This window comes from Lentzea roselyniae (genome assembly GCF_039537795.1).
GTDB lineage: Bacteria > Actinomycetota > Actinomycetes > Mycobacteriales > Pseudonocardiaceae > Lentzea > Lentzea atacamensis.
Map to the genome: position 1 here is coordinate 110584 of NZ_BAABBE010000006.1, position 55714 is coordinate 166297.

A 55714-nucleotide genomic window follows, 5' to 3' on the forward strand; every position below is an offset into this window, starting at 1 on the left:
CGGCGGTGGTCGCCGCGTTCGAAGGCAATCCCATGGCCCGCAAGGGACGTGGTGCGCAAGCGCTTGCAGCAGCTGCCATCGGCCACTTCACCGGCGGCATCATCGGCACGCTCCTGATCGTCCTGCTGGCACCGTTCGTGGCCAAGCACGCCGTCGACATCGGCGCGCCGGACCTGTTCGCGATCATGGTGCTCGCGTTCATCGCGGTGACCTCGGTGCTCGGTTCCTCACGCATCCGCGGTGTGGCGTCGTTGCTCATCGGCCTGACCCTCGGCCTGGTCGGCCTCGACGAGATGACGGGCCAGCAGCGCCTCACGTTCGGCTCGCTGCACCTGGCCGACGGCATCGACATCGTCGTGGTGGCCGTGGCGCTGTTCGCAGTCGGCGAGGCCCTGTGGGTCGCGGCTCACCTGCGGCGCAAGCCGTTCGAGCCGATCCCGGTGGGGCGGCCGTGGTTGTCCCGTGCGGACCTGAAGCGCACCTGGAAGCCGTGGCTGCGCGGCCCGGCGATCGGCTTCCCGTTCGGCGCGATCCCCGCCGGTGGCGCGGAGATCCCGACCTTCCTGTCGTACGTGACGGAGAAGCGGCTCTCCAAGCACAAGGACGAGTTCGGCAAGGGCGCCATCGAAGGCGTCGCGGGCCCGGAGTCCACGGCCTCCGCCTCCGCCGCGGGCACTCTGGTCACGATGCTGACCCTGGGCCTGCCGACGACGGCCACCGCGGCCGTGATGCTCGCGGCGTTCCAGCAGTACGGCATCCAGCCGGGCCCGCTGCTGTTCCAGCGGGAGTCCGGCCTGGTGTGGGCGCTGATCGCGTCGCTGTTCATCGGCCTGACGCTGCTGCTGGTGCTGAACCTGCCGCTGGCGCCGTTGTGGGCGAAGCTGCTGCGCATCCCGCGTCCGTACCTCTACGCGGGCATCCTGTTCTTCGCCTCGGTCGGCGCCTACGCGGTGAACGCGGACATCTTCGACCTGCTGCTGATGTTCGTGATCGGCCTGCTGGGCTTCGGGATGCGCCGCTACGGCCTGCCGGTGCTGCCCGCGATCATCGGCGTGATCCTCGGCCCGGCCGCGGAACAGCAGATGCGCCGTTCGCTGCAGCTCTCGGACGGCTCGCTGACCGGCCTGGTCAACAGCCCGATGGCGGTCATCGTCTACATCGTCGTGCTGGTGATCGTGTTCTTCCCGCTGATCAGGAAGTTCCTGCCGAAGCCGACTCCTCCTGCCGCTCCCACTCCGGAGCGCGAGAAGGTCGACGCCTGAAAACGGCAGGTGGGGCCCGGCGTTTCCTTCTGGGAACGCTGGGCCCCGCGTGCGTCAAGCACTGCGCACGATCAGGATCGCGAACGGTTTGTCGTCCTCCGTGGCGCTGACCGCCAACTCTGTCTGCTCCCGCAACGTCACCCACAGCTCCATCACACGCGCGACCTGTGGCTCGGGCAACCCGCAGATCGTGACGAACGCCTGCACCTGCTCGGGTTTCGTCGGCAGCCTGCCGCGCTTGAGCAACGAGTAGACCTGGCTGCGCGGCAGCACCTGGCCCGCCCGCCGGGAAACCTCCGGCAGGGTCAGCCCGGACCGCACGTGGATCGTCCTCAGCAGCTCGATGAACTCGGCCGCCGTCGCCGCCCGCAGCTCGGCGGTCGACGTCGCGACCAACGGCAACGCAGGCTCAGGGTCGATGCCGAGCTCGGCCCTGAGGATCACGCGCACCTCGCGGTACGCCGCCAGCGCCTCGGCCCGCCTGCCAGGCCTGGACAGTCCAAGCAGGAGCTGCGACCAGAGCCGGTTCAGGCGTTCGAGCGGATCGCCCTCCGGGTAGGTCATCGCTCTTCGCCCTGCCAGATCACCATCGGGTTGGCCGGCGGCAGCGGGCCGAACCTGGCGCTGAACAACCGGCTGCGGCTCACCGCGGTGGTCACGGCCAGAACTGCGCTCGTCGTGGCGACGGCGACGACCGGCGAGTGACCCTGCGCGAGCATCCAGCCGGTGAAGACGAACGCGGTCGCGGCCAGCAGGACGGTGCTGGCGGTGGAGGTGGTGCACTTTCGCCGCGGGTGCAGTGCCCCGTGGTACGGGGTGGTGGTCATGCGAACTCCTGGATGGGGGGACCCGGCGCAGGGCGGCACCGTGCGCCGGGCGGACCAGCTGGGTTGGCGGAACAGAGAGAAGCCGGATGTGCGGAAAGCGTCCGTGCGGGCAATTGGCGTTGCTGCAGAAACTCCGCGACATAACGGCTTGACCACGATCCTGTCACTCGCACGGGTGATTGCCAACCGAATCTCCGTCCAGGTTTTTCATGTCCCGTGCAACGGCGTCCGGCATCGTCCAACGAAGTCCAACTGACCAGTTTTTGTCACTTTTTCCGGCGGCCTTGACCATGCGGTGGGCAATTGGTCGTATTGACCACGTCCAATGCCGTCCAACAGTCTGGTGGGCACCGTTGCGGGCCGTTAGGCTCGCGAACGTGCCGGAATGCTCATTCCGGTGGTGAGAAACCCCTGGCCGAGCTTTGGACCAGCTGAGCAGCGGGGTGCGGCCTCCTGTTGGCGCGGGAGGCCGCCACGCGCCGCCACTGCTCCACCCACTCGTCGCGTGCGTCGGCCGGCTCTCCGCACCCGGTCAGAAAGGCCCGGAGCTGGTCTTCCCGCTTCGGGAACCGGAAGGTGCACAGCGCGTGAGCGCTGCTCTTCGGCAGCACTCCGGTACCTGCGCTGTCCGACACCTGCTGGTACGACAAACCTCTGGTCAGGCGCAGCTGGTTCAGCGCGCAGATGAACTCGGTACATGTGGTGGCGCGGCGTGCTGTCGCGAACGGACTGTCGTCCTCGCTGGGCGACATCGTGTTCGGTCCTCCTGCTGCGGCGTTCTTCTTCCTTTCCCGCAAGCGCTGTAACGAACGGGATCGCGCCCGCGAGAAAGGAAGCGTTGTTCGGCTGTGTGAGCGCGGATCCTACCGCCGTGTCCAGCACCTTTGTCGAACGGACGAGCTGTGTCGGAATATTCCATGATCAGCGAACTTTGGAAATTTGCAGCAGGACAATCGTTCGCTTAGTTCGTCGGCCCAGATCAGCGGGTCGCGGGTGTGTGAATTGGTTCGTACCAAATACAAACGGTGGCCCTGTTCGCTGAATGCGGACAGTGCCACCGTTGGGCCGAACGGATCAGCCGTGCGTCGGGAAGCCCAGGTTCACGCCGTGCTGCTGCGGCCACCGAGCCGTGATCGCCTTCGCGCGGGTGTAGAACTTGACGCCCTCGGCGCCGTGCACGTGCGTGTCGCCGAACAGCGAGTCCTTCCAGCCGCCGAACGAGTAGTAGGCCATCGGCACGGGGATCGGCACGTTGATGCCGACCATGCCGACGTGCACGCGTCGCTGGTACTCGCGCGCGGCCAGCCCGTCACCGGTGTAGATGGCCGTGCCGTTGCCGTACTGGTTGGCGTTCACCAGTTCCACGGCGTCCTCGAACGTGTCGGCGCGCACGACCGAGAGCACCGGCCCGAAGATCTCGTCGGTGTAGATCGTCATGTCGCGGGTGACGTGGTCGAAGAGCGTTGGGGCGAGCCAGAAACCGTTCTCCGCACCCTCCGGCGCGTAACCGCGGCCGTCGACGACGAGCGTCGCGCCGGCAGCTTCGCCCGCGTCCACGTAGGAACGGACCTTGTCCCGGTGCACGCCGGTGACCAGTGGGCCCATCTGAGCGGACGGATCCGTGCCGGGCAGCACCGACGGGTGCAGGTCGCGGGTCCTCGCGGCGATCTTCTCGACGAGCGCGTCGCCCGTCTCGCCCACGGCGACGACGACCGAGATCGCCATGCAGCGTTCGCCCGCGGAGCCGTAACCGGCGGAGACGGCGGCGTCTGCGGCGACGTCCAGGTCGGCGTCCGGCAGCACGACCATGTGGTTCTTCGCGCCGCCCAGGGCCTGAACGCGCTTGCCGGCCGCGGTGCCGCGCGAGTAGACGTGCTTCGCGATCGGGGTCGAGCCGACGAACGAGGCAGCGGAGACGTCCGGGTGGTCCAGCAACGCGTTGACCGCGAAGGCATCGCCCTGCAGCACGTTGAGCACACCGTCGGGCAGGCCCGCCTCCTGGAAGAGCTCGGCCAGGCGGATCGACGCGGACGGGTCGCGCTCGGAAGGCTTGAGGATGAACGTGTTCCCGGTCGCGATGGCGATGGGGAACATCCACATCGGCACCATCACGGGGAAGTTGAACGGCGTGATGCCCGCGACCACACCGAGCGGCTGGCGCAGCGAGTACGCGTCGACCCCGCGCGAAACCTGCTCGGAGTGCTCGCCCTTCAGCAGCTGCGGGATGCCGCACGCGAACTCGACGACCTCGAGACCGCGCTGCACCTCGCCGGCGGCGTCGGACAGCACCTTGCCGTGCTCGGACGTGATGATCGCGGCGAGCTCGTCGCGCGCCTCGTGCAGCAGGTGCCGGTAGGCGAACAGGATCCGGCTGCGGGTCGACAGGGACGACTCCGACCAGGACTGCGCGGCCTTCAGCGAGGACGACACCGCGAGGTCGACGTCGGCCTGCTCGGCCAGCACGACCTGCGCGGCGACCTCTCCGGTGGCCGGGTTGAAGACGTCGGACGTCCGGGACGACACCCCAGTGGTGCGGGCGCCGTCGATCCAGTGGGGGATGGTGCTCAACTTGCGCCTCCGTGTTATTGGTCGCGGCTTCGCCGCTCCGGCGACTTCGCCTGTGAGTCGGCCGTCCGGTCCCCGCTTCCAGCCGAATCGCCTGCGGCGGTTGACGAGAAGAGGGGGTCGGACGACCGACGCGAAGTCGCTGGAGGAGCGGTCGTGTTGCGGACGACGAGAGAGGGATTGAGGAGGTGGCGCACGGGTTCGGTGCGCTCTTCGCGGACCCGCTGCAGCAGGGCGACCGCGGCCAGCCGGCCGAACTCGGCACGGGGCTGGTCGATCGTGGTCAGCGAGACGTGGCGGAGTGCCGCCAGCGAAGTGTTGTCGTACCCCACGACGGAAACGTCCTGAGGCACGCGCAACCCGGCGTCCTCCAGCGCCGAGATGGCGCCGACGGCGTTGAAGTCGTTGCAGGACAGGATGGCCGTGGGCAGGGCGCCGTCCGAGAGCAACGAACGGATCGCTCGCGCACCGGCCGCATCGGTGTACTCCGACGACACGACCTGCGGCGTGAGCCCGTGCGCCTCCATGGCCGCGATGTAGCCGCGCCGGCGAGGTCCGGCCTGGGTGCCTTCACCGCCGTCCAAATGGGCAATTCTCTTGTGCCCCAGCGATACGAGGTGATCAACGGCCAATCGGGCGCCCTGCTCGCCATCGTCGTTCACGGTGTCCACTGTGGACACGCGCGAAGATCGGGCCACGAGCACGATCGGTAGCTGTTCAGCGGCCTTGCCGATCGCCGTCGCCGGGACGACGGGCGACAGCAGGATCAGCCCGGCGGGGCGGAAGGAGAGCAGCGACTCCAGCGCGCGGCGTTCACGGGCGGGCGAGCGGCCGCCGGTGTTGATGATGATGTCGAACCCCTGCTCGCGCGCGACCTCGTCGATGCCGTCGACGACCTCGGCGAAGAACGCGTTGTGCAGGTCGGACACCATCACGCCGAGCACCGTCGACGTGCGTGAAGCCAGCGACCGCGCCATCGCGTGCGGCGAGTACCCCAGTTCCTCCGCGGCTTTCAGCACAGCAGTGCGTCGCATCTCGCTCACCTTGGGTGAGCCGCGCATCACCAGTGACACCAGTGCACGGGAGACGCCCGCGCGCAGAGCGACGTCTTCCATCGTCGGTCTGACCATCTGGAACCACCTCCCCTCTTGACACCCTGTGGCCGAAGTTACAGCATTAGAGCGCTCCAACCAATAGAGCGCTCTAACACATCACGGCCGAGAACAGGGGAAACCTGCGATGCGGATCGGAGTAGCGGGTGTCGGCAGGATCGGCACCATGCACGCGACCAACCTCGCCGCACTGGATCGAGTCGACGAGGTGCTTCTCTTCGACCCGGTGCCCGGTCGCGCCGCGCAGGCGTCGGCTGAGCTGAGCGGAACCAAGGCGGTGGACGACCTCGACACGTTGCTCGGCAACGTCGACGGCGTGCTGCTCGCCACCCCGACGAACACCCACCCGGAGATGCTGCGCGCGGCGATCGCCCAGGGTGTCCCCACGCTGTGCGAGAAGCCGATCGCGAGCGACCTCACCGAGATGACCGCGCTGGTCGAGGACGTCGAGAAGTCCGGGGTCGAGGTCCTCGTGGGCTTCCAGCGCCGGTTCGACCCGGCCATCTACGAGCTGAACCGCCGCATCCGCGCGGGCGAGGTCGGCGACATCTACCTGGTCAGGGCGGTCGGCAACGACGCCAACCCGCCCGACTTCTCCTACCTGCCCGCGTCCGGTGGCATCTTCCGCGACCTGCTGATCCACGACCTGGACTGCGTGCCGTGGCTGGTCGGCGAGCCCGTCGTCGAGGTCTACGCGAGCGGTTCGGTGCTGGTGCACCAGGCGTTCGCGGACGCCGACGACGTGGACAACGCGGTCGTGATGCTGAAGTTCGCGGGCGGTGCGCACGCGACGCTGGCCGGTGGCCGCCACGATCCGGTCGGTTACGACCACCGCATCGAGGTGCTCGGCAGCAAGGACTCGCTGGTCGCGGGCGTCGACCCGCGCACCCCGCTGAACTCGCTGGAGCCCGGTGGCCACGTGGCCGGACCGGACGCCTACCCCGGCTTCCCCGAGCGCTTCCACCGTGCGTACGTCAACGAGATGAACCTGTTCACGCAGGTCATCACGGGCGAAGTCGCGAACCCGTCACCGGCGCGGGAGAGTCTGATCAGCCTCCGTCTGGCTGAAGCGTGTGAGCGGTCGCGCCGCACGGGCGCACCGGTGCGGATCGAGGGGAACTGAGAGCATGGCGAAGATCGCTGGAGCACCGATCTCGTGGGGCGTGTGCGAGGTTCCCGGCTGGGGCAACGTCCTGCCCGCGACGACGGTGCTCACCGAGATGAACGAACTGGGGCTGTCGGCCACTGAGCTCGGGCCGCCCGACTACCTGCCGGCCGACCCCGGTGCACTGAAGGCGATGCTCAGCGAGTTCGAGCTGACGCTGGTCGGCGGCTTCCTCGCGGTCACGCTGCACACGGACGTGCAGTCCACTCTGGACGAAGCCGACCGCGTGGCCGGGATCCTCCGGGCCGGCGGGGCCGAGGTGCTCGTGCTCGCTGCCGCGACCGGGCTCGACGGCTACGACGAGCGCCCCCAGCTCACTGACGACGAGTGGACCACCCTCGTCGACACCTGCGCGAAGATCCGTGAGATCGCCGCCGGGCACGGTCTCAAGACCGTGCTGCACCCGCACGTGGGCACCCACGTCGAGCGGGAGGCGGAGGTCGAGAGGTTCCTCGCGGACTCCGATCTCCAGCTCTGCCTGGACACCGGCCACCTCCTCATCGGTGGCACGGACCCGGTCGAGCTGGCGCGCCGCTACCCGGACCGGATCGGTCACGTGCACCTCAAGGACGTGCGTGACGAGATCGCGGCGAAGGTGCGCAGCGGCGAGTTCAGTTACACCGATGCCGTGGAACAGGGCATCTACGTGCCGCTCGGGGACGGCGACGTGGACGTGGAAGCGCTGGTGAAGCTCGTTCAAGAGGCGGGCTACACCGGATGGTTCGTGCTTGAGCAGGACACGCGGCTCAAGGACGGAAGTCCAGTGGACAAGCCACTGAAGGACACCGCGCGCAGCCTCGCGCACCTCAGCAAGATCCTCTGAAGGGACTGGAGACGATGAAGTCTCGCTTGGTCATCCGCGCGGGTGCAGTAAGCACCGTACTCGCAGTTGCTCTACTCGCCGCTTGTAGCGGTCCCACGGGAACCAACACCCAGAACACGCAGAACAACAGCGCGCCGGCGAGCGGTGATCTCAAGGTCGCCGTCGTCACGCACGGCACCGCGGGTGACGCGTTCTGGAGCGTGGTGAAGGTCGGTGCGGAGGACGCGGGCAAGCAGCTCGGCGTCGGCGTCACCTACAACTCCGACGGCGACCCCGGCGCCCAGGCCAAGCTGATCGACAACGCCGTGTCGCAGAAGGTCGGCGGCATCGTGGTGTCGATGGCGAACCCGGACGCGTTGAAGACCTCCATCGAGAACGCGGTGAAGGCGGGCATCCCGGTCATCACGATCAACTCCGGCGGCGCGAAGAGCGCCGAGTTCGGTGCCATGGCGCACGTCGGCCAGGAGGAGTCGATCGCAGGCGAGGAAGCCGGCAAGAAGCTCAAGGCGGCCGGCCGGACCAAGCTGCTGTGCGTGATCCACGAGGCCGGCAACACGGGCCTCAACCAGCGCTGCGACGGTGCCCGCACCGGTTTCGGCGGCGCGGTGGAGAACCTGCAGGTCGACATCAGCAACCCGACCGACATCGAGGCCCGCATCAAGGCCAAGCTGCAGTCCGACACCGCGGTCGACGGCGTGCTCACGCTGAACCCGCAGGTAGCCGTGAACGCGGCGTCCGCCATCAAGGGCGCGGGCTCGAAGGCGCAGGTCGCGACGTTCGACCTGAACGCGGACGTGGTCAACTCGATCAAGGCGGGCGAGGTGCTCTTCGCCGTCGACCAGCAGCAGTACCAGCAGGGCTACCTGCCGATCGTGATGCTGAAGCTGTTCAAGGACAACGCCAACACGCTCGGCGGTGGCAAGCCCGTCCTGACCGGTCCCGGCTTCGTCGACAAGTCCAATGTGGACAAGGTCGCGGAGTACGCCAAGAACGGCAAGCGGTAAGGAGTGAGCGGGGAGATGACCGTGACGGCCAAGGCTCCACCGGCTGCCGACGAACGGCTGAGCAAGCCCAGGCTGCTCGACCAGTTGGTCGTGCGTCCGGAGATCGGCGCCATGCTCGGCGCACTGCTCGTGTTCCTGTTCTTCTCCGTGGTCACCGAGCAGTTCCTGAGCCTGGGCGGCGCGGCCACGTGGCTGGACGACGCCTCCATGCTCGGCATCATGGCGGTCGCGGTGGCGCTGCTCATGATCGGTGGCGAGTTCGACCTGTCCGCCGGTGTCATGACCGCGTCCACCGCGCTCGTCACGGCTCTCCTCGCCACCCAGCTGGGCCTCAACGTCTGGCTGGCACTGCTGGTGTCGCTCGCCTTCGCGTTGTCGGTGGGCGCGTTGAACGGCTGGCTCGTGATGCGCACGGGCCTGCCGAGCTTCATCGTGACGCTCGGCAGCTTCCTCGCGTTGCAGGGCCTCAACCTCGGCGTCACCCGCCTGGTCACCGGCAGCGTGCAGGTGTCGGGCATGCGTGCCACCGAGGGCTACGAGTCGGCGGGTTTCCTGTTCGCCTCGACGTTCCAGATCGGTGGCGCCAGCTTCTACGTGTCGATCATCTGGTGGGTCCTGTTCACGGTCATCGCCTCGACCGTGCTGGTGCGCACCAAGTTCGGCAACTGGATCTTCGCGATCGGTGGTGCCGCGCAGAGCTCGCGCGCGGTCGGTGTGCCGGTCGTGCGGTCGAAGATCCTGCTGTTCATGACGACGGCGTTCGCCGCGTGGCTCGTCGGCTCGATCAACATCCTGCGGTACGCGAGCGTGCAGGCGAACCAGGGCATCGGCCTGGAGTTCCAGTACATCATCGCGGCGGTGATCGGCGGCTGTCTGCTGACCGGCGGCTTCGGTTCCGCGGTGGGCGCGGCGATCGGCGCGCTGATCTTCGGCATGGCGCGGCAGGGCATCGTCTACGCGGGCTGGAACAGCGACTGGTTCCAGCTGTTCCTCGGCGTGATGCTGCTGGCGGCCGTGCTGGTGAACAACATGCTTCGCCGTCGGGCGGAAAGGGTGAAGCGATGACGTCACTCATCGAGGTCGAGAACATCGGCAAGACCTACGGCAGCGTCATCGCGCTGAGCGATGTGTCCACTGTGGTCAACGCGGGTGAGGTCACCTGCGTGCTCGGCGACAACGGCGCCGGCAAGTCGACGCTGATCAAGATCCTGGCCGGAGTCCATCAGCACGACCAGGGCTCGTTCAAGGTCGAGGGCGACGAGGTCAGGTTCTCGTCGCCGCGCGAGGCGCTGGACCGCGGCATCGCGACCGTGTACCAGGATCTCGCGGTAGTGCCGCTGATGTCGGTGTGGCGCAACTTCTTCCTGGGTTCCGAGCCGACCACCCGCTTCGGCTTCCTGGACCGCAGGAAGGGCCGGGAGATCACCAAGAAGGCGTTGTCCGACATGGGCATCGACCTGCGCGACGTGGAACAGCCGGTCGGCACGCTGTCGGGTGGTGAACGGCAGTGCGTCGCCATCGCCCGCGCGGTGCACTTCGGTGCCAAGGTGCTGATCCTGGACGAGCCGACCGCGGCTCTCGGCGTGAAGCAGGCCGGTGTCGTGCTGAAGTACGTCGCCCAGGCCCGTGATCGCGGCCTCGGCGTCGTGCTGATCACGCACAACCCGCACCACGCCTACCCGGTCGCCAACCGGTTCCTGCTGCTCAAGCGCGGCCGCGCGCTGGGCAGCTACGAGAAGTCGGAGATCGGCATCGAGGAGCTCACGCGCCAGATGGCCGGTGGCGCCGAACTCGAAGCCCTCGCGCACGAGCTGAGGAGTGTCGAGGCGTGACGTCGTCTCTGGAAGTGCTGACCGTCGGCAGGGTCGGTGTCGACCTCTACCCCGAGCAGTCGGGGGTGCCGCTGGCCGAGGTCAGCACCTTCGCCAAGTCGCTCGGCGGCACCGCGACCAACGTCGCGGTCGCCGCCGCGCGGCTGGGGCGCAGGGCCGGTGTCCTCACCAAGGTCGGTCCTGACGGCTTCGGAACCTACGTCCGCCAGGCGCTCGAGGGCTTCGGGGTGTCGTCGGAGCACGTCGGCACCTCGCCCGACCTGCTGACCCCGGTGGTGTTCTGCGAGCTCAACCCGCCGGCGGACCCGCCGCTGCTGTTCTACCGGCTGCCGACCGCGCCGGACCTGACGTTGAACGAGGACGACGTGCCGTGGTCCCTCGTGCGCGACGTCCCGCTGCTGTGGGTGACGGGCACCGGCGTTTCCGCCGAACCCGCCCGTGGCACCCAGCGCATGATGCTCGCCAGTCGGAACCGCAAGTCGCACACGGTGCTCGACCTCGACTACCGGCCGATGTTCTGGCCGGACGTCAAGACCGCGCGCGCCGAGATCGGCTGGATGCTCGACCACGTCACGGTCGCCGTCGGAAACCGGACCGAGGTCGAGGTCGCGGTCGGCACGTCCGACCCCGACGAGGCCGCGGACCGCCTGCTGGCCCGCGGACTGTCGCTGGCACTGGTCAAGAAGGGCGCAGAGGGCGTTCTCGTGGCCACGCCGGAGGGCAGGTGGACCGTCGAGCCCAACCCGGTCGAGGTGGTCTGCGGGCTGGGAGCCGGTGACGCGTTCGGCGGGTCGCTGGTGCACGGCCTGCTGTCGGGCTGGGACCCGGTGAAGATCGCCCGCTACGCCAACGCGGCCGGGGCGATCGTGGCGTCCCGGCTGGCCTGCGCCGACGCGATGCCGGACCAGAAAGAGATCGAGGAGCTGCTGTGATCACTGATGGGCAGTGGCGCGAACTGCTGTGGCGGCGGGCTGAGGACCCCGGCTCGATCAGGCGGGCGTACCAGTTGCGCAAGCGGCGCAATTCGTTGCTGAACGGCAAGTCCACGCTGTTCCTGGTCGCGGCGGACCACCCGGCGCGGGGCGCGCTGGGCGTCGGCGGTGATCCGCTGGCGATGGCCGACCGACGGTCGCTGCTCGCCCGGTTGCTGACAGCGCTGGCGAATCCGGAGGTCGACGGTGTGCTCGGCACACCGGACGTGATCGAGGACCTGCTGCTGCTCGACGGCCTCAACGAGCGCGTGGTCATCGGCTCGATGAACCGCGGTGGCCTGGCCGGTGCGGACTGGGAGATCGACGACAGGTTCACCGCCTACGACGCGGCGTCCATCGCGACGTTCGGGCTGGACGGCGGCAAGATGCTGCTGCGCCTGGTCGACTCGGACCCCGGCACGATCCCGACCCTGGAAGGCTGCGCGCGAGCCGTCACCGAACTCGCTGAACACGGCCTGATGGCGATGGTCGAGCCGTTGCCCTACAAGCGTGATCATAACGACAAGCTGGTGCTGCAGAAGGATTCCGCGGCCTTGTCGCGGGCATCGGCCGTGGCTGCGGGCTTGGGAGCGACCTCCGCGTACACCTGGTTGAAGCTGCCCGCGCCGGACGAGCCGGAGATCGTGCTGGACACCACGGCGCTGCCCGCTCTGGTACTCGGCGGCGTGCCGTCGGCGAATCCCGAGGACGACCTCGCATCGTGGGGCCGTTCGCTGCGCCACCCGACCGTGCGCGGCCTGGTCGTCGGCCGTGCGTTGCTCTACCCGCCGGACGGTGATGTCGCCGCCGCCGTTGCCGCCGCTGCCGAAATCCTGCGTACCGCAAAGGGAGTCACGGTATGACGTTGCACCGTCCACAGGGGACGCTCTCGACTTCCTCGGACGTCATTTCGCTGACGCCGGAGGACGCGGGTTGGGCGTACACGGGACTTCGCGTGCTGCGGATCGAGGCCGGTGGGTCGCGCATCGTCGAGACCGGCGAGTTCGAGGCCTTCGTGCTGCCGCTGGCCGGGTCCTTGACGGTTGACGTCGATTCCGAGCGTTACGAACTGCAGGGCCGTGACTCGGTGTTCACTCGTGTCACGGACTTCGCTTACGTTCCGCGCGACGCCTCGGTCGCTCTGTCCTCTGTAGACGGTTGTGAAGTGGCTTTGCCGATGGCTCGGTGCACCCGGCGTCTTGCTCCGAAGTACGGCCCGGCCGACGCGGTTCCGGTCGAGGTGCGCGGTTCCGGCAACGCCACCCGACAGGTGACCAACTTCGGTGTGCCGGGCGTGTGGGACCACGCGGACAAGCTCAACGCGTGCGAGCTGATCACCCCGGACGGCAACTGGTCCTCGTACCCGCCGCACAAGCACGACTCTTCGGAGCCGTGCGAGGTGAACAACGAGGAGATCTACTACTTCCGCATCGCCGACCGCGACGGCGTGACGCCTTCCCGCACAGGCTTCGGCTTCCACCGCACGTACACCGACGACGGCACGATCGACGAGGACGTGACCGTGCGCGACGGTGACGTGTTCCTGATCCCTCGGGGCTACCACGGTCCGTGCGTCGCGGCGCCGGGATATCCCATGTACTACCTGAACGTTCTCGCCGGACCGGGTGCCGAGCGCTCGATGGCCTTCTGCGACGACCCGGCGCACACGTGGGTCCGCGACAGCTGGGCGACGCAGGAACTCGATCCCCGTTGCCCGGTCACGACTGCTGAGGGGCGGGTCAAGTGAAGCTCACGACCGCGCAGGCACTGGTCCGCTGGATGCTGGCCCAGCGCACCGAACTCTTCGACGGCTCGCACGCGCCGCTGTTCCCCGGCGTGTTCGCGATCTTCGGCCACGGCAACGTGCTGAGCCTCGGCAACGCGCTGGAGGAGGTCCGCGACCGCATGCCGGTGTGGCGCGGCCACAACGAACAGGGCATGGCGCTGGCCGCCGTCGGCATCGGCAAGGCCTCGCACCGCCGCCAGGTCGGCGTCGCCACGTCGTCGATCGGCCCCGGCGCGTTGAACATGGTCACCGCCGCGGGCGTCGCCCACGCCAACCGGTTGCCGTTGCTGCTGCTGCCGGGCGACACCTTCACCGGCCGCGCCCCCGACCCCGTGCTGCAGCAGGTCGAGCACTTCCACGACCCGACCACGACGGTGAACGACGCCTTCCGCGCGGTCAGCCGCTACTTCGACCGCATCACCCGCCCCGAGCAGCTGCTGTCGACCCTTCCGCAGGTGGCGCGGATCCTGACCGACCCGGCCGACTGCGGACCCGTGACCCTGGCTCTGCCGCAGGACGTCCAGGCCGAGTCCTACGACTTCCCGGAGTCCTTGTTCGCCGAGGTCGTCCACCGCCCGTTGCGCCAACGCCCCGACCTGCACTCGCTGGCCGAGGCCGCCAGGGCAGTCCGAGGTGCCTCCCGCCCCCTGCTGGTGCTCGGCGGCGGCGTCCGCTACTCAGGTGCCGCCGGCCGCGCTCTGCGTTTCGCCGAGCAGCACAACATCCCGATCACCGAGACCACCGCGGGCCGCACGCTCGTCCCGCACGACCACCCGCTGCACGCCGGCCCGCTCGGCATCACCGGCTCGACCTCGGCCAACGTCCTGGCGGGCGAGGCCGACCTGGTCATCGCGGTGGGCACCCGCCTGCAGGACTTCACCACCGCCTCGTGGACCGTCTTCTCGCCAGACGTGCGGATGATCTCGTTGAACGCCGCCCGCTTCGACGCGGTGAAGCACGGCTCGACCGCCCTGGTCGCCGACGCCGACGAGGGCCTGCGCGAACTCACCGACGTCCTGGGCTCCTGGCAGGCCCCGCCGGACTGGGCCCGCCGCGCCCTGACCGAACGCGCGAAGTGGGACGAGCACATCACCGCCCTGCGCAAGCCGTCCGCGGGCCTCCCGACCTACGCGCAGGTGGTCGGCGTGGTGAACGACGTCAGCGGCCCGACCGACTACGTCATGACCGCGTCCGGCGGCCTGCCGGGCGAGCTGATCGGCGGCTGGCGCGCGTCCGGCGAGGCCACGATGGACGTCGAGTACGGCTTCTCCTGCATGGGCTACGAACTGGCCGGTGCCTGGGGCGCCGCGATCGCGCACACCGGCGGCGTGGTCACCACCCTGCTTGGCGACGGCTCGTACCTGATGCTGAACTCCGAACTGTTCTCGGCGGCCTTCGCGGGCCACGGCTTCGTGGCCGTCGTCTGCGACAACGACGGCTACGCGGTGATCCACCGCCTGCAAACGGGCCAGGGCGGCGCGGGCTTCAACAACTTGTACGGCGACTGCCTCTCCACCCACGCCGAACCCCCGCGCACCGACTTCGCCGGTCACGCCGCCGCGATGGGCTGCGCGGTGTTCCCGGTGGAGTCCTTGGGTGAGCTCGAAGGCGCCTACCGCAAGGCCCGCGAGGTGGCGGTCGGCGAGAAGCGGCCGGCCGTCGTGGTGATCCGCACGCACCCGTCGTCGTGGACCGAGGCCGGGGCGTGGTGGGAGGTCGGCGTGCCGGAGACCTCGCACCGGCCGGAGATCGCGGCCGCTCGGGAGGAAGTGCTGGAGGGCAAGGCCAGGCAGGTCCGCTACCTGAGCTGAACCCCAACAGCGGATACCGCCGCGCCGAGGTCGTCGACGAGGATTGCCGACCGTGGCGCGGCGGACCGCTTGGCTCGTGACAATCGGAGTTCTCGTCCTGCTCGCGGTGATCGTCGTCGTGCCGCAGTTGCAGGTTGCGAATCTGCCTGACGCCGAACTCCGGCAGGTGGCCGAAGCGGACAAGAGGATCCAACTGCAGCAGGCACAGGAACAGCTTCGGAACAACGTGCGCTCGACCCTGCTTCAGGCCGTCGCCGGACTGCTGGTCGTCATCGGTGCCACCGCGACTTGGTACCAGGTCCGCGTCAACAGGGATGGGCAGATCACCGACCGCTACAGCCGGGCAGTCGAGCACCTCGGCAGCGACAACGTCGACGTGCGGATCGGCGCGCTTTACGCGTTGGAGAGGATCGCCAACAACTCCGCAGAGGACCGCCGGTTCGTTCAGACCACGATCGGCAGTTTTCTGCGCAACCGATCTCCGTGGCCGGCCGGGTCGCCGGGCGCGCCGGAACATCCGACGCCGACCGTCGACGAAACCTTGCCGTGGTTGTGGATGCGTGCCCAGGACGTCGAGACCGCTCTGGTCGTTCTCGCACGTCAGCCGAAGGCGCGCGACGCGCCACCGGTGAGACTGTCCCATGTCGACCTGCGCAGCGCCTACCTGGAGGACCACGATCTGAGCGGCGCGTTGATCCGCCGGTCCAACCTCGCCCGCGCGTGGTTGCCCGGCACTCGGCTGGATGGCTGCGACCTGCATGCAGCTGATCTCCGCTTGGCCAAACTGGCGGGTGCCAGCCTCCGGAAGGCCTCCGTGCGCGAGGCCTACCTCCAAGGAGCCGACCTGCGCGGAGCGGATCTGGAAGGTGCGGATCTGCGGGGCGCGCATGCCGATGCCAAGACCACCTGGCCTGCGGGGTACACGCCCGAAGTCCTGCGCGAACGCGGTGTGATCGACTCCGCAGCGCAACCTCCCGGTGACTGAGACGACCTCACCTCGGGGAACAACACGCCGCCACCCCCTCCTTGAACGGTTCGTAGCCCTACGAACCGTTCAAGGGAGCTTCCCGTGAGCTTGCTGTTCTCCCCGCTGACCCTGCGCTCGGTCACCCTGCCCAACCGCATCGCGGTGAGCCCGATGTGCCAGTACTCGGCGACCGACGGCATCCCGAACGACTGGCACCTGGTCCACCTGGGCTCCCGCGCCGTAGGTGGCGCCGGCCTGGTCATCGCCGAGGCCACCGCGGTCGAGCCGCGCGGCCGCATCTCGCCGGAAGACGTCGGCATCTGGAACGACGAGCAGGTCAAGGCCTGGCAGCCGATCACGAGGTTCATCAAGGCGCAGGGCTCGGTCCCCGGCATCCAGCTCGCGCACGCCGGGCGCAAGGCGTTCGGCGACTGGGTTCCGGTCGCGCCGACCATCGAGCCGTTCCCCGGCCTTAACACGCCGGAGAAGCTCGAACACCACGGAAGCATCGTCAGGGCGTTCGTCGAAGGCGCCATCAAAGCCGTGGAAGCGGGCTTCGAGGTCATCGAGATCCACGCCGCCCACGGCTACCTGCTCCACGAGTTCTACTCGCCGCTCACGAACGAGGGCAGCCTCGAAGAACGCATCGCCGTTCCCGTCGAGGTCACCGCCGCGGTGAGGGCAGCGGTCGGCCCGGACGTGCCGGTGCTCGTGCGGATCTCGGGCACCGACTGGGTGGAGGACGGCTGGACCGCCGACGACAGCGTTGTGCTGGCACAGGCGCTCAAGGCCGCGGGTGCGGACCTGATCGACGTGTCCAGCGGTGGCAACACCGCGCAGGCGGACATCCCGATCGGGCCCGGCTACCAGGTGCCGCTCGCCGAGGCGGTGCGACGCAAGGCAGACGTGCCCACGGGTGCGGTCGGCCTGATCACCGAGGCGACGCAGGCCGAACAGGTGTTGAACGACGGTTCCGCTGACCTGGTGCTGCTCGCGCGCGAGATGCTCCGCGACCCGTACTGGCCGTTGCACGCGGCACGGCAGCTGGGTGCGGAGGTCAAGGCACCGAGGCAGTACGCCAGGGCGTTCTGAAAGCGCCCTCAGAGTTCAAGGGCTGGGCACCGATGATCCGGTTGCCCAACCCTTGAACTCTTCAGGCTGAATTCAGCGACGGTAGTCGTCGTAGTCGTCGTACGGGTCGTCGTGGCGCTCTTCGCCACCACTCCCGTTCGGCGACGTGTCGCCACCAGACAGCTCGCGCTGCAGCGCAGCGAAGTCGGTCTCATGAGAGCTGTACTTGAGCTCCCTGGCGACCTTCGTCTGCTTGGCCTTCGCTCGGCCGCGCCCCATGGCTCGACCCCCTCGCACAGGGACGGGGGCGGCCGGGGGAACGGCGGCCCCACTCGTCTCGACAACTAGTTCCTGGTAACTACCGTACCGTGCCGATGGGGTTCCTCGCGACGCGGTAGGCGTGACACGTACCGCCAAATCTCGCGGCCGCCCTCGCGTGGAAGGATGCACAGGTGCCCAGACCGTTCGTCGCCTACCTACGGGTGTACGAACCGTTATCGGAGTTGGACGCACCGCTAGCGGCCAAGGTCCGAAAAGCCCTGGAAACCGGCCCGATGCCCCGTGCGGAGGTAGGCGACCGTGAACGGGAACTGTGGTTGCGATCACAGTTGAGGAAAAAGCTGCTTCCGGGCGAGTCGTTCGACGTGATGACGATCAGTCCCGCCGAGGTGCCGACCTCTGACACCGCCCGTGTGGGCCCCGGTCCCCTGGTCTGTCCTCTCGACCTCAGGGCGCGGTCCGCGGCGGCTCTGGTGGGCTTCCTGGCCTCTTCTCAGCCGATCCTGCAGGACGCGGCACTCGACGTGGCCCCGGAGACCGTCCGGTCTCGTGCCTCGGCCGTCATGGCGGAGCTCGCGGCGGGAGCGGTCCACGTGATCTCCACGACGTGGACGGTGCCGCTGCCGTGGTTCGCCCTCGTCGACCCCGCCCAGCGCCGCGTGGTGCTGGCGAGCGCCCAGGACGACCCGGAACGACAGGTGTCGTGGCGGGTCGCGATGGCGGACGCCCGCCGCCGCATCGCACGGGCGCTGAAGGTCGTGAAGGCCTCGCTGGGTGACGAGGGGCCGGCAAAGGTCCTCGCCGACACCGGCCGGTGGCTGGAGCACTTCCACCCGCTCTCGGCCGTCGAGCTCGACTACGGCGGCCTGGTGCAGCTGCTGAACGACAAGGACCTGCTGGAGGACACCTCGGCGGTCGACGTCAACGCGATCGTCGACGCGCTGGAGACGGGCGACGCCGAGGAGGTCGCGCTGCGCTACGAGACGCTGCGCGAGTTCTGGAGCGAGCTGGCCCGCAGGGAACGCCACGGCTGAAGCAGCACCCGAGCGGTCACGGCCGCCACGGCGGCCAGCACCATCGCCGCGGGCCACGCCACGTGCACCGCGACGAAGCTCGCGACGAAGGGCGTCACGGCGGCGAAGAGGTAGTTCGCCGAGTTCTGCATGGCGATCGCGGTGGCGCTGCGGCCGTCCGGCGCGAGCTCACCCGCCTCGGTGACCGCCAGGCCGTTCCAGCACAGCGCGAGCACGCTCGTCGGCACCAGGACCGCCACCAGCAGCGGCAACGGGGCTTGATCCAGCACCGCGACCAGTACGAACCCGATCGCGGTGAGCACCGAGACGATCTTCAGCGGTCCGATCCGGCTGCGCACCCGGTCCGACCACACCCCCACGGCCAGCCGTCCGGCCCCGCCGACTGCCTGGGCGACACCGAACACGGCAGCGGCCGCCGTCACGCTCGTGCCGCGGTGATCGTGCAGGAGAGGCACCAGCAGGGCGGTGGCCGTGAACTGAGGCACCACCAGCAGCCCGCTCGCGAGCGACAGCCGCAGCAGCCGGGGGTCCTTGAGCACCAGCCCGTGGTCGGAGCTCGCCCTGACCGCGTCCGGTGGTTCCCGCACCAGCAAGGCCACCGCGACCGCCACGAACGCCGTGACGCCCGCCAAAGCCACGAAAGCCGCGGGCACCCCGGCCGAGATCGCGATGCCGGGCAGGAACGCGGCGGTGAGCGCGGCACCGAGCGGGGTCGCCGTCTGCCGGACACCCATCGCGAGCCCGCGGGACCCGCTGCTGAACCACGACATCACCGCGCGGCCGCTCGCCGCGTTGACGCTGGCCCCGAAGAGTCCGGCACCGAGCAGCGCGAGACCGGCGACCCAGGCGTTGCCCAAGGCGACCGACAGCAGGCATCCGGCGGCTCCGAGACCACCGATGGTCATGACGAGCCGTTCGCCGCGCCGATCCGCGACGACTCCCCACGGCACGAGAGCGATCATCGTGCCGAGGTTGACGGCCCCGAGAAGTAGCCCGACCTGGGGCAACGAGAGGGAAAAGTGCTGCTGCAGCTGCGGGCTGATCGCCGGCAGACCGAGGAACACCGCCGCGTTCGTGCCCTGCGCCAGCGCACCGACGGACAGCACGACCCAGCGGTACCCCATGAGGGCACGCTAGGTCCGCAGCTCAGAAAGTGGAACGCCAGTCTTATCTCTTGGGACGGTGGTGGTGCCCGCGCTCCGCTGCCAGCAGCTCGTCCACCGACGCACTGCCGCGCTGGTAGCGCGAGGCGATCTCGGCGTTGAGCTTGTCCACGACCACCTGCACCTCGCGCCGCCGCACCGACACCGAGGCCTCTTCCGAGATGAGCGTCTCCAGCACCTCGCCGAGGCGGGCGTCGGACAACGAGCTCACGTCGGAGAGGTCCACGTCGGAGATGAGCGCCTCGACGTGCCGTTGATGCGCATCAGCACGTGACGGCTCGTGGGTCTGGTACCGGCCGAGACCGGTCGCCGGACCGACGGCGTTCGTGGACAGGATCGTCGCCAGCTGCTCGACCACCGCCGAACCGCCGGAGCTGCGGCGTTCCTGTTCCGCGCGCACGATGTCGATGCGCGCGTGAAGCAGCCGCCGCAGGTAGGACAGGTCGGTCTCTTCCTGCGCTGCCTCGTCGCGGAGTTCGCGCACCTCGACGAGCGGGCGCTGCTCGACGCCCTCCGTGTAGTCGGGGGCGAGCACCCGGTCGATTCGGCGGCGCCCGCCAGGACGCACCTCGATCACGTGTCCATCCTGCGGTAGATCCTCCTCACCCGCCAACACATCCCATGCACCAAACTTGTCTCAAATGTGCACGCCCAGGAGCTTTCGCGTCTCATCTGGTGACAAAGCCGGTCGTTGCGCGATCTTCGCCAGACCCGCCGCGCGTGCCACGAGCTGTGCGTTGTCCCGCACCGGCACGCCACGCGAGTAGCTGATCGTGTCTTCCATACCCACTCGAAGGTGGCCACCCGCACCCAGTGCGGTGAACATCACCGGAATCGTGGTCCTGCCGATCCCGGTGGCGGAAAACGTTGCCCCATCTGGCAGAGCGTTGACCGCCGCGACCAGCGTGGCGGCGTCACCCGGCATACCGCCGGGCACTCCCATGACGAAGTCCACGTGCACGTGACCACCCGCGGGCAGGCCGTGCTGGTCCAGCAGGCGCTTCAACGACGCGAGCTGGCCGATGTCGAAGATCTCGTACTCCGGCACGATGCCGCGTTCCTGCATGCCCTTGTGCAGCGCGACGATGAACTCCCAGCGGTTCATGAACACGTCGTCGCCGAAGTTGACCGTGCCCATCGTGCAGGACGCAGAGTCCGGCATCGCCTCGAGCACGCGCAGCCGGTCCGACTCGGGGTCGTGCACCGACCCGCCGGTCGAGAGCTGGACGACCAGGCTGGTCTCCGAGCGCAGGGCCTCGACGGTCGCCTTGAGGCGGCCGAGGTCCAGAGTCGGTTTGGCGTCCTCGCCTCGAATGTGGACGTGGATCATCGCCGCGCCGACCTGCTCGCAGCTCTGGGCCGTCGCGACCAGCTCTTCCAGGGTCACTGGAAGCTGCGGGACGTCGGCTTTCGCGTGTTCCGCTCCGGTGGGAGCGACCGTGATGAGCGTGCCCTGGGACATGCGCAGGACTCTAGGGGGTCATCCCCGCAGGTTGCGAACGGCTTCCCGGCCGAGTCCCGGGGTGTCCGGCGGCACCGAGTCGGGGTCGATCCTGGCCTGGCACTCCCTCTCGGGGGTACCGGCGACGAGGTCGGAATCGACCGAAACAGACCGCTTGACCAGCGCCAACGCGACCGGGCCCAGCTCGTGGTGCAGTGCGACGCTGCCCACCCGGCCGACCACTCGCCCGTCGAGCGTCACCGGGTCACCGGTCTCCGGCTGCGCGTCGGCAGAACCATCCAGGTGGAGTAGGAGCATCCGGCGCGGCGGACGGCCCACGTTGTGGACCTTGGCGACCGTCTCCTGACCGCGGTAGCAGCCCTTGTTCAGGTGCACGGCCGGGTCGATCAGGTTGACCTCGTGCGGGATCGTGCGCTCGTCGGTGTCGATGCCCACGCGCGGTCGCAGTGCCTCGACCCGAAGCGCCTCGAACGCGAAGCTGCCGGCCGGGCGCGCACCGGCGTCGGTGATCCGCTGCCACCACTGCGCCAGCTCGGCGCGCGGAACCAGCAGGTCGGCCGCGTCCTGACCCGGCCACGACATGCGGCGCACGAAGCCCTCGCCGAGCGCCTCCACGTCCGAAGGCACCGGGATGCCCAGCTTCTCGAGCAGCGCGGCCGTGTCCGGTCCGACGATCGACAGCAGCGCGAACTCCGCCGTCGCGTCCCGCGGCTCGACCTTCGACCAGAAGACCATCTTCGTCAGGTACGCCAGCAGGTCGTCGACCTTCTCGACGTCTAGGAACACCGTGCCGCCGACGTTCGCGACGACCATGTGGTGCTCGAGCCTGCCCTGCGCGTCGAGGATCAGCGCCTCGGTCGAGGCACCCTCACCGAGCTGCTCGAAGTGCTGGCTCGTCAGCTGGTGCAGCCACGTGAGCCGGTCCTCACCCGGAACCGCGATCACACCGCGGTTCGAGCGGTCCACCACGACGACCGAACGCGCGGCCGAACGTTGCTCGGCGAACGGGTCGCCGTAGTGCCAGGCAACGCCTGCGTCGGTGGAATCGTCGGGCGGTGGGACGGCTCCTGGGAGGGTCACTCGGTCTCCTGCTCCTGCTTCAAACAGTCGCGGCACGTGCCGGACAGCGCGAGATGGCTTGCATCAAGTTCGAACCCGTCGCGCTCCCGCAATGTTCCGACCAACGGGTCGAGCAGCTCACACGGGATCTCGTCGATCCGTCCGCAGGCGTGACACACCAGGTGCACGTGCTGGTGCTCGTCGACCGAGTAGCTCGGCGCGCCGTGGCCGAGGTGCGTGTGCCGCACCAGCCCGAGCCGGTCGAGCAGGTCGAGCGTGCGGTAGATCGTCGTGATGTTGACCGTCGGCGCCGTCTCCTGGACGCGCTGACAGATCTGCTCCGGCGTCGCGTGCCCGAGCGAGCGGACCGCGTCCAGCACGAGCTGGCGCTGCGGCGTCATCCGCATGCCGCGGTCGTGCAGCGTTTTGCGCAGGCCTCTTGCGGTCTCCACAGCACCGATGTTAGTAGGCTCCGACTCATGCGCGTGCTGGCACTGCTCGACGGAACCCTCGCTGACCCCGACTCGCCGCAGATCCGCGTCGACGACCTCGGACTCATGCGCGGCGACGGCGTGTTCGAAACGATCCTCGTGGTCGACGGGAAGCCCCGCGAACTCACGCCGCACCTGGACCGGCTCGACCGGTCCGCCGCGATGCTCGACATGCTTCCGCCGCCGCGCGCCGAGTTCGAACGCGCTGTCGAGCTGGTTCTCGGCAACTGGACCGGCAGCAGGGAGTTCGCCCTCAAGCTCGTCTACACCCGCGGTGTCGAGGGCGGCGACGGCACGCCCACCGGTTTCGCGCTCGGCATGGAGATCGGCGCGAAGGTGCTCAAGCAGCGCGCGGAGGGCCTGTCCGCGGTGACGCTGGACCGCGGCATCGACGCGGACCTCGCCGACCGCGCGCCGTGGCTGCTGCTGGGCGCCAAGTCGCTGTCGTACGCGATCAACATGGCCGCCATCCGCGAGGCCGAGCGCCGCGGTGCCGCCGAGGTCATCTTCACGACGTCGGACGGTTCCGTGCTGGAGGGCCCGACCTCGACCGTGATCCTCGTGCGCGGCAAGACGCTGGTCACGCCACCGTCGAAGCTCGGCATCCTGCCCGGCACCACGCAGTACGCGTTGTTCCGCGCCGCCGAGCGCGCCGGCTGGACCGTGCTCGTGGAGCCGATCCAGACCGGCGAGCTCTACGACGCCGAGGGCGTGTTCCTCGCGTCCAGCGTCCGCAAGATCACGCGGGTGAACGTGCTGGACGGCAAGCAGCTGCCCGACTCGTCGGCCCTGCTGACCGAGCTGCAGGGCCTGTACGAGTCCGAGTACTGAGAGTGCGGTGACCGCGACCAGCGTCGGTGCTTCCGGCGCCCAGTAGGGCACCTCGCGGCCCCGCCCCGTATGTCCAATATGAGGACGTGGGGACGGCGCCACGATGCACCCGCCTGGACGTCGAAATCACGCGATGCCGACCGCGGTCACCGCACTCAACGGAGTCCGGAATCGACCGCGGTCATCAACGGGCCGCGGTCGCCCGACATCTCCCAGATCATCGCTCCCAGCAGGTTCTTCGACTTGAGCCACGCGGTCTTGCGCTGGATCGACCACGCGTCGTCGAAGGTCCACCACTGGTTGCCCGTGTAGCAGTACGTCGCCACGGCCTGCTCGTCGTGGTGGACGGTGCAGTTCGGGACGCTGGCCACGAGATTGCTGTACCCACGCGTGCCCGCTTCCTCGGCGAACTGGCCGGGAGCCGCGCCACCCGCCGCCTGCCACTCACCGTTCTTGCCGCCGGCCGTCACGTTCTGCCAGCCGCGGCCGTAGAACGCGAGCCCGACGGTGATCTTGCGTGGCGGCACACCGGCGTCGAGGTACTGCTGGACCGCGCTCTCCACGCTGAAGTGGAACGGGTACGGGTCGTCCGCGTCGGCGTACAGGTTGCCCTGGTGGCCCGTCCGGTTCGGCTCCCACGAGTTGTCGCTGCCCGCGCCGTGGAAGTCGTAGCCCTGGACGTTGAAGATGTCCATCGACTGCGCGACCCGGCCGAGCTCCCAGCCCGCTGCGATCTTGGCCGGGTCGGCCGGGGTGAACGCGGTGAGCTGGTAGCGCTTGCCGGTCGAGGCGCCCAGCGCGTCGAGCTGACGGCGGAACTCCTCGATCAGCAGCGAGTTGTTCACCTTGTCCTGCGGGCCCCAGTGGTTGCCGGGGTGTCCCTCTGCGCCCGGCCACTCCCAGTCGAGGTCGATGCCGTCGAAGATGCCCGCCGCTGTGCCGGGACCACCAGCGCCGTTGTACACGGGCAGGTTGCCCTTGATGTAGATGTCCAGGCACGACGACACGAACTTCTTGCGCGCCGCGTCCGTAGCCGCGACGTCGGAGAAGTACTTCGAGTACGTCCAGCCGCCGAGTGAGATCAGCACCTTGAGGTGCGGGAACCTCGCCTTGAGCTTCTTGAGCTGGTTGTAGTTTCCGCGCAACGGCTCCCAGCCGGAGTCCGCCACACCGTCGACGGACTGCGCCGCGCTCATCGGCCTGCTGTAGTCGGCTTCCGCGTCACCCGCGCCGTCGCCCTGGTTCGGGTCCTGCGGGTTCGGCGTGGTGCCCTTCGTAACGCCGTGCAGGCACGTCAGGTTGACGGGATCGATGTTGCCGAACGCGTAGTTGATGTGAGTCAGCTTCGCGGCGTCCATGTCCTTCACGAAGTACTGGCGCCCGTAGATGCCCCACTGCACGAAGTACCCGACACGGGCGTATCCGCCGACGATGTCACTTGTGCTCTCGGTCAGCGCGTTGCTCGGCGACGACAGGTTGTCGTAGATGTCCCGTGCCCTGACCGTGAACGTGTAGCTCGTCGACGGCGCGAGGCCGGTGACCGTCGCCGTGGTGCCGGAGACCGTCATCTTCACGGCCGTGCCCATGTGGACGTCGTAGTTCGCGACACCGCGGTTGTCCGTGGATGCGTTCCACGCCAACGAGATGCTGCCAGCGTCCTTCGCCGTGACGCGCAGGTTGCCCGGTGTGGTCGGAGGCGTGGTGTCGTCGGCGGGGTTGTTGGTCGTGACGCTCAGCGCGCCGCTCGGTGCGCTCAGCGTTCCCTTGGTGTCCTTGGCCTTCACCGTGAACGAATAGGCGGTGTTCGGGTTCAGGCCGGTGACGATCGCGGACGTCGTGGTGCTCGTGGTCGCCAGCGCCGCGCCGTTGTAGATCTCGTAACCGGCGATCGGCAGCGAGCCCGCGGTGGAGGCGTTCCACTGCAGCGTCACCGTGCGCGTGGTCTTGGTCGGTGACGTCAGACCCGTTGGGGTGCTTGGTGGTGTGTCCGCGCTGCCGTCGCAGTTCGCGTTGTTGATCCGGCAGGTCACCGGGTCGGCGTTCGAGCTGATCGAGAACGTCGGGCTGTACGGCTCGGTGCTCCCGCCCGCCGCGACCGTCTTGTTGTAGTGGGCAGGGGTCACGGTGACCTGGTTGCCGCTCTGGCTGACCGTGCCGTTCTGACCGTTGCTGACCGTCACGCCGTTGGGCAGCGTGAAGACGATCGACCAGTCGCTGATCGCGGCGGTGGTGTGGTTGCGCACGATGAACTTCGCCGTGCCACCGGCGACCGAGTAGTCGGCCGTGACGCCGGTCGGTGCCGGCGCGGGGTCACCGCTGCCGTCGCACGCCATGTTGTTGATCGTGCAGGTGGTCGGGTCGGCTGCGGCGCTCAGCGTGAACGCCGGGCTGTAGGGCTCGGTGTTGCGCCCGGCCGGGATGTTGTTGATGTAGAAGGCAGGAGTGAGCGTCACTCTCGTGCCGTTCTGGGTGGTCGTGGCGTTCTGGACGTTGCTCACCGTGACACCGGCGGGCAGGTCGAACTTGATCGACCACCCGTTGAGCGCGGTCGTGCTCGCGTTGGCGACCACGAACTTGCCGCTCGTACCGGTGCGGGAGAAGGTCGCGGTGATGCCCGTGCCGGCGTGTGCAGGGACCGCCAGGGCGAGTACAGCGACCAGAACAGCCAGCAGTGCAGGGATTCGGCGCATGCGGAACTCCAGGTTGGTAGAGGTCCGCGGCGGCCTGACGGTTACGGTATTTGGTCTGGACCACTGGCGTCAACGCCGCGGTCCTCAGCCGATCGGGCGGAACCGCACGCTCGTCCCCGGCCGAGCCTGCCCGAGGAACCGCAGGTGATCACGGTCGACGACGCCGATGACCGGATAGCCGCCCGTCGTCGGGTGGTCGTTCAGGAAGACCACGGGCTGCCCGTCCGGTGGCACCTGGACCGCGCCGGTGATCATGCCCTCGCTGGGAATCTCGCCGTCACGACGATTCAGCTTCGTGCCGCCGAGCCGCACGCCGACCCGGTTGCTGCGGTCGGACACCGTCCAGGACCCTTGCCGCAGCTGGGTTTCCGCGTCGTCGAACCAGTCGTCCCTGGGGCCGAGCCTGATGGGCACGTGGAGCTCCTGCGGCGCTCGCAGCGGTGGCACGACGTCGGCGCCGGCTGCCGGGCCCGGCGAACCGAGTTCGAGAACGTCGTTGTCCCGCAACGGGGCTGGACCGATCCCGGAGAGCAGGTCGGTGGAGCGGCTGCCCAGTTCTTCTGGCGTGTCGATGCCGCCGGAGATGGCGAGGTAGTTGCGCAGGCCGGTGTCCGGGGTGCCGATCTCCAGCGTCGACCCCTTGGCGAGGTGCACCGGCTGGTGCGAGTCGGCGAGCTTGCCGTCGATCCAGACCCGCACCGCCGGTCCGGTCACCGCGATCGTGCAGGACGCCTCGGCCGTGATGCGCGCGCCGCCCAGCAGGAGCTCGAGCCCGGCGGCGGTCTCCCGGTTGCCGACGAGGCGGTTGGCGAGCTTGAGGGAGTCCGGGTCGACCGCGCCGGACGGCGGGACGCCGAGGTGGGCGTGACCGGGCCGGCCGAGGTCCTGGACCAGGGCCTGCGGGCCGGTGCGGATGACCGTGACGCTGCGCTTCACGCGACCACGAACCTGACGCTGTCGCCGGGCTGGAGGAGCGCGGGGGTCTCGGCCTTCGGGTCGAACAGCGTGATCTCCGTCCGGCCGATCAGCCGCCAGCCGCCCGGTGTGGCTCTGGGGTAGGCAGCGGTGAACTCGCCCGCGATGCCGACGCTACCCGCCGGGACCTTCGTGCGCGGGGAGTCGAGTCTCGGCTGCTGGAGGACTTCCGGCAGGCCGGTCAGGTAGCCGAAGCCGGGCGCGAAACCGCAGAACGCGACCTCGTAGGTGGCCGCGGTGTGGAGTCTGACGACCTCGTCCGGGGTGATGTTCGCCGTCTCGGCGACGAGGTCCAGGTCGGGGCCGTCGTAGGTGACCGGGATGGTGACCTCGCGGGACCGGGTTTCCGGTGCGTGGCTGAGGTCGACGGTGGCCAGCACCTCCCTGACCTGCGGGAGGGCGCCCTTGACCAGCACTGTCCTGGCGGCGGGAACCAGCTCTTCGACACCGTCGAGGTGCTGCAGCGCCGCACGTACGGCCGCGACCTCGGTCAGCGAGTCGACCTCGACGAGGAGCGCATCAGTTCCGCAGCGCCGCAGCAACATGGACACATGCTACGGGGAATCGTGGGATTGTTGAACAATCCCACGACCCGAAATCGCGTGTCTTTCAGCCGACGACGCGCTTGAGGTGCGCGGACGCGTGCGGCTGCAACTTCTGCCCGACCATCGCCCGCTCCTCGACGTACGCGAGGTCGCCGTTGTTGACGATGCCGTACAGGCGCTGCGAGGCCGTGACGTCCTTCGCGCTCGCGGTGCGGATGACCGCGTCCGTCTCGAACTCCCACGACGTCTGGGTGCGCGGCTTTCCGTAGTACAGCTCGACGATGCCCGTGTTGTGGGTCAGCAGCAGCTCGATCGTGTCGTCGGGCTGGGGACGCCAGAAACCCTGCTCGCGAGCCGCCGGGCGGATGACCTCGCCGGCCTCGTTGAGCAGCCACGACCTGGCCTCGTAGACGAGGAACGGACGGCCGTCGTGGGCGAACGTGATCTGCTGGCCGAAGCGGAACGGGCCGTCGATCGTCGGGTAGACGATCTCTCCCTCGCCTCGCCACACGCCCACCAGCGGAAGGACGCTCAGGAGGGCGTCGTTCAGGTTGGCGCCTTCGCGCAGGTTCGCGGTGTCGCCCGGGACGGGCATGTCCGTGAACTGCGGGAGGTTGCGGGCTCTCGTGGCAGCGGCACGTTCTTCCGCCAGGCGGATGGCCTCGTCGCCGCTGCCAGGGATCGGAGTCGTCATCGCTGGTCGGAGTAGAGGCGGTAGACGACGTAGCCCGCGAACCACATGACCGCGATCGTCACTAGTACCAGGAGTCCGGTGAAGATGTGTTCCACCGGGAGAGGATATCTCGCGTGGTCTGACGTGCACTGTTGTGGTGGTGCAGGACACGAGGCGCCGAGTGGTCCGCGTGCTGGTGATGGTGTCCAACCACCGCCAACACGTGGAAGGCCCCGGCGGTGGTGTACCGCCGGGGCCTTCGTCACACCGACCAAGCGTGTCAGGCGACCGCGATCTCCACCGCGTGGACGCCAGGACCCTCGGCCGACACGTCGGCCTGGCCGTTGCCCGTGCGGTGCAGGGCACGGACGGTCCAGCTGCCCGGCGCCGCGAAGAACCGGAAGTCACCCTCCGGGGAGGAGACGACCTCGGCGGTGAACTCGCCGGTCGAGTCGAGCAGGCGGACGTAGGCGCCGCCGACGGGGGCGCCGCCGGACACGACCTTGCCCTGCAGGACCGTCTCCGTGGTGGAGACCTCCACCGTGCCGCCCTGGACGGGCGCGCCGCAGGAATCACTCATGATGATCAGGCCTCCTTGCCGGAACCGAGTTCGATCGGCACGCCGACGAGCGAGCCGTACTCCGTCCAAGAACCGTCGTAGTTCTTGACGTCTTCGTGGCCGAGCAGCTCGCGCAGGGCGAACCAGGTGTGCGAGGAGCGCTCGCCGATGCGGCAGTAGGCGATGGTCTTGCGGGAGCCGTCGAAGCCTGCCTCGGCGTAGATCTCGCGGAGTTCGTCGTTGGACTTGAAAGTGCCGTCCTCGTTCGCGGCCTTGCTCCACGGCACGTTCACGGCCGAGGGGATGTGGCCTGCGCGCTGGGCCTGCTCCTGCGGGAGGTGGGCCGGGGCGAGGAGCTTGCCGGAGAACTCGTCGGGGGAGCGGACGTCGACGAGGTTCTTCTTGCCGATGGCGTCCACGACCTCGTCGCGGAAGGCACGGATCGTGAGGTCCTGCTCCTGGGCCTTGTAGGAGGTCGCCTCGCGGGTGACCTCTTCCTTGTCCAGGGGGCGGCCGTCGAGCTCCCACTTCTTGCGGCCGCCGTCGAGGAGCTTGACGTCGTTGTGGCCGTAGAGCTTGAAGTACCAGTAGGCGTAGGCGGCGAACCAGTTGTTGTTGCCGCCGTAGAGGATGACGGTGTCGTTGTTGGAGATGCCCTTGGCCGAGAGCAGCTTCTCGAAGCCCTCGCGGTCGACGAAGTCGCGGCGGATCGGGTCCTGCAGCTCGTTCTTCCAGTCGATCTTGACGGCGCCGGGGATGTGCCCGCCGTCGTACGCGGTGGTGTCCTCGTCGACCTCCGCGAACACGACGCCGGGCGTCTGGAGGTTCTCCTCGGACCAGGCGGCCGAGACCAGCACGTTCTCACGGCTCATGGGAAGTTGCTCCTGTAGTAGTGCGTGTTTTATTGCGGACGTGCGAGCGCGGGTGCGTACCGGCGCAGCAGCAGGTACACCTCGCACCCGAGGCACAGGCCAAACGCGGCGTTGAGCAGTGCTGCCACCAGTGCGAGGCTCGTGGCCACGGTGCCCAGCGCGGTCAGGCCGGTGGCGTAGCCGAGGGTGCCGATCAGTGCGAAGACGAAACCGACGCCCTGGGCGAAGCGCAGCGGGGCTGCTTCTTCGCGTTCGGTGGTCGGGGTCAGGCGGGGCTGGACGGCGAAGCGGTAGACGTGCCCCCACGGGTTGAGCTTCAGCGAGATGAACGCGCACAACGCGAAGAGCACCGTCTGGGCGGCGAGCAGGCGCCACCAGCCGGTGAGCAGGACGATGGCCAGGACGACGGTGGTCATCCAGGCGGAGAAGCGCGGTCCGCGCGGGTCTACTGGGGCATCTTTGGGCACGACGACCTCCGGACATTCGGACGAGGAGAATTCAGTCCGTCAGAGGTGGCTGTTGGGCGTCAAGCGGCCCAATCAGCTCGTCGTGCGACACAGGCTGCTGCGCACGCGGCACAGGTCAACCGCGCGTCGCTTCGTGAGCAGCATGGTCATGCCAGCGAGGGTAGTACTCGATCCCTCGGTCCGGGAGTCATGTCCATCAGGTGGAACAACCCAGGTTCACTCGACCGGATTACGGCAGATGTGGTTGCAAAGCAGCCAGGAGTGTGTCGCGTTTCGGCACGCCACCGACTCGCAACACCTCGGTGCCGTCGTCGGTCAGGGCCAGTGTGGTCGGCGTGCGCATCACGCCCAGGGCGGCTGCGACGTCCGGCAGGTTCGTCACGTCGAGCTCGGCGTGGGTGAGGCCGTCGGTGCGGTCGGCGAGATCGGAGAGGATCACCTTCGCGTGCCGGCACGGCGCGCAGAACGTGGTGGAGAGCTGGACCAGGGTCACTCCCGGCGCGAGCAGGTCGCGCACGGGAGCCGGCAGGTCGACGGACTCGTTGCGAGAGATGCGGCCCTCCCTGGCCTTGAGCAGCACGCCGATCGCACCGGCCGCGGCCAGCGCGCCCAGCAGCGCCCACACACCAGTCATCGCTGGACCAACGGTACATCCGTGATCACACCGCGGAGGATGAATGCACCGCTTTCCACCTCAACGGCGGTGGGCGTCGCGCCGAACGGCAGCGTGCCGGGGTCGATCTTGATCGCGAGGGCCTGGCGCAGCTGCGGGATGATCTGCTTGAGCGAGGCGTCCTCGAGCTCGATGTCGTCGACGGTGATCTGGATGGCGCCGCTGGCCAGTGCGATCTGGCCGTACGCGGTGAGCGTCACGACCTTGCCTGCGACGTTGGTCTGGCCGGAGAGCTTGATCGCCGCGGTCGTCTTGGGCGCGGTGGTGGTGGCGCCGGCGGCCGGGGTGGGCGTCGCGAGGCGGTTGTCCGGCTCGATCGAGAGCTTGTCGAACGGCGTGACCTGGTTCGCGAGCCGGTTCAGGTCGAGCGCCTTGATCTTGATGCTGCCGTCGACCTGGTCGATGGTCGCCTTGGAGACGTTGCCCGCGAGCAGGTCGGCGAGTTCGACGCGGGTGTGCCGCAGGTCGGCCGAGATGTCGAGGTCGCGCAGGTCGAGGCCCTGCTGCTCGTTCCTGATCGGCACGCCGTTCGCGTCGATCCGCACGTGCTTGTAGTCGCCGCGGACCGCCTGCAGCATGAACGGGAAGCCGTTGATGCGCACCGACGGGTCCTCGTTGAGCTGCAGCTTCTCCCGCATGCGCTGGGCGATCTGGTACTCGCCGGCCGCGGCCAGCGCGAAGTCGGCGGCCACCAGCAGCACGCCGAGCACGAGCACCGTGATGATGAGGAACTTGCCGCGCCGCGACTTCTTCTTCGGCCGTGGGTGGGTCGGAGTGTGCGCAGTCATTCCTCGTCCTCGACGTTGCCGGCGATCCATGCCGCCATCCGGTCTACCAGGTCTGGAGTCGCGGCTGATTCCGCGTGCCGCATGCCGGTCTCGATCCACAACTCGGCATGTCCCAAGGACGCGCGGTGCAGTGACATGGCGTGCTCCGGACCGAAATAGTGATCCAGGTCACCGTGCACGATCAGCAGTGGGGTGGGCGTGATGCGCGCCACCACCTCCAGCGGACTCTCGGGCGGTTGTACCCAGCTGTCGCCGAGCCGAACCCCGATCGCCCGTGCCGCGAGCTTGCCGTGCGGCTGCTCCAGCAACCAGTGCACCCGCCGCATTGGCGCGGTCTCACGCGACCACCACCTTGCGGGAGCGCTCACGGCGACCACGGCGTCCGGCCTGGTCTGACCCAGTGCGGCGTGCCGGATGACGATCGAAGCGCCCATGGAGAACCCGATCGTGGCGATCTTCGAGTAGCCGAGCTCGCGAGCTTTGAGGACCGCGGCCTCGATGTCGTGGACCTCGTCCGCGCCGACCGTGGACCGTCCTTCGGAGCGTCCGTGACCGCGGAAGTCGAACGCGACGACACCGGCGTGCGTGGCCAATCGGGCAAGCAGCCGAGCGACGTACGGTTTCTGCACGTTGTTCGTGAATCCATGCCCCACAACGAAAGCGAGGTCGCTTTCACCCTTGTAGTGGACGCCGTGCAGACGTACGCCGTCATGTGACATGGATGTAACAGGCGTGACGCTTGTGGAAACAACTGTGAGCACGGCTTCTTGACCTGGGACTTTCTGGGGGTGCACCGGTATTGTCTCCGTCATCCGCAGGCAACGGGGCCCGGTCACCGTACGCCGCTGGTCTGGTCGAGGTGACCTGACCACGGCCGATTAGGAGGGCGCCGCGATGAGCATCGACGTGCTGCTGTTGACGACAGACCAGGACCCGGAGGCCGTGCTGCCCGCGTTGGCACTGCTCCCGCACGCCGTGCGACCGCTGCGTCCCGAGGTCTCCGCGCTTCTCGAAGCAGGCCCCCACGACATCGTGCTGGTCGACGCCCGCACCGATCTCGTCGGCGCCCGCTCGCTGTGCCGCCTGCTCGACTCGTCCGGCGTGGACGTGCCCGTGGTGGCCGTGGTCACCGAGGGCGGTCTGGTCGCCGTGAACTCGGACTGGTCGGTCGACGAGATCCTGCTGCCGACCTCCGGCCCCGCCGAGGTCGACGCCCGCCTGCGCCTGGTCCGCTCGCGCCGCGGTGCCACCCAGCCCGGTGGCGACGGCGCGTTGCAGCTCGGCGACCTCGTGATCGACGAGGCCACCTACACCGCGCGCCTCAAGGGCCGCCCGCTCGACCTCACCTACAAGGAGTTCGAGCTGCTCAAGTACCTCGCGCAGCACGCAGGCCGGGTGTTCACCCGCGCGCAGCTGCTGCAGGAGGTCTGGGGCTACGACTTCTTCGGTGGCACCCGCACCGTCGACGTCCACGTGCGACGGCTGCGCGCCAAGCTCGGCCCCGAGCACGAGGCGTTGATCGGCACCGTGCGCAACGTGGGCTACAAGTTCGTCCGCCCGCCGCGTCCGGGCTCGTCCCGTCGTCCGGCCGAGGTGACCGAGCTGGATGACTCGGTCCGTGTCCTGGATGAGCATCTGATCGCGCGGTAGGTTCGCCTGTGTGGCGCAACTGAGCTGGTACGACGAGCTGACGACCGACCAGGCTGCCGAAGTCGGGGAGCTGCTGACGGCTGCGGAGCACACCGACGGCGTCGCGCCGGTCGGTGAGGCCGTCCGGCTGCGGATGCGCCCCGGCGCCACCGGCAGCAGGCACCTCCTCGCGCACCTGAACGGCGAGCTCGCCGGGTACGCGCACGTCGACATGATCGGTGACTCCGGCGGCCACAAGGTCGCCGAGTTCGCCGTGCACCCGAAGTACCGCCATCAGGGTGTCGGTGAGGCGCTGGTCAAGGCGATCCCGCAGGACGGTTCGCTGCGGGTCTGGGCGCACGGCGGCCACCCGGACGCGGAGAAGCTCGCCGAGAAGCTCGGCTTCCGCAAGGTCCGCGAGCTGCTGCGGATGCGGCTGCGGGTCGACAGCGACCTGCCGGAGCCGCGGCTGCCAGAGGGCATCACCATCCGGCCGTTCGTCCCCGGCAAGGACGAGGCCGCGGTCGTCTACGTGAACCACCGCGCGTTCGACTGGCACCCCGAGCAGGGCTCCATGTCGATCGAGGACGTCCGCGCCAAGGAGGAAGAGCCGTGGTTCGACCCGGCCGGCTTCCTGCTCGCGTTCGACGCCGACGACCGGCTGGCGGGCTTCCACTGGACCAAGGTGCACACGCCGGAGCTGGGCGAGGTGTACGTGGTGGGCGTCGACCCGGACCGTCAGGGTGGCGGCCTGGGCAAGGCGCTGACCCTCGCCGGTCTCCAGCACCTGCGGGAACAGCAGGTCAAGGAGGTCATGCTGTACGTCGAGTCGGACAACGCGGCGGCCGTGCGCGTGTACACGAAGCTCGGCTTCACGCTCTGGGACGCCGACGTTCAGTACGGCAAGTAGTCAACAGACCGTCACAAAACGCATACGCGCTGGTCACGGCGTCACTCTTTCGGCCGTGTGACCCGTCACTTCCCGTTCGGTGTTCACCTGCCGTTCACTCCGACTAGGTGGGCTGTCCACCATGGATACCTACCTTCCGAAGCGAGCGGCGACGTCCGTCGCGAAACCGCTAACGCTTCCGCAAGGTGGAGGACCAAGGTGAAGATCCAGCGGCACGGCGCCGTGCTCGGCCTCGTCGCGGCCAGTGCGCTTCTTCTCAGTGCGTGTGGCTCCGACAACAACGCGGGCGCGGGTGGCACCAACACGCCCGCTGCGTCCGGTGTCGAGTGTGGTGGCAAGACCAAGCTGAACGCCGAGGGCTCCTCTGCCCAGAAGAACGCGGTCGACGCGTTCGTCCAGGCGTACCAGGCTGCCTGCCCCGGCACCGACCTCGCGTACAACCCCTCCGGTTCCGGTGCGGGCGTCAAGAACTTCAACGCCGGCCAGGTCGACTTCGGTGGCTCCGACTCCGCGCTGAAGGAAGGCGCCGAGACCGAGGCGGCCGCCAAGCGCTGCCAGGGCAACCCGGCGTGGAACCTCCCGCTCGTGTTCGGCCCGGTCGCGATCGGCTACAAGGTCTCCGGTGTGGACAGCCTCGTGCTGGACGCCAAGACCACGGCCGCGATCTTCAGCGGTGCGGTCAAGAAGTGGAACGACCCGGCCATCAAGGCGCTGAACGGTTCCGCGAACCTGCCGGACAAGGACATCGCGGTCATCTACCGCTCGGACGAGTCGGGCACCACCGACAACTTCCAGAAGTACCTGAAGGTCGCCGGTGGCTGGACCAAGGGTGACGGCAAGCAGTTCAAGGGTGGCGTCGGCGAGGGCAAGGAGAAGTCCGCCGGTGTCGCGCAGGCCGTCGGCTCCATCGATGGTGCGATCACCTACGTCGAGTGGTCGTTCGCGCAGGACAACAAGCTCTCGATCGCCAAGATCGACTCCGGTGCCGGCGCCGTCGAGCTGAACGCCGAGTCGGCCGGTAAGGCCATCGACTCCGCCAAGATCAAGGGCGAGGGCAACAACCTGGTCCTCGACCTCGACTCGATCTACGGCAACAAGGCCGCCGGTGCGTACCCGCTCCTGCTCGCGACCTACGAGATCGTCTGCTCGAAGGGCTACGACGCCGACACCGCGAAGGCCGTGAAGGCGTTCCTCACCGTCGCCGCGACCACCGGCCAGCAGCAGCTCACCGAGGCCGGCTACGTGCCGCTGCCGAAGGCGTTCCAGGAGAAGCTGCTCACCGCTGTGAAGGCGATCGCCTGAGGTTGATGCGAGACTGCGACCAACGCTGACGCGATGAACGATCCCGTCGCGGCCAAGCGCCCCGCCGGCTCCGGTGACCCCGGAGCCGCGCGGGGCGTTGCGGCTGCTCCCACCGCCCCGGAGGCTCCGATTCCCCCGACGCCGGAAGCTCCAGCAGCAACCAAGACACCGCACGTTCGTCCCGGTGACCGGATCTTCCGCGGCCTGGCGACCGGCTCGGGCGTCTTCATCGTCGCGCTCATCGGCGCGATCGGCCTGTTCCTGATCATTCAGGCGATCCCGTCGCTCGGGCTGAACAACGTCAACTTCCTGACCAGTCGCGAGTGGAACACCACGGACCCTGCCAACCTGCGGTTCGGCATCCTGGACCTGCTGCTCGTCACCATCGTCATCTCGGTGGTGGCGCTGCTGATCGCCATGCCGATCGCGCTGGGCATCGCCCTGTTCCTCACGCAGTACGCGCCGCGCAACCTCGCCCGGCCGTTCGCGTACGTCATCGACCTGCTCGCGGCCGTCCCCTCGATCGTCTTCGGTCTGTGGGGCCTGTTCGTGCTCGGGCCCGTGCTGTTCCCGTTCTCCGAGTGGCTGATCGAGAACCTCGGCTGGATCCCGATCTTCGCCAAGGGCAACGTCAACGTGCAGCTCGGCGGCACCATCTTCACTGCGGGCATCGTCGTCGCCGTGATGATCCTGCCGATCATCACCGCCGTCACCCGCGAGGTCTTCGAACGCACGCCCACGATGCACATCGAGGGCGCGATCGCACTCGGCGCGACCAAGTGGGAGGTCGTGCGGACGACGGTGCTGCCGTTCGGCAAGGCGGGTTACGTCAGCGCGTCGATGCTCGGCCTCGGCCGCGCGCTCGGCGAGACCATCGCGGTCATGATCATCCTGAGCACCACGTCGGCGGCGTTCGGCTGGTCTCTCTTCGACGGTGGTGCCACCTTCGCTTCGAAGATCGCCCTGGCCGCACCGGAGTTCAACGACCCGCGCTCGGCCGGTGCCTACATCGCGGCCGGTCTCGTGCTGTTCGTGCTGACCTTCGTCGTGAACGCCATCGCGCGCTCGATCGTCGCCGGCCACAAGGAGTACGAGTGAGCACGAACCTCGCGGATCCCACGCGCCTCGCGACGCCGCCGACCTTCCAGGCGGTCAGCCTCGCTCGCCGGATCAAGAACGGTTTCGCCACCACGCTCGTGTGGGGCGCCTTCCTGGTCGCGATCATCCCGCTGGTGTGGGTGCTCTACACCGTGGTGCAGCGCGGTTTCCCTGTCATCCTCGACGGTGACTGGTGGCAGAAGTCGCTGTCCGGCCTGCTCGCTCGCCAGCAGGGCGGCGGTGCGTACCACGCGATCTACGGCACCCTGGTCCAAGGCCTGGTCTGCGGCATCATCTCGGTGCCCATCGGCATCATGATCGCGATCTACCTCGTCGAGTACGGCGGCCGTTCGAAGCTGTCGAAGGCCACGACGTTCATGGTCGACATCCTCACCGGTGTCCCGTCGATCGTCGCGGCGCTGTTCGTCTACACGGTGTGGATCACGTACTTCGGCTTCGGCCGCAGCGCGTTCGCCGTGTCGCTCGCCCTGGTGCTGCTGATGGTGCCGGTCGTGGTGCGCACGACCGAGGAGATGCTCAAGATCGTCCCGGACGAGCTGCGCGAGGCCTCATACGCGCTGGGCATCCCGAAGTGGAAGACGATCGTCAAGATCGTCATTCCCACCGCGCTGTCCGGCATCCTGACCGGCATCATGCTGGCTCTCGCCCGCGTCATGGGTGAGACCGCACCGGTGCTGGTGCTCGCGTCGTACGCGCCGTTCATCAACTACAACCTCTTCGACGGCCCGATGGCGTCGTTGCCGTTGATGATGACGAACGAGCGCAACAACCCGACGCCTGCGGGCTTCGAGCGCATCTGGGGCGCGGCGATCACGCTCGTGCTGATCATCACCCTGTTCAACCTGCTGGCGACCGTGATCTCGCGGGCGCTGGCGCCGAAGACGAAGTGAGCGGGACATGGCCAAGCGACTCGACATCAAGGACCTGAACCTCTTCTACGGCAAGTTCCACGCCGTCGAGAACGTCTCGCTCGCGGTGCCGCCGAAGAACGTGACCGCGTTCATCGGTCCCTCCGGCTGCGGCAAGTCGACCGTGCTGCGGTCGCTGAACCGCATGCACGAGGTCGCCCCCGGCGCGCGCGTCGAGGGCAAGGTGCTGCTCGACGGCGAGGACATCTACGCGTCCACTGTGGACCCGGTCGAGGTGCGCCGCACCATCGGCATGGTGTTCCAGCGGCCCAACCCGTTCCCCACGATGTCCATTCGCGACAACGTGGTGGCGGGTCTGAAGCTCGCGGGCATGAAGAACAAGCGGGAGCTCGACGAGGTCGCCGAGCGCTCGCTGCGCGGCGCCAACCTCTGGAACGAGGTCAAGGACCGGCTCGACCGGCCGGGCGGTGGCCTCTCCGGTGGTCAGCAGCAGCGTCTGTGCATCGCACGTGCGATCGCGGTGCAGCCGGACGTGCTGCTGATGGACGAGCCCTGCTCCGCCCTGGACCCGATCTCCACGCTGGCGATCGAGGACCTGATCACGGAGCTGAAGAAGGAGTACACGATCGTCATCGTGACTCACAACATGCAGCAGGCCGCGCGTGTGTCCGACCAGACCGCGTTCTTCAACCTGCTGGGTGTCGGTCAGCCGGGGCAGCTGATCGAGGTGGACGACACCGAGAAGATCTTCTCCAACCCCGGCCAGAAGGCGACCGAGGACTACATCTCCGGCCGATTCGGCTAGTGGTGCGTCCACTGACCCTCGTCGGCCTGGTGCCTACTGAGTGTGAACCAGGTTGGCGAGGATTGTGGACGTGCCACTAGATTCCTGCGGGTGAGCCCGCAAAGCAAGTCCCGCAAGAAGAAGCAAGGCAAGGCGCCCGGCCGCCGGCCCCAGCAGCAGTCCCCGTACGGGGCGTTGCTCGAGTCGGCGGCCGCGCTGCGTTCCGAGTCCTGGTTGCTCGCGGACGCCTGGGCGAGCGAGCTGTACGCCACGCTCTGGCTCGCCGGATCCGGCCACTCGCCGATGATCGAGGCCCTCGCCGCGATGGACGAGCCGGCGGCGCTCACCGCGTTGCGCGCGTTGTCCGGCGTGGGCGACGAGGAAACCCGCGCAGCTGCCGCGGCGGCCGCGGAAACCGTTGCGGCACGGGGTGTTGCCGAGCCGTCCTGGTACGTGCCGGGCGCTGCGCTGGAGTTCCGCGAGGCGTTCCTCGTCACGAACCTGCTGGGAGACGTGGAAGTCGTCGCGATCACCCAGGAACGCGCTTCGGCTCGCGAGACCGTGCTGTTCATGCGTCAGCCCGTGCTCGGGGCCACCGCCATCGAGCTGTTCGCCACGCCGGACGAGGGCACGACCGCGTTGCTGGAGGACATGATCGCCTCCACGCCCGAGGCGTTCCGCGACCTGATCACGCCGCTGAGCGCCGCCGAGGCGTTCGACCGGGTGTGGCCGGACGTCGAGCAGTTCTGGGAGGACGGGCCCGACGAGGAGGCCGAGGAAGGGCTGATCGGCTCCGAGGACGTGCGGCACCCGATCCAGCTGATCGCCCTCGCCGACGCGCGCGTGAGCGCGCTGGTGACCGACGACCACGAGATTCCCGTCTTCAGTCCGGAAAGGACGGACGAGGTCGTCGAGGCGTTTCTGGTGTCAGAGCACGGGATCGCCGACGTCGAGGCCGCGCGGGCGTTCGCGCGCATCGTCGCAAGTGCCGCGGTGGAGCAGAACCGCGATCCGGTCGTGTACGGGCCGGCGTCGCTCACCGCTGTGCTGATCCTCAACGTGGCAGCGCGGCTGCACGTCTCGGACGCGGATCTGGCGCTGCTGCCGGACATCGTGCGGGCGTGGGCGTACTTCACCGCCGACGCACGGAATCTGCCGCGTGACGAGGCGCGGGCGGCGTGGGACGAAGAACTGCCCACCGTGCTCGCCGAGTTCTCCGAGGCTTACGCCGATCCGGAGCTCGCGGCCGAACGCGATGGGCAGTTCCGCTAGGAAGGGAGCGCGGCGACCACCAACCTTCACCGTCTATTTCGGCGCCCAGCAGGGCGCCTCGCAGCACCGGCCGGCACTGCGATGCGCCCGTCTGAACGTCGAAAGAGCGGGCAAAGGCTGGTGGTCGCCGCGCTTAGAGGTTCTCGTCGCCACCGTAGCCGGGCATCCGGCCGGTGACGACGAAGACCGTGCGCTTGGCGACCGACACGGCGTGGTCGCCGTAGCGCTCGTAGAAGCGGCCGAGCAGCGTCGTGTCCACAGCGGACGCGACGCCGTGCTGCCACTCCTTGTCCATGATCACCGAGAACAGGTGGCGGTGGATGTCGTCCATCGCGTCGTCCTCGTCCTCGAGGTTGCGTGCGCGGTCGACGTCCTTGTGGCGGATGATCTCCGCGGCCTCGCGGGCGAGCTTGACCGCGATCTGACCCATCTCGGCGAAGTACGGCTGGACGTCGTCGGGCACGGCCGACGCCGGGTGCCGGCGCCGTGCGGCCTTCGCGACGTGCAGGGCGAGGTCGCCCATGCGCTCGACGCTCTCGGCGGCGTGGATGACCGCGAGCACGGTGCGCAGGTCGGTCGCGACCGGTGCCTGCAGCGCGAGCAGCGCGTACGACTGCTCCTCGATGCTGGAGCGGACGTCGTCGACCTTCTGGTCACCGCTGATGACCTGTTCCGCGAGGCCGAGGTCGGCCTGCAGCAGGGCGGCGGTCGCGTTCTCCATCGCCTCGGCGACCATGCCGGTCATGTCGGCCAGTCGGTCGGCGAGCTGTTCTAGCTGGTCATGGTAGGCCTCGCGCATGGCGCTCAGCCTACGTCCCGACCACCGCGGCAGCGACATTCCAGCATGAACCGCAGGTGAACCCCAGGCGAATCACTTCGCGCAGGGGTCCTGCGCCGCGTTCACGACGTCCAGCTTCGTGCTGGTCTGACCCTGGCCCTGACTCTGAGTGCCGGGCTGAGTGCCGGGCTGGGTGCCCGGCTGCGGTGCCACGACCTTGTCGTCGAAGTCCTCGCCGAGCGTCAGCAGGATCGCCCCGCCCATGTCCGGTGACTCCACCAACTCCGCCTTTTGGACCGAGGCCTTGACCGTTGCTGCCCGGTTCTCCTGGCCCTTGGCGTACTTGATGGTGGTCTTCGCCTGCTTCGGCGCGTCACCGCGACGAGTGATCTTGAACCCGTGCTGCTGCAACGCGTTCGCCGTCCTGGCCACCGCACCGGCGTTGGTCGGGTCGCCGTTCAGCACCTGGACGGAGATTTCCTTGGGGTCGATCACCGTGCCGGGCTGGACCGGGGTGTTGGCGTCGCCGGGGGTCGGCTCGGCGGGCTTCTCCTGCGGGAGCGGAGTTCCGTCGATGATCGTCTGGAACAGCTTCCTGACGTCCTCGTCCCGCAGCCGCTCGATGTTGTCGTCGTTCGACTTCGTCCGGCCCTCGTCGGTCCAGTGCGGCATCGTCACGAACGAGACGCGGCCGGCGTCGAGGCTCTGCAACGAGTTCGCGAGCTCCAGCAGCGACGCCACGTCGATGTTGTCTCCGACCGTGGTCTTCGTGAGCGCGTTGATGAAGTTGTTGAGCTTGGTCGGGCTCAGCAACACCTCGTTGGACAGCGCCTGCCGCAGCATCGCCGACAGGAACTGCTGCTGACGCTTGATGCGGGCGAAGTCGGACGCGTCGTCGCCCTGGACGTAGCGCGCCCGCACGTACTGCAGCGCCTGGTCGCCCTTGAGGAGGTGCTTGCCGGGCTTGTCGATCACGACGCCGAGCTCGCCGTCCTTGATCGCCGTGGGGGTGCAGATCTCCACGCCGCCGATCGCCGTGGACATCTCGCGGAAGCCCACGAAGTCGATGCTCACGAAGTGGTTGATCTTGAGGCCGGACAGCTGGGTCATCAGGTTGACGACGCACTCGGGCCCACCGTCGTTGTAGACGGAGTTCGCCATGACCTCTTTCGCCGGAGCCAGCGGTCCGCCGTACTGGCCGTTGTCCGGGTTCCAGCTGCGGCACGCGGGCCGGTCGACCCGCACGTCACGCGGCAGCGAGACGACGACCATGCGCTTCCGGTCCGCGGGGATGTGCGCGAGCATGATCACGTCAGACCGCGCGCCACCCTCCTTGGCCTGGGTGCCGACGTTGTCCTCGGGCTTCGCGCCCGCCCTGGTGTCCGAGCCGACCAGCAGGAAGTTCTCGTCACCGAGCTGCTTCTCGGCCTGCTGCACGGCCTGCGAGTTGCCGCCGAGCGCGTCGATCTTCGGGATCTTCGAGTCGGCCCACTTCATCGCGGCCCAGCCGATGCCGGTCGACGCGAACACCACGGCCGCGGCGGCGATCGCCCCGATCCTGGCGGCGCGCATCATCCTGCGCTGCTGCGGCGTGCGGTCGACGACCTTCTGCTCGCCGTCCTCCTCGGTCTCGCCGAGCGTGACCGGGTCGGCGAACTGGGTCGCCTCCTCGAGGTCGTCCTCGTCCTTGACCCACGGCATGAGCTTGGCGCGCCGTTCCTTGCGCTGGCGCTCCTGCTCGAGGAGTTCGTCGTGCACCGCGGAGAACCGCGCGAGCGTGTGGTCGACCTCGCGACGCTTCTTCACGTCGTCGCCGATGGCCTCCATCTCGGCGGTGAGGCAGGCCGGGTCGATCTCGTCGCGCGTCTCGACCTTGGCCACGCCCGCCGCCGAGGCGATCTGGGTGGCTTCCGGTCCTGGTGCGTCGGCCTCGGGCTCTTCCGGCTGCGCCGGTGCGCCGTTGCCCGCGGGGCCTGGCTGGGCTGCAGCGCCGAGCCGGTTGGAGATGGCGGGACCGCCCGGCATGGGACGGGGGCCGCTCGACTCTGCCCTGGGGGGCATCGGCCGGGGTCCGCTGGACTCCGCGCGGGCCGGCATCGGCCCGTTCGGGGGCGCGGGGGGACGCGGGGCGTTGGTCGACGGCGCGTCGCCGCCGAGGAGACGGCGGGGTGAGCCGGGCTCGGGACCGTCCGGTGTCGCGCCGGGGCGCGGCACATCGCCGGGTGCGGGCTTGCGCGGCATGCCGTTGGAAGTCGCGTCGCCGGGTGCGGGCGGGCGTGGCATGCCGTTGGAGGTCACGTCGCCGGGTGCCGGCTTGCGCGGCATGCCGTTGGAGGTCACGTCGCCGGGTGCGGGCGGGCGTGGCATGCCGTTGGAGGTCACGTCGCCGGGTGCGGGCGGGCGTGGCATGCCGTTGGAGGTCACGTCGCCGGGTGCCGGCTTGCGCGGCATGCCGTTGGACGTCGCGTCGCCGGGCGCGGGCGGGCGTGCGATCCCGTTGGACGACGGTGCGTCGCCGGGACCGGTCCTGCGCGGTGGTGCGCCGTTGACGTCGGGTGCCGGGCGGCGGATCGTGCCGCTGGGCATGCCGTTCGCCTCGGGGACTCCGTTCGGCGCGGGACGCCGGGGGATGCCGTTGGACGAAGGCGCGTCACCAGGAGGCATCCGGCGCGGGTCGACGGGTGCCGGCGGGCGTGGCATGCCGTTGGCCGTCGCGTCCGCAGGTGCCTGGGGTCGCTGGACGCCGTTCGAGGGTGGTGCGTTGCGGGCGTTGGGGCCCATCTCACCGCGCCGCTCACCGGGGACCGGACGACGCTGCATGCTGTTCGCGTCGGGACGCGGGCGCGTTCCGGTCTGCTCACCAGGAGGCGGATAGGCGCCGTTCGCAGGCCTGGGCCGGGCGCCGGTCTGCTCACCGGGCCGCGGCCGCGTTCCGGTCTGCTCCGCGACGTGGGCGCGGGCTCCGTTCGGCTCCGCGGGGGCGTCGGGGAGGCGTCGCCTGCCCGTCTGCTCACCGGTGAAGTTCTGCGGTGGTGCCTGGTCGGCCATCGGCGGCCGCGGGCGCGTACCCGTCTGCTCACCAGGCCGGTGAGGGACGGGCGGCTGCTGCCGCGGTTGCTGTGGCTGCTGCACAGGCGGGTCGGGCAGCGCACGCCTGCCCGTAGCGGGTGGGTCCGGCAGGGCACGCCTGCCTGTCGTGGGAGTGTCGGGCGAGCCTGGCGGGACGGGTCGGGGGATGTTCGTCCTGCTGTGCTGCTCGATGAGGTCCGAGACGCTCAGGCCCCCAGAGCCTTCCATCGAGCGACGTCTACGGCCGGTCGGCTGGTCGTGGTGCTGGGGATCCTGATCACCGCGGGAAGAGGGGCCGCCACGTCGGGGGTCGTCGGGCACCCAATCTCCCTTCTGGGTCAGAAGCTAATAGCGGTTCGTCATTACGAGATGACGACGACCGGGACACAAGGGTTGCATCACCGGGCGTGTCAGTTGCGCCCGCGATACTACGGATGTAGCCGACTTCTGACGACCACTCCGGGTGATACGGATTCGATCTGTACGCGATTATGCGCAGTCCGTCTGCGCTGAACGGGTGAGCCAGCTCACTCAGTAGTAACCGAGAACACGTGTCTCGGTGATAGCACGCCTACCTGCCGCCGCGCCTGCGAGGCGGACCCGTCCATCGGCACGGTACGCCACCGCGTTGCGACCCGACTGCTTGGCCGTGTACAGGAGGCTGTCGGCGCGGAGCAGCTGCTGCTCGGCGCTGACCGCGGGACGTTCCGGAGCCTCGTCCGCGGGCGGTTCGTACGCCAGGCCGGCGCTGACCGTCACGCGCAGCCCGTCCGCGATCTCCTGCCACGGGTGACGCTCGACACGTTCCCTGGCCTTCTCGGCTATCTCCACGGCCGTCGCGGCGTCCACCCGCGGCAGCACGAGCACGAACTCCTCGCCGCCGTAACGGGCGCAGAAGGCGCCCTCGGGAAGGCCCTGCTGCAGCAGTTCCACCACGCGCTGCAGCACCCGGTCGCCGAGCAGATGCCCGAAGGAGTCGTTGACCTGCTTGAACCAGTCGAGGTCGATGAGTGCGATGGCGAGCCCGTGCCGGCACGCGCCGTGCTCGGCCAGCAGATCCATCAGCCGCTGGTCGAGGTAGCGGCGATTGTAGGAGTCGGTGAGGCTGTCGCGCAGGCTCTGCTCGCGTGCCTCCGCGTGCTCCCGGCGCAGCCTGTCGACCTCGCGGCGAAGCTGTTCCGGAACTTGCGGTTCCTCGACCTGGTCGGCGTAGACGAGATCGAGAGCGGAGCGCAGGTGCTGGTACGCCTGGCGCCACTGACCGCGGGAGGCGAGCAACGCCGCGATGGACTCGTGCAGCCCCACCAGTCCCGGGCCCTGCTGGTCGCCCGTCGCGGCCTCGCCGGCCTGCGGGGTCTCTGCGATTTCAGGTCGCAGTGCGGTCATCGCGGTCACCTCCTTACCTGCCAGGTGTCGTCTCTGAAGAGGCGACGCTTGAGCTAGAAGGACGCGTGGAGGTGGGATTTCCCCCGTCCGGTTGACCGTTCGCTGCTCCGATCCAGTGAGCCAAAGTGATCAACAATCCGCTCAGCCACCGAGGCAGGGCGCGAACCCGAACACCTCGTCGTCCAGCAGCACGACGTGCAGCGATCCGATCTGGCTGCCGATCACCGTGTCCTCCTGGCGCAGCGTGACGGTGACCGCCACGACGTAGACCTCCCCGCGCGGATGTGCTTTCTCGCCGGGGGGTGCCCAGTCGGCGTCCGTCCGAAGCGTCGACCAGGTCGGCTCGACCTTGATCGTCGCACCGCGAAGATCGCACGTCTTCTGCCGGAAGTCCGGGTGCTGGGTGTCCTTCAGCAACTTCTGCTGCTGGGACGGACCCTCGTCACCCGCCTTGTTGAGGCGTTCGTAGAACTCCTTCAACTTGGCGCGGTGGCCGTCGGTCAGCTGGACCGGTCGCGCCGTGCCCGCGATCGGACCGGCACAGCCCGCGAGGAGCGCGAGCGAGGCGAGGAGAACCGCGACGCGTTCAGCCACCGGAGTGCATCACGTCCGCGCCGGCCGGAACCGTTGCGTCCTCGGGGTCGTCGAGCCAGCCCTCCGGCAGCACGACCTTGGCAGCGGATCCCTGCCTGCCGCGCGGTCCCTCGGCGTGCTCGGGGAACGGCACCGCGGGGTCGAGCTGCCCGATCAGGTCGTCCAGCTGCTGCAGGCTCGACACCATGGCGAACGCCCTGCGCGTGTCGCCGCCGACCGGAAAGCCGTGCCAGTACCAGGCCATGTGCTTGCGGAGATCGCGCAATCCCTTGTCCTCGCCGTAGTGCGCGGCGAGGAGCTCGGCGTGCGTGCGCAGGACGTTCGCGACCTCACCGAGGGTCGGCCCCTCGGGGATCTCCTCGCCCCTGAACGCCGCCTGCAGGTCGCGGAACAACCACGGCCTGCCAAGGCATCCGCGCCCGACGACGACGCCGTCGCAGCCGGTCTCGGCAACCATGTCGAGCGCGTCCTGCGCGCTGAAGATGTCGCCATTGCCCAGCACCGGAATGCTCGTGACGGCTTCCTTGAGCCGCGCGATGGCCGTCCAGTCCGCCTTGCCGGAGTAGCGCTGCGACGCCGTGCGCGCGTGCAGTGCCACGGCCTGTGCACCTTCGTCCTGCGCGATGCGTCCCGCGTCGAGGTACGTGAGGTGCTCGTCGTCGATGCCGATGCGAAACTTCACGGTGACCGGCATGTCTCCGGCGTTGCGCACGGCAGCGCGCACGATCTGCCGGAACAGCTCCCGCTTGTACGGCAGCGCCGCCCCGCCGCCCTTGCGCGTCACCTTGGGCACCGGGCAGCCGAAGTTCATGTCCATGTGGTCGGCGAGGTTCTCGTCCACGATCATCTTCGTGGCCTCACCGACGTTCTTCGGGTCCACGCCGTAGAGCTGCATCGACCGCGGGTGCTCGTCCTCGTCGAACGTGATCATGTGCATGGTCATCGCGTCGCGCTCGACCAGCGCCCGCGCCGTGATCATCTCGCACACGTACAGCCCGGCCCCGTACCGACGGCACAGCTGCCGGAACGCCACGTTGGTGATGCCGGCCATGGGCGCCAGCACAACGGGCGGATCGACGGCGAACGGGCCGATTTTGAGGGTGGCTGGAACGGACACGCCCCTCAGGCTACGGCACTGACCTGCCACGATCTTCGCCGAGCGGCACCGCCAGGGCGTCCAGAACCGCTACCTGGCTGCGACGTTCGTCACGTTCACCGTTGGTCCACCGGTGCTCGCCGTCCGCGGTGCACTCCCACTGCGGATCCGTGCCGTCGCCCACCCGCAGGCAGCCGCCGAGCGACACCAGCCCGGCGTCCCTCGCCGCCATGTTGCGGTCGTTCCACGCGCCGTAAGCGATCGGGACCGCCCTGGCGCCGCACGTCGGGCAGCGTTCCTCGACCGGTGCGGCGAGGTGATCGCGGAGCGCCGGTGGGTCTCGTCGTCGAAGGCGACCAGCCGGATCCGGTCGATGATCGCCAGCGAACGGATCGTGATCGCCGCGATCCGCGCCGCCCGTTCCGTCGGAAAGCCGGTGCTGATGACGGGGATCGCGACGTCGTCCTGCTCCTGCTCTTCGGCCGTGAGCAGCGAGTTCACGTAGTAGTCCTCGAGTGCCTGTTCGTCGGTGGCCTCCATGGCGGTCGCATCCCAGGCCGTGCTGTCGCCCATCACCACTTCGATCAGCCCCATGCCAGAAAGATGGCACCGGCTGCCGCTTCACCGCAGGCACTACGCGTTACCCACCGGTGCCCCGATCGGGTGTCGGGGCCTTCTGCCAACATGCCCCTGGAGGTGGCCTACGCGTGGGGGCGGTTCAACTGATCAGGTCCGGGTTCGAGCGGTTCTTCGTCGACGGGCCGGTCGGCAAGCCGACCGGCGGTGGCGAACAGCAGGTCGTTGCCGTGCAACAGGTGGGTGAGCTGGCACTGCCGACGGGCAGACTCGTGGCGGCAGACCCGTTCGTGGTCTGGCCGGAGGACGCCGAGGCGTTCACCACGACGGTCGAGCCCGGCACGTACCCGGTGTCCGTCTCGCTGGTCTCGTGGGTGGACAGCGACGGCTTCCCCGACCTCCGCCAGGGCTACCGCGTCGCCGCCGCGAAGGTGACGGTGCAGGACGAGCCCGCGTACTCGTGGACGCCCGCCGTGCTGCCGGGCCAGCTCGTGCCGATGCATGAGGAGTTCGGCTACGAGGTGAAGTCGAGCACCGGCGCGTTCTTCGACCTGGCCGCCGCTCCCGCCGTCGACCGGTTGGCGAGCGACGACGAGGCGGGCAACTGCGACCTCATCGACGCCCTCGGCAAGGTGGGTGGTGGCCGCGGCCCCGCCAACGTCGCAGACCCGCAGTCCGGACTGAACGTCGTGGCGTTCTCAACCGGCTGGGGTGACGGCGTCTACCCGACCTGGGTGGGCCGCAACACCGCGGGCGATCCGGTCGCGTTCGTGACCGACTTCTTCGTCATCAACCGGTTCTAGGACGGCCTTGTCCGCCGCCATTTTGAGACGGGACCGGCGTTTCAACCGGCGGCTTCCGGGTAGGTGTCTGAAGTGAGTGAAGCCGAGGAATCCGACCAACGCAGACTCGCCCGCAACGTCAACGAGCTGCTCCAGGAACTCCGCGTCGCCCAGGCAGGCGTGCAGATCCTCTTCGGATTCCTGCTCTCCATCGCCTTCACCGAGAAGTACTCCTCGGTCGGCACCTACATCCGGGTCACCCACCTGGTCACGGTGCTGTGCGCCGCGGTCGCCGTAGCGTTCCTCACCGCTCCGGCCGCGTGGCACCGCGTCCTGTTCCGCCAGGGCCGCCGCGAGGACGTGGTGGACTCGGGCAACACCTTCGCCCTCGTCGGCCTGGCCTTCCTGGCGCTGGCCATGACCGGCACGGTCCTCCTGCTGGCCGAAGTCATCATCGGCCAGGACTGGGCTTCGATCGTGGTGGGCGTGCTCGCCTTCGCCATCTTCTCCGGCCTCTGGTTCGCGTTGCCGTACGCCTCATCCAAGCGTGCTCAGAACCGCGAGCGCCCCTAGCCCGACCGCCACCTGCACCACCGTCAGGACGTTGCGCCTGGTGGGCCTGGGCTGCCGCCGGATCACCCGAATCCCCAATGGCACCAACGCAACGCACAGCCCGATGGTCACCACGACCGACAGCGCCTCGGTGCCCTTCAACACCCCGAGCGGCAACAACCCCATGGCCGCCAACGCCACGGCCCTGACCGGTCCGAGCACGCGTCCGCGGAAGGCCGCGACCGCCAGCACGAACCAGCCGAACATCACCGTGAACGACAGGAAGCTGAACAGGTGCAGCTCCTGATACCCCGCGGCCACGAGCTCCGCGGCCCCGTCGGCCCCCAGGTGCTTCGTGGCGCTGAACGCCGCATGGTCCACCCCGGCGTGAAACGTCCGCTCGAACAGCCCCACCGTCACCAGCACCCCGGCCCAGACCGCCCACCTCGTCCCGATCAGCGGAACGAGGAAGGCCACCGCGGCCCACATGACCACGTTCCCGGCCAGGAACGCCGTGTACGCCGCGGTCATGAGCGCCGGATGCTCGGCCACCGCCCGCAGCTGGTCCGGAAAGAAGAAGTTGAACGGCGCCCGCAGCAACGTGCCGGCGAGGAGCAACACCGGCCCGAGCACCAGCGCAGCCCCGCCGACCCACCCGTTCGGAAACTTGAACCCCATGCCCGGTCACGCTGCCAGCGCGACCGCCGCGCCAGATCGGCCCACGGGCCGACCTGCGCCCTCAGACCACAGTCCGAGCGCTACCGGTCTGGCACGACCGACCGGGTCCCAGATTTTTGCGGCCCACGTGTCGATTCGCGCCGACGCCGTTCGACGAGTGGGTAGACGGACAAGCACCCGAGTCCGCCAACGGCGAAATTCGGGTGAGACGGGCACGGCGATGAGGAAGACTCGGGCAAACCGATGAGTTTCGTCAGACCTGCCGGTCCCCACCGGTGTCACGAACATCGATACCGGCGGCCTTGGCCGCAACACGACTGTGCCAGCAACCTAGTGAGGGCCTGACATGCCTGCTGCGATCCAAGACCGCCCGACCGCGCAAGCGGGCCGAACACCGCTGGTGGTGCGCCTCCTGGTGCTGGCCACGTTCGTGGTGATCCTCAACGAGACGCTCATGATCAACGCGATTCCGCGTCTGATGGAGTCTCTGCACGTCACCGAGCACGCGGCCCAGTGGGTCTCCACCGCCTTCATGCTCACCATGGCCGCCGTGATCCCGGTGACCGGCTGGTTCCTCCAGCGCGTGACCACCCGCCAGGGCTACGCGATCGCCATGGGCGTCTTCCTCGCGGGCACCGCACTCTCCGCCATCGCGCCGTCCTTCACGGTGCTGCTCGTCGGCCGGATCGTGCAGGCCGCGGGCACGGCCGTGATGATGCCGCTGCTGATGACCACGCTGATGACCGTGGTGCCAGAGCAGGACCGGGGCCGCGTGATGGGCAACGTGACGCTGGCGATCTCCGTCGCGCCCGCCCTGGGCCCAGCCGTGTCCGGCCTGATCCTGCAACTGGGCTCCTGGCGCCTGCTCTTCGTGGCCGTCCTGCCGATCGCGGGCGCCGTGACCTACTTCGGCCTGCGCCAGATGAGCAACATCGGCGAACCCCAGGTCAGCTCCATCGACTGGTTCAGCGCAGCCGTCGCGACCCTGGGCTTCGGCGGCCTGGTCTACGGCCTGAGCCTCTTCGGCGAAGGCGGCGGCAGTCTGGGCCCGAGCATCGGCATCGTGATCGCCGGCGTGGCCACCATCGCAATCTTCGTCTTTCGCCAGCTCAAGCTGCAGCGCACCGGCGCCCCGCTGATGGACCTGCGAACCCTCAGCCACCGCACCTACGCCCTGTCGCTGGCCCTGATGTGCATCGCCTTCCTGGCCATGATGGGCTCGATGATCCTGCTGCCCCTCTACCTGCAGAACCTGCGCGGCCTGACCCCGTTGCAAACCGGCCTGCTCCTGATGCCGGGCGGCCTGGCCATGGGCCTGCTGGGCCCGACCGTGGGCAAGCTCTACGACCGCCTCGGCGGCCGCCCCCTGATCCTGCCCGGCTCCATCGGCATCGTGCTCTCCCTGGCCGGCTTCACCCAGGTCTCCATGACGATGCCGTACTGGCAGATCCTGGTCCTGCACGCCCTGCTGATGGTGAGCCTGGCCGCAACCTTCACCCCCATCTTCACGCTGGGCATGGGCGCCCTCCCGCCCAACATGTATCCGCACGGCAGCTCGATGCTCGGCACCCTGCAGCAGGTAGCCGCAGCCCTCGGCACCGCCCTCGTCGTAACCGTGATGTCCGCGCGCACCGGCCAACTGGTCGCCGACGGCGCCGCCACCTCCGCGGCACAGCTGAGCGGTATGAAGCTGGCCTTCGTGGTCGCGACCGTGCTCGCCGTGGCAACGATCGCGATCGCGGCCATGCTGCCGAGCCGGGTCACCGAAACCGCCGAAGGCACCGAGGCCGTCGAGGCCTGAACCAACCCGCAAGCCTCCCGTTCGGGCCCACGCGCCCCAACGGGAGGCTTGTGCTGTCACACCGAAGGTAGGTTTCCGAAATGCTCAAGGCCGCCCCGGACCTGCTGGCGATCGCCTCCGCACTGCTGCCCGGCGTACGGCTGGACAACGCCTTCACCGCGGCCGACGGCAACATCCACGACGTGCTGCTGATCCCAGGCGTAGCCGCCGTCCGCGTCAGCAAGCGACCGCTGGCCGCCGCGTCGATGCCCCACCACGCGGAGGTGTTGCGGCACCTGGCTTCCGCCGGCCTGCCGTTCCAGGTGCCGGAGCCGCTGACCCCCGTGACGATGTTCGACGAGCGGGCCGCCGTCGCCGTGTCGTGGATCGACGGCGTCGCCTTGCCACAGGGCGTCGGCGACCCGTCGCAGGTGGCCGAGGTCCTGGAAGCCGTGCGCTCCGTGCCGCTCGACGACTCGCTGCTGGCGGCCGTGGACGGCCGGGCGCTGGGTCCGTCGTGGTCGACGATCATCGCAGAGGAGATCCTCCCCCGCCTGCCCCAGCGCTGGCAGTCCGAGGGCCGGCGCCGCCTGGACGCCGCCCTGGCCCTGGAGCCCGTTCCCGACGCCCTGGTGCACGGCGACCTCAACGGCGCCAACGTGCACTGGTCAGCAGACGGCAAACTGCTCGGCATCCTCGACTGGGACACGGCCATGCCCGCCGACCCGGCCACCGACGCCGCCCAGATGGCCTGGTACGGCTGGGAAAACGTCCGCCGCGCCGTCCCCGCCACCACCTACCACCGCGCCCGCACCTGGGACGCCCTGTTCGGCGTCGAGCACCTGGTCGCCACGATGAACGGCCGCCCCATGACCAGCCCCGACGGCTTCATCTCCGCGATCGTCCCCTGGCTGGAGGCCAACGCCTAGTTGCGCGCGGCGTTGGCCGGTGTCGGCGTGTCCTGAGATCACGACCCGCCCAGTGGCCTGAACGAAGGTGGGGCCCTGGACATGTCCCGTCCAGGGCCCCGATTGTCCGCCCATTTGCGCACACCAGCGGCATTTAAGAGTCGGATCAGTCCTTAGGTCGCCGCGCTCTTCCGTTGAGCTACGGCCGCATGGTGGAGCGGCCAGCAGGATTCGAACCTGCACCTCAGCGAGTCTTGTCCGGTCTCAGGCGATCTGGCGTTCGGCGGTAATGCTGAATCTGGAGCGAGAGTCTGAGCTTGATCCCGGCTGCCTCTGCCAATTGGGCTACCCCGGCGTGGTGATGCCGGGAGAGGGATTCGAACCCCCACTTGTGACCGTGGTTCAGGCTGACGTTTCAGTTTCAGCTTTCACGCTCCCATCGGGAGCGCACCCCCGCGCTCCAGCGGGGGAGTCTGTGGACGCTATCGGAACAGGTAGTCGAAGACCACGCCACCAACACGCTGGTCGGTGATCTCCAGGCTGTTGGCTTCCTCCCGGGCGAACTTCACCGCGTGCTGCAGCTTCTCCACCCGGTCGACGAGCTCGTTCACCCGCCGGGCAGGCAGAGCACCCGAGAACTTCACCGTGGTCCAGTAACCCACCGGAATGTCCTCGTAGTACACCTCGACCTGCGCCGGGTGCTTCTCCGTGGCTTCGGCCTTGACGTGGTTGCGCGGCACCTTCTTGGTGCGGATGGTCCGAACCTGCTCAGTGCGCCAGTAGTCGGCGGACTCGTCGAAGTTCCAGTCCTCGGCCGCGTCCAGCAGCGGCAGCTTCTTCACGAAGGTGTGCAAGTCGGTCAGCTGCTTCTCGAGAAAGAGCAGGTACGACACGGGCACGTCGCGAAGCAACGTCTGCCCGTCGACCATGACATCAGCCTTCGCAACGCAGTTGGCCCAGTCCTTGGTCGCCGTGACGTCGAAGAGCCGAGTCATCACAGCGGCGGTCTTCCGAAGCACGTCCTCAGCCTTGACCTGCACGCGAGTGGACTCCGGCGGCAGCACCTCGCCGTCCTCGTCCTTAGGCTGGTATGTCCGGGAGATACCGGCCAGCAACGCGGGCTTCTGCAGCCCGTGATGCGCGTCGGTGAGGTCCCGAAGCGTGCCCCCCTTGACACTCTTCTCCACCGCGATGATCTGGTTCAGCTTCGTCATGCCGCACCCCCCTTTGGTCTCGCGCACCCTACCCACTGAAAAGCCGTGCCTGCACGCGATTTCAGCTGGCCGCAGCGGTGGTCGCCGCGAGGTCCCGACCAGGCGCCATCGCGTCCGATGCGGGAGTCAACAGGTTCGAGACGGAGATTGCGTACGGCTGACGCTCGCAGCTCGCACAGAACGCGTAGACAGAGCGAAACCCCCAGGTCCAGGACCTGGGGGTTTGGTGGGCCGCCAGGGACTCGAACCCTGAACCCGAAGATTTCCGGAAGTCGATCGGCGTTGTTTGCCGATCTTCGCCGACAGTGCTCGCTACCTGCGCGGATGCGCTCTTGATCTGAGCACTGTGGACAGTCGCTTCTCGACACTTGCCGTCGTTTTCTGAGACTAAAGTGTGCCGTCGATCTTGTTCCTCTGATCGCCCGCACCTCTGCCCTCATCCCGACACTGAGCCTAGAACGCGGCCGGTGACGTTGGGTCAAGGTACTCGTTCCAGCCTTGGCACAGCGTCGCCGGCCGTTGTCATGCTGGCACGTCGGGGTGCTGCTCCTCATGCGGCAGGACCTGGTCGATCCAGGCAAGCAACCTGGGCAACGCCTTGTCGGAGCTGTAGCAGTCTCGGTCGGTACCGAGCACCTGTGCTTCAAGATGAGGCCACCCCATCCGCAAGGCGTTGTAGTGCGCTTGGCCCTCGCGCTGGTCGGGGTATTGCCGCATGATCTCGTCCACGAGATCGAGGTACCTGCTGATCGCGTCCACTACGCCTCCCTCAAGTGAGGCTAGCTCGATGACCACCGACGTCGACATCGACGCGGGCTGGTGCTCATTCCGCTCGTTCCGCAGCCCGGCTAGCCCCTTGATCGGTGGCAAGGCGGCGAAGCCGTCGCGGCAGTCGAGCGCCAGGACAGGCAGTCCGCGGTGACCCTGACGGCGCTCGTAGGGAGCCGCTGGTCAGCATGGCTCTATGTGTGAGGCCGTCAGTGGGGCAAGGCCGGAGGACGGCGCGCAGCGCCGCCCGGCCGACCGGCGCAGCGAAGCGGATGCCGGGAGTGCCGGGATGGAAGGTGTTCGCCGTACGCGCGGAGCGTGCCGCCAGCGGCGGCCTTGATCCCGTAGAGCCCAATTCGGCAGAACCACGCGACACGCGCGGTCAGCTGGCACAGCTGTCAACGACGCGAAGCCTTGCCGACACCTAGCCGAAGATGATCACTGCCTGCGGCTGGTTCGGGAGGACGGTGGCGTAAGTCGCCTGCCCACGTCGCTACTAGATCGTTGCTGGTAGGACGTGTCGGACGTCCCCGGAGTATCCTCGATGTATTTCCCTCAAGATCTACTGATTTGATCCAGCGCGCTTCGAGCGGTGAGATGGGACGATGGTGTAAGTAGGGATCTACTGTGTGGAAGGGATGCAGGTATGGCGACGGCTGAGCTCATCGCTGAGCTGGTTCGTGCCCATACCCAGGGCGACGAGCGTAGATGGCTCAATATCCTGTCGCAGTTGATCGCTGCCGAGTCTCGTGCTGGGCACACTCGGCAAGCTGCGCGGTTGCGAGAGCTACTGGCTGAAGCACGTGAGCAGACATCCGCCCAGAGCAGGCGATCTGATCGACCGATTCAGCTAGCTCGCGCACCGCGAGACTTGGCCGACGTGCTCGACGTCCGCTACAGCGACGTGAAGCTTGCCGACCTTGTATTGCCTCCAGCGTTGCGTAGCAGCGTGCAACGCATCCTCGATGAGCAACGGATGGCTAGTCGCCTTGCTGAGCATGGGCTTAGCGCGCGCCGTCGGCTGCTGATGTATGGCCCACCTGGGTGCGGCAAGACGATGACAGCTCATGCGCTGGCCGGCGAGTTAGCTTTGCCGCTCGCGCGAGTACGGCTCGAAGTGTTGTTCAACAGATACCTCGGCGAGACTGCCGCTACCTTGACCGACATCTTCGATCACATCAGCCGGGTGCGGGCTGTCTACCTCTTCGATGAGTTCGATGCCCTGGGCAAGCATCGAACCGACGAGTTCGACGTAGGCGAGGCGAAGCGAGTAGTCGGAACCTTCCTCCAGCTACTGGATGCTGATCACAGCGATAGCCTGATTGTTGCTGCTACAAATCTGGGTGGTTCGCTCGATCACGCGCTCCTGCGGCGTTTCGACGATGTACTGAACTTTCCTCCACCGACTGAACAGGCGATCAACACCCTCCTCAGGCGGCTCCTGCGATCCGTCTCGATCAGTGCGGACGACATCAAGCAGCTTGCTAAGCAGAGCAAGGGTTTGTCGTTCGCCGAGGTGCGTGCGGCAGTTGATAACGCGCGTAAGGCAGCGATCCTTCTTGACCACCAACAGCCGTCGATCGAACACATCGCGGCCGAGCTGAGCGCACGGGTGCGAGGAGATAGTTTGTGACGGGGCTTGCATGATCCGGACAGGTTTGCCCCTGATCCGTGTGGGCCACGCAGCTCAAGAGGCTTACCGCGGCTACGGCGGCAGTAAGCCCAAGCCTCCGCCTGCGCGTACACGCGCCCAACACGCCGCAAGGCTTCTGCGTTCCCTCGATGCGATCAACCAAGCTCAAGTTGATCCGCAGGACAGGGCGCCACGCAGCGAAGGCCAGCTCATTGCGGCACAAGGGGTTGACCTCGTCGACTACGCCGATCGACTAGG

General features: G+C 68.4%; 59 protein-coding genes and 1 pseudogene (2 of these 60 running past the window's edge). 28 read left to right on the forward strand and 32 right to left on the reverse strand.

What is annotated here, in order from left to right:
* A protein-coding gene (locus tag ABFX45_RS12450; RefSeq protein ID WP_112226575.1) for a tripartite tricarboxylate transporter permease crosses the window boundary here: on the forward strand, positions 1 to 1262 show its 3' portion. The gene continues 256 nt to the left of window position 1, outside the view; 1262 of the gene's 1518 nt are visible here — the last part of the coding sequence; its start codon lies off the left edge, out of view; it ends in the stop codon at positions 1260 to 1262.
* Between the two features lie 54 nt (positions 1263 to 1316).
* On the opposite strand, the gene ABFX45_RS12455 is transcribed toward ABFX45_RS12450, so the two are convergent.
* The 5 genes from ABFX45_RS12455 to ABFX45_RS12475 all read right to left on the reverse strand — a co-directional run bounded on the left by ABFX45_RS12455 (position 1317) and on the right by ABFX45_RS12475 (position 5784).
* A complete protein-coding gene (locus ABFX45_RS12455; protein ID WP_346129785.1) occupies positions 1317 to 1826 on the reverse strand; it encodes a BTAD domain-containing putative transcriptional regulator in 510 nt (169 codons plus the stop codon).
* Positions 1823 to 2089, reverse strand: coding sequence for a hypothetical protein (locus tag ABFX45_RS12460; RefSeq protein WP_346129787.1), 267 nt, complete (start codon positions 2087 to 2089; stop codon positions 1823 to 1825). The genes ABFX45_RS12455 and ABFX45_RS12460 overlap by 4 nt, the downstream gene beginning before the upstream one ends.
* 389 nt (positions 2090 to 2478) lie before the next feature.
* Positions 2479 to 2841 (reverse strand): hypothetical protein, encoded by a 363-nt coding sequence (locus ABFX45_RS12465; protein WP_346129789.1) that lies wholly within the window; start codon positions 2839 to 2841, stop codon positions 2479 to 2481.
* Between the two features lie 322 nt (positions 2842 to 3163).
* Complete coding sequence (locus ABFX45_RS12470) at positions 3164 to 4657, reverse strand: CoA-acylating methylmalonate-semialdehyde dehydrogenase (protein WP_346129791.1); 1494 nt, start codon at positions 4655 to 4657, stop codon at positions 3164 to 3166.
* Positions 4658 to 4671: 14 nt separating this feature from the next.
* A complete protein-coding gene (locus ABFX45_RS12475) occupies positions 4672 to 5784 on the reverse strand; it encodes a LacI family DNA-binding transcriptional regulator (RefSeq protein ID WP_346129793.1) in 1113 nt (370 codons plus the stop codon).
* Positions 5785 to 5893: 109 nt separating this feature from the next.
* Here ABFX45_RS12475 and ABFX45_RS12480 point away from each other — a divergent pair, with 109 nt between their 5' ends.
* The 11 genes from ABFX45_RS12480 to ABFX45_RS12530 all read left to right on the forward strand — a co-directional run bounded on the left by ABFX45_RS12480 (position 5894) and on the right by ABFX45_RS12530 (position 17217).
* Positions 5894 to 6889, forward strand: a complete 996-nt coding sequence (locus ABFX45_RS12480; RefSeq protein WP_109629329.1) for a Gfo/Idh/MocA family protein — start codon at positions 5894 to 5896, stop codon at positions 6887 to 6889.
* Between the two features lie 4 nt (positions 6890 to 6893).
* Positions 6894 to 7754, forward strand: a complete 861-nt coding sequence (locus ABFX45_RS12485; protein ID WP_109629327.1) for a TIM barrel protein — start codon at positions 6894 to 6896, stop codon at positions 7752 to 7754.
* Between the two features lie 14 nt (positions 7755 to 7768).
* Positions 7769 to 8758: a sugar ABC transporter substrate-binding protein gene (locus ABFX45_RS12490; protein WP_109629325.1), complete on the forward strand. Its 990-nt coding sequence runs from the start codon at positions 7769 to 7771 to the stop codon at positions 8756 to 8758.
* A gap of 15 nt (positions 8759 to 8773) precedes the next feature.
* Complete coding sequence (locus ABFX45_RS12495) at positions 8774 to 9823, forward strand: ABC transporter permease (RefSeq protein WP_112226582.1); 1050 nt, start codon at positions 8774 to 8776, stop codon at positions 9821 to 9823.
* Positions 9820 to 10590: an ATP-binding cassette domain-containing protein gene (locus ABFX45_RS12500; protein WP_109629321.1), complete on the forward strand. Its 771-nt coding sequence runs from the start codon at positions 9820 to 9822 to the stop codon at positions 10588 to 10590. Before ABFX45_RS12495 ends, ABFX45_RS12500 begins: the two co-directional genes overlap by 4 nt.
* Positions 10587 to 11522: a 5-dehydro-2-deoxygluconokinase gene (iolC, locus tag ABFX45_RS12505; RefSeq protein WP_112226583.1), complete on the forward strand. Its 936-nt coding sequence runs from the start codon at positions 10587 to 10589 to the stop codon at positions 11520 to 11522. The genes ABFX45_RS12500 and iolC overlap by 4 nt, the downstream gene beginning before the upstream one ends.
* On the forward strand, positions 11519 to 12424 hold the full coding sequence (locus ABFX45_RS12510) for a Cgl0159 family (beta/alpha)8-fold protein (protein WP_346129798.1): 906 nt from the start codon (positions 11519 to 11521) through the stop codon (positions 12422 to 12424). The genes iolC and ABFX45_RS12510 overlap by 4 nt, the downstream gene beginning before the upstream one ends.
* Positions 12421 to 13308, forward strand: coding sequence for a 5-deoxy-glucuronate isomerase (gene iolB / locus ABFX45_RS12515; protein ID WP_109629314.1), 888 nt, complete (start codon positions 12421 to 12423; stop codon positions 13306 to 13308). The genes ABFX45_RS12510 and iolB overlap by 4 nt, the downstream gene beginning before the upstream one ends.
* A complete protein-coding gene (gene iolD / locus ABFX45_RS12520) occupies positions 13305 to 15158 on the forward strand; it encodes a 3D-(3,5/4)-trihydroxycyclohexane-1,2-dione acylhydrolase (decyclizing) (RefSeq protein WP_346129801.1) in 1854 nt (617 codons plus the stop codon). Before iolB ends, iolD begins: the two co-directional genes overlap by 4 nt.
* 76 nt (positions 15159 to 15234) lie before the next feature.
* The gene (locus ABFX45_RS12525; protein ID WP_146231349.1) at positions 15235 to 16143 is read left to right on the forward strand and encodes a pentapeptide repeat-containing protein; all 909 of its coding nucleotides are present in this window, start codon (positions 15235 to 15237) and stop codon (positions 16141 to 16143) included.
* Between the two features lie 84 nt (positions 16144 to 16227).
* Complete coding sequence (locus tag ABFX45_RS12530) at positions 16228 to 17217, forward strand: NADH:flavin oxidoreductase/NADH oxidase (RefSeq protein WP_109629308.1); 990 nt, start codon at positions 16228 to 16230, stop codon at positions 17215 to 17217.
* A gap of 72 nt (positions 17218 to 17289) precedes the next feature.
* On the opposite strand, the gene ABFX45_RS12535 is transcribed toward ABFX45_RS12530, so the two are convergent.
* On the reverse strand, positions 17290 to 17475 hold the full coding sequence (locus ABFX45_RS12535) for a DUF3073 domain-containing protein (protein ID WP_109629306.1): 186 nt from the start codon (positions 17473 to 17475) through the stop codon (positions 17290 to 17292).
* A gap of 173 nt (positions 17476 to 17648) precedes the next feature.
* On the opposite strand from ABFX45_RS12535, the gene ABFX45_RS12540 reads away from it, so the two are divergent.
* Positions 17649 to 18509: a DUF8083 family protein gene (locus ABFX45_RS12540; RefSeq protein ID WP_109629304.1), complete on the forward strand. Its 861-nt coding sequence runs from the start codon at positions 17649 to 17651 to the stop codon at positions 18507 to 18509.
* Here the strand turns inward: ABFX45_RS12540 and ABFX45_RS12545 are convergent.
* The 5 genes from ABFX45_RS12545 to ABFX45_RS12565 are packed head-to-tail and all read right to left on the reverse strand — an operon-like array spanning position 18452 to position 22600.
* Positions 18452 to 19633, reverse strand: a complete 1182-nt coding sequence (locus tag ABFX45_RS12545; RefSeq protein WP_346129804.1) for an MFS transporter — start codon at positions 19631 to 19633, stop codon at positions 18452 to 18454. The two genes, ABFX45_RS12540 and ABFX45_RS12545, sit on opposite strands and share 58 nt — an antisense overlap.
* 43 nt (positions 19634 to 19676) lie before the next feature.
* The gene (locus ABFX45_RS12550; RefSeq protein ID WP_109629299.1) at positions 19677 to 20249 is read right to left on the reverse strand and encodes an RsiG family protein; all 573 of its coding nucleotides are present in this window, start codon (positions 20247 to 20249) and stop codon (positions 19677 to 19679) included.
* Positions 20250 to 20309: 60 nt separating this feature from the next.
* Positions 20310 to 21134, reverse strand: coding sequence for a beta-keto acid cleavage family enzyme (locus tag ABFX45_RS12555; protein WP_109629297.1), 825 nt, complete (start codon positions 21132 to 21134; stop codon positions 20310 to 20312).
* Positions 21135 to 21152: 18 nt separating this feature from the next.
* Positions 21153 to 22214 carry a CAF17-like 4Fe-4S cluster assembly/insertion protein YgfZ gene (ygfZ, locus tag ABFX45_RS12560; RefSeq protein ID WP_346129807.1) on the reverse strand — a complete coding sequence of 354 codons (1062 nt, stop codon included), beginning with the start codon at positions 22212 to 22214 and terminating at the stop codon, positions 21153 to 21155.
* Positions 22211 to 22600 (reverse strand): Fur family transcriptional regulator, encoded by a 390-nt coding sequence (locus ABFX45_RS12565; protein ID WP_170154767.1) that lies wholly within the window; start codon positions 22598 to 22600, stop codon positions 22211 to 22213. Before ABFX45_RS12565 ends, ygfZ begins: the two co-directional genes overlap by 4 nt.
* 72 nt (positions 22601 to 22672) lie before the next feature.
* Here ABFX45_RS12565 and ABFX45_RS12570 point away from each other — a divergent pair, with 72 nt between their 5' ends.
* Positions 22673 to 23515, forward strand: coding sequence for an aminodeoxychorismate lyase (locus ABFX45_RS12570; RefSeq protein ID WP_109629291.1), 843 nt, complete (start codon positions 22673 to 22675; stop codon positions 23513 to 23515).
* 155 nt (positions 23516 to 23670) lie between these two features.
* Here ABFX45_RS12570 and ABFX45_RS12575 read toward each other — a convergent pair whose 3' ends face one another.
* The 11 genes from ABFX45_RS12575 to ABFX45_RS12620 form a co-directional block, all read right to left on the reverse strand.
* Entirely contained in the window at positions 23671 to 26205 is a 2535-nt protein-coding gene (locus ABFX45_RS12575) for a glycosyl hydrolase family 18 protein (RefSeq protein WP_109629288.1), read from the reverse strand.
* A gap of 84 nt (positions 26206 to 26289) precedes the next feature.
* Positions 26290 to 27141 carry a 5-oxoprolinase subunit C family protein gene (locus ABFX45_RS12580; protein WP_109629286.1) on the reverse strand — a complete coding sequence of 284 codons (852 nt, stop codon included), beginning with the start codon at positions 27139 to 27141 and terminating at the stop codon, positions 26290 to 26292.
* Complete coding sequence (pxpB, locus tag ABFX45_RS12585) at positions 27138 to 27725, reverse strand: 5-oxoprolinase subunit PxpB (RefSeq protein ID WP_109632874.1); 588 nt, start codon at positions 27723 to 27725, stop codon at positions 27138 to 27140. Before pxpB ends, ABFX45_RS12580 begins: the two co-directional genes overlap by 4 nt.
* 64 nt (positions 27726 to 27789) lie before the next feature.
* Entirely contained in the window at positions 27790 to 28419 is a 630-nt protein-coding gene (locus ABFX45_RS12590; protein WP_407656806.1) for a heme-binding beta-barrel domain-containing protein, read from the reverse strand.
* A gap of 259 nt (positions 28420 to 28678) precedes the next feature.
* A complete protein-coding gene (locus ABFX45_RS12595; RefSeq protein ID WP_109629284.1) occupies positions 28679 to 28978 on the reverse strand; it encodes a DUF1416 domain-containing protein in 300 nt (99 codons plus the stop codon).
* Positions 28979 to 28983: 5 nt separating this feature from the next.
* Positions 28984 to 29829 (reverse strand): sulfurtransferase, encoded by an 846-nt coding sequence (locus ABFX45_RS12600; RefSeq protein ID WP_109629282.1) that lies wholly within the window; start codon positions 29827 to 29829, stop codon positions 28984 to 28986.
* A 29-nt stretch (positions 29830 to 29858) separates the two neighbouring features.
* Positions 29859 to 30296 (reverse strand): DUF4395 domain-containing protein, encoded by a 438-nt coding sequence (locus tag ABFX45_RS12605; protein WP_109629280.1) that lies wholly within the window; start codon positions 30294 to 30296, stop codon positions 29859 to 29861.
* A gap of 72 nt (positions 30297 to 30368) precedes the next feature.
* Complete coding sequence (locus ABFX45_RS46425) at positions 30369 to 30446, reverse strand: putative leader peptide (protein WP_352235731.1); 78 nt, start codon at positions 30444 to 30446, stop codon at positions 30369 to 30371.
* Positions 30447 to 30525: 79 nt separating this feature from the next.
* A complete protein-coding gene (locus ABFX45_RS12610) occupies positions 30526 to 30930 on the reverse strand; it encodes a thioredoxin family protein (protein ID WP_346129813.1) in 405 nt (134 codons plus the stop codon).
* Positions 30927 to 31757 carry an LmeA family phospholipid-binding protein gene (locus tag ABFX45_RS12615; protein ID WP_109629276.1) on the reverse strand — a complete coding sequence of 277 codons (831 nt, stop codon included), beginning with the start codon at positions 31755 to 31757 and terminating at the stop codon, positions 30927 to 30929. Before ABFX45_RS12615 ends, ABFX45_RS12610 begins: the two co-directional genes overlap by 4 nt.
* Complete coding sequence (locus ABFX45_RS12620; RefSeq protein WP_267899850.1) at positions 31754 to 32476, reverse strand: alpha/beta hydrolase; 723 nt, start codon at positions 32474 to 32476, stop codon at positions 31754 to 31756. Before ABFX45_RS12620 ends, ABFX45_RS12615 begins: the two co-directional genes overlap by 4 nt.
* Before the next feature lie 175 nt (positions 32477 to 32651).
* On the opposite strand from ABFX45_RS12620, the gene ABFX45_RS12625 reads away from it, so the two are divergent.
* From ABFX45_RS12625 to ABFX45_RS12655, 7 genes are all read left to right on the forward strand, one after another.
* The gene (locus ABFX45_RS12625) at positions 32652 to 33407 is read left to right on the forward strand and encodes a response regulator transcription factor (RefSeq protein WP_233439102.1); all 756 of its coding nucleotides are present in this window, start codon (positions 32652 to 32654) and stop codon (positions 33405 to 33407) included.
* A gap of 10 nt (positions 33408 to 33417) precedes the next feature.
* Complete coding sequence (gene mshD, locus ABFX45_RS12630; RefSeq protein ID WP_428834131.1) at positions 33418 to 34296, forward strand: mycothiol synthase; 879 nt, start codon at positions 33418 to 33420, stop codon at positions 34294 to 34296.
* A gap of 198 nt (positions 34297 to 34494) precedes the next feature.
* Positions 34495 to 35598, forward strand: a complete 1104-nt coding sequence (gene pstS, locus ABFX45_RS12635) for a phosphate ABC transporter substrate-binding protein PstS (protein WP_109629270.1) — start codon at positions 34495 to 34497, stop codon at positions 35596 to 35598.
* Between the two features lie 33 nt (positions 35599 to 35631).
* Positions 35632 to 36696: a phosphate ABC transporter permease subunit PstC gene (gene pstC / locus ABFX45_RS12640; protein WP_109629268.1), complete on the forward strand. Its 1065-nt coding sequence runs from the start codon at positions 35632 to 35634 to the stop codon at positions 36694 to 36696.
* The gene (gene pstA / locus ABFX45_RS12645) at positions 36693 to 37607 is read left to right on the forward strand and encodes a phosphate ABC transporter permease PstA (RefSeq protein WP_109629266.1); all 915 of its coding nucleotides are present in this window, start codon (positions 36693 to 36695) and stop codon (positions 37605 to 37607) included. The genes pstC and pstA overlap by 4 nt, the downstream gene beginning before the upstream one ends.
* A 7-nt stretch (positions 37608 to 37614) precedes the next feature.
* Positions 37615 to 38391 (forward strand): phosphate ABC transporter ATP-binding protein PstB, encoded by a 777-nt coding sequence (gene pstB / locus ABFX45_RS12650; RefSeq protein ID WP_109629264.1) that lies wholly within the window; start codon positions 37615 to 37617, stop codon positions 38389 to 38391.
* A 90-nt stretch (positions 38392 to 38481) separates the two neighbouring features.
* On the forward strand, positions 38482 to 39642 hold the full coding sequence (locus ABFX45_RS12655; RefSeq protein ID WP_346129818.1) for a hypothetical protein: 1161 nt from the start codon (positions 38482 to 38484) through the stop codon (positions 39640 to 39642).
* A gap of 133 nt (positions 39643 to 39775) precedes the next feature.
* Here the strand turns inward: ABFX45_RS12655 and phoU are convergent, their stop codons facing one another.
* The 6 genes from phoU to ABFX45_RS12685 form a co-directional block, all read right to left on the reverse strand.
* Positions 39776 to 40441, reverse strand: coding sequence for a phosphate signaling complex protein PhoU (gene phoU, locus ABFX45_RS12660; RefSeq protein ID WP_109629260.1), 666 nt, complete (start codon positions 40439 to 40441; stop codon positions 39776 to 39778).
* A 72-nt stretch (positions 40442 to 40513) separates the two neighbouring features.
* On the reverse strand, positions 40514 to 43717 hold the full coding sequence (locus ABFX45_RS12665) for an LCP family protein (protein ID WP_346129820.1): 3204 nt from the start codon (positions 43715 to 43717) through the stop codon (positions 40514 to 40516).
* 303 nt (positions 43718 to 44020) lie between these two features.
* Complete coding sequence (locus tag ABFX45_RS12670) at positions 44021 to 44875, reverse strand: GGDEF domain-containing protein (protein ID WP_109632870.1); 855 nt, start codon at positions 44873 to 44875, stop codon at positions 44021 to 44023.
* Positions 44876 to 45016: 141 nt separating this feature from the next.
* A complete protein-coding gene (locus tag ABFX45_RS12675; protein WP_109629255.1) occupies positions 45017 to 45469 on the reverse strand; it encodes a hypothetical protein in 453 nt (150 codons plus the stop codon).
* Positions 45462 to 46586: a tRNA dihydrouridine synthase DusB gene (gene dusB / locus ABFX45_RS12680; RefSeq protein WP_233442029.1), complete on the reverse strand. Its 1125-nt coding sequence runs from the start codon at positions 46584 to 46586 to the stop codon at positions 45462 to 45464. Before dusB ends, ABFX45_RS12675 begins: the two co-directional genes overlap by 8 nt.
* 10 nt (positions 46587 to 46596) lie before the next feature.
* A complete protein-coding gene (locus ABFX45_RS12685) occupies positions 46597 to 46797 on the reverse strand; it encodes a hypothetical protein (protein WP_346129823.1) in 201 nt (66 codons plus the stop codon).
* A gap of 84 nt (positions 46798 to 46881) precedes the next feature.
* Between ABFX45_RS12685 and ABFX45_RS12690 the strand changes: the two genes are divergently transcribed.
* Positions 46882 to 47070: a hypothetical protein gene (locus ABFX45_RS12690; protein ID WP_346129825.1), complete on the forward strand. Its 189-nt coding sequence runs from the start codon at positions 46882 to 46884 to the stop codon at positions 47068 to 47070.
* On the opposite strand, the pseudogene ABFX45_RS46430 reads toward ABFX45_RS12690, so the two are convergent.
* Positions 47028 to 47159: pseudogene (locus tag ABFX45_RS46430) on the reverse strand (hypothetical protein); the annotation flags it as partial. The gene ABFX45_RS12690 and the pseudogene ABFX45_RS46430 sit on opposite strands and share 43 nt — an antisense overlap.
* A 113-nt stretch (positions 47160 to 47272) precedes the next feature.
* Between ABFX45_RS46430 and ABFX45_RS12695 the strand changes: the two are divergent.
* Positions 47273 to 47944: a DUF4241 domain-containing protein gene (locus tag ABFX45_RS12695; protein WP_170166394.1), complete on the forward strand. Its 672-nt coding sequence runs from the start codon at positions 47273 to 47275 to the stop codon at positions 47942 to 47944.
* Positions 47945 to 48016: 72 nt separating this feature from the next.
* Entirely contained in the window at positions 48017 to 48496 is a 480-nt protein-coding gene (locus ABFX45_RS12700) for a DUF6328 family protein (RefSeq protein WP_109629251.1), read from the forward strand.
* On the opposite strand, the gene ABFX45_RS12705 is transcribed toward ABFX45_RS12700, so the two are convergent.
* Positions 48461 to 49153, reverse strand: a complete 693-nt coding sequence (locus ABFX45_RS12705) for a hypothetical protein (RefSeq protein WP_346129827.1) — start codon at positions 49151 to 49153, stop codon at positions 48461 to 48463. The two genes, ABFX45_RS12700 and ABFX45_RS12705, sit on opposite strands and share 36 nt — an antisense overlap.
* A gap of 346 nt (positions 49154 to 49499) precedes the next feature.
* Here ABFX45_RS12705 and ABFX45_RS12710 point away from each other — a divergent pair, with 346 nt between their 5' ends.
* On the forward strand, positions 49500 to 50954 hold the full coding sequence (locus ABFX45_RS12710) for an MDR family MFS transporter (protein ID WP_346129829.1): 1455 nt from the start codon (positions 49500 to 49502) through the stop codon (positions 50952 to 50954).
* A gap of 80 nt (positions 50955 to 51034) precedes the next feature.
* The gene (locus ABFX45_RS12715) at positions 51035 to 51862 is read left to right on the forward strand and encodes an aminoglycoside phosphotransferase family protein (RefSeq protein ID WP_346129831.1); all 828 of its coding nucleotides are present in this window, start codon (positions 51035 to 51037) and stop codon (positions 51860 to 51862) included.
* Between the two features lie 461 nt (positions 51863 to 52323).
* Here the strand turns inward: ABFX45_RS12715 and ABFX45_RS12720 are convergent, their stop codons facing one another.
* Together ABFX45_RS12720 and ABFX45_RS12725 are read right to left on the reverse strand one after the other, a co-directional pair.
* Positions 52324 to 53055 carry a DUF7873 family protein gene (locus tag ABFX45_RS12720; protein ID WP_346129833.1) on the reverse strand — a complete coding sequence of 244 codons (732 nt, stop codon included), beginning with the start codon at positions 53053 to 53055 and terminating at the stop codon, positions 52324 to 52326.
* A gap of 522 nt (positions 53056 to 53577) precedes the next feature.
* On the reverse strand, positions 53578 to 53814 hold the full coding sequence (locus ABFX45_RS12725; protein ID WP_346129835.1) for a hypothetical protein: 237 nt from the start codon (positions 53812 to 53814) through the stop codon (positions 53578 to 53580).
* Between the two features lie 655 nt (positions 53815 to 54469).
* On the opposite strand from ABFX45_RS12725, the gene ABFX45_RS12730 reads away from it, so the two are divergent.
* On the forward strand, positions 54470 to 55456 hold the full coding sequence (locus ABFX45_RS12730; protein WP_346129837.1) for an AAA family ATPase: 987 nt from the start codon (positions 54470 to 54472) through the stop codon (positions 55454 to 55456).
* A 10-nt stretch (positions 55457 to 55466) separates the two neighbouring features.
* A protein-coding gene (locus ABFX45_RS12735; RefSeq protein ID WP_346129839.1) for a S8 family peptidase crosses the window boundary here: on the forward strand, positions 55467 to 55714 show its beginning. Its footprint extends 2119 nt past the window's final position; only the first 248 of its 2367 coding nucleotides appear in the window; its start codon is at positions 55467 to 55469; the stop codon falls past the right edge of the window.

Excerpts from the sequence above, each read along its gene's own strand:
- ABFX45_RS12480 (WP_109629329.1), top strand. The coding sequence starts at position 5,894 with ATGCGGATCGGAGTAGCGGGTGTCGGCAGGATCGGCACCATGCACGCG.
- ABFX45_RS12720 (WP_346129833.1), bottom strand. The coding sequence starts at position 53,055 with ATGACGAAGCTGAACCAGATCATCGCGGTGGAGAAGAGTGTCAAGGGG.
- ABFX45_RS12495 (WP_112226582.1), top strand. The coding sequence starts at position 8,774 with ATGACCGTGACGGCCAAGGCTCCACCGGCTGCCGACGAACGGCTGAGC.
- ABFX45_RS12465 (WP_346129789.1), bottom strand. The coding sequence starts at position 2,841 with ATGTCGCCCAGCGAGGACGACAGTCCGTTCGCGACAGCACGCCGCGCC.
- ABFX45_RS12500 (WP_109629321.1), top strand. The coding sequence starts at position 9,820 with ATGACGTCACTCATCGAGGTCGAGAACATCGGCAAGACCTACGGCAGC.
- ABFX45_RS12730 (WP_346129837.1), top strand. The coding sequence starts at position 54,470 with ATGGCGACGGCTGAGCTCATCGCTGAGCTGGTTCGTGCCCATACCCAG.
- phoU (WP_109629260.1), bottom strand. The coding sequence starts at position 40,441 with ATGCGCGAGGCCTACCATGACCAGCTAGAACAGCTCGCCGACCGACTG.
- ABFX45_RS12455 (WP_346129785.1), bottom strand. The coding sequence starts at position 1,826 with ATGACCTACCCGGAGGGCGATCCGCTCGAACGCCTGAACCGGCTCTGG.
- iolB (WP_109629314.1), top strand. The coding sequence starts at position 12,421 with ATGACGTTGCACCGTCCACAGGGGACGCTCTCGACTTCCTCGGACGTC.
- ABFX45_RS12600 (WP_109629282.1), bottom strand. The coding sequence starts at position 29,829 with ATGAGCCGTGAGAACGTGCTGGTCTCGGCCGCCTGGTCCGAGGAGAAC.
- pstB (WP_109629264.1), top strand. The coding sequence starts at position 37,615 with ATGGCCAAGCGACTCGACATCAAGGACCTGAACCTCTTCTACGGCAAG.
- ABFX45_RS12665 (WP_346129820.1), bottom strand. The coding sequence starts at position 43,717 with ATGGAAGGCTCTGGGGGCCTGAGCGTCTCGGACCTCATCGAGCAGCAC.
- pxpB (WP_109632874.1), bottom strand. The coding sequence starts at position 27,725 with ATGTTGCTGCGGCGCTGCGGAACTGATGCGCTCCTCGTCGAGGTCGAC.
- ABFX45_RS12595 (WP_109629284.1), bottom strand. The coding sequence starts at position 28,978 with ATGAGTGATTCCTGCGGCGCGCCCGTCCAGGGCGGCACGGTGGAGGTC.
- ABFX45_RS12490 (WP_109629325.1), top strand. The coding sequence starts at position 7,769 with ATGAAGTCTCGCTTGGTCATCCGCGCGGGTGCAGTAAGCACCGTACTC.
- pstC (WP_109629268.1), top strand. The coding sequence starts at position 35,632 with ATGAACGATCCCGTCGCGGCCAAGCGCCCCGCCGGCTCCGGTGACCCC.
- ABFX45_RS12555 (WP_109629297.1), bottom strand. The coding sequence starts at position 21,134 with ATGTCCCAGGGCACGCTCATCACGGTCGCTCCCACCGGAGCGGAACAC.
- ABFX45_RS12460 (WP_346129787.1), bottom strand. The coding sequence starts at position 2,089 with ATGACCACCACCCCGTACCACGGGGCACTGCACCCGCGGCGAAAGTGC.
- ABFX45_RS12685 (WP_346129823.1), bottom strand. The coding sequence starts at position 46,797 with ATGGCGGCGAGGGACGCCGGGCTGGTGTCGCTCGGCGGCTGCCTGCGG.
- ABFX45_RS12485 (WP_109629327.1), top strand. The coding sequence starts at position 6,894 with ATGGCGAAGATCGCTGGAGCACCGATCTCGTGGGGCGTGTGCGAGGTT.
- ABFX45_RS12615 (WP_109629276.1), bottom strand. The coding sequence starts at position 31,757 with ATGACTGCGCACACTCCGACCCACCCACGGCCGAAGAAGAAGTCGCGG.
- ABFX45_RS12620 (WP_267899850.1), bottom strand. The coding sequence starts at position 32,476 with ATGTCACATGACGGCGTACGTCTGCACGGCGTCCACTACAAGGGTGAA.
- ABFX45_RS12705 (WP_346129827.1), bottom strand. The coding sequence starts at position 49,153 with ATGGGGTTCAAGTTTCCGAACGGGTGGGTCGGCGGGGCTGCGCTGGTG.
- ABFX45_RS12625 (WP_233439102.1), top strand. The coding sequence starts at position 32,652 with ATGAGCATCGACGTGCTGCTGTTGACGACAGACCAGGACCCGGAGGCC.
- ABFX45_RS12535 (WP_109629306.1), bottom strand. The coding sequence starts at position 17,475 with ATGGGGCGCGGCCGAGCGAAGGCCAAGCAGACGAAGGTCGCCAGGGAG.
- ABFX45_RS12710 (WP_346129829.1), top strand. The coding sequence starts at position 49,500 with ATGCCTGCTGCGATCCAAGACCGCCCGACCGCGCAAGCGGGCCGAACA.
- ABFX45_RS12670 (WP_109632870.1), bottom strand. The coding sequence starts at position 44,875 with ATGACCGCACTGCGACCTGAAATCGCAGAGACCCCGCAGGCCGGCGAG.
- ABFX45_RS12610 (WP_346129813.1), bottom strand. The coding sequence starts at position 30,930 with ATGACTGGTGTGTGGGCGCTGCTGGGCGCGCTGGCCGCGGCCGGTGCG.
- ABFX45_RS46425 (WP_352235731.1), bottom strand. The coding sequence starts at position 30,446 with ATGACCATGCTGCTCACGAAGCGACGCGCGGTTGACCTGTGCCGCGTG.
- ABFX45_RS12565 (WP_170154767.1), bottom strand. The coding sequence starts at position 22,600 with ATGCGGATGACGCCGCAGCGCCAGCTCGTGCTGGACGCGGTCCGCTCG.
- ABFX45_RS12545 (WP_346129804.1), bottom strand. The coding sequence starts at position 19,633 with ATGGGGTACCGCTGGGTCGTGCTGTCCGTCGGTGCGCTGGCGCAGGGC.
- ABFX45_RS12590 (WP_407656806.1), bottom strand. The coding sequence starts at position 28,419 with ATGACGACTCCGATCCCTGGCAGCGGCGACGAGGCCATCCGCCTGGCG.
- ABFX45_RS12715 (WP_346129831.1), top strand. The coding sequence starts at position 51,035 with ATGCTCAAGGCCGCCCCGGACCTGCTGGCGATCGCCTCCGCACTGCTG.
- ABFX45_RS12575 (WP_109629288.1), bottom strand. The coding sequence starts at position 26,205 with ATGCGCCGAATCCCTGCACTGCTGGCTGTTCTGGTCGCTGTACTCGCC.
- ABFX45_RS12475 (WP_346129793.1), bottom strand. The coding sequence starts at position 5,784 with ATGGTCAGACCGACGATGGAAGACGTCGCTCTGCGCGCGGGCGTCTCC.
- ABFX45_RS12570 (WP_109629291.1), top strand. The coding sequence starts at position 22,673 with ATGCGCGTGCTGGCACTGCTCGACGGAACCCTCGCTGACCCCGACTCG.